The organism is Methylomonas rosea (assembly GCF_024505055.1).
Lineage (GTDB): Bacteria > Pseudomonadota > Gammaproteobacteria > Methylococcales > Methylomonadaceae > Methylomonas > Methylomonas rosea.
In genome coordinates this window covers 1-57,671 of record NZ_JANIBL010000018.1, presented here as the reverse complement: position 1 = coordinate 57,671, position 57,671 = coordinate 1, and the positions used below count along the sequence as shown (strand labels likewise).

The following is a 57,671-nucleotide window of genomic DNA, read 5'->3' as shown; positions in this document are numbered from 1 at the left end:
AGGTGTCACCCTCTGCACGTCCTTCAGCATAGGCGTCAGCTTGTATCCTAATGACGGCTTGAATTTTCACGGCTTACTCAACAAAGCCGACACGGCGATGTATTCTGCGAAAAACGAAGGCCGTAATACCTTCCGCTTTTTTTCCAACGATATGAACCTGGCTTCAATCGAGCGGATGAATATCGAGAACGGTCTGCGTATGGCCTTGAAGCGCAACGAATTTCGGCTGCACTATCAGCCGCAATATTCGATACACAACAACGTGGTGATCGGCGCGGAAGCCTTGCTGCGCTGGCAACCGGAAAACAGTCCGATGATTCCGCCGGCCAAGTTCATTCCTATCGCCGAAGATAACGGCCTGATTGTGCCGATAGGCGACTGGGTATTACGCGAAGCCTGTAAGCAAAACAAGGTTTGGCACGATGCCGGCATGAAACTGCTGGTTACCGTCAATATCTCCGCCCTACAGTTTAAACGCGGGAATTTACTGGAATCGGTGCAAACAGCACTGGCCGAATCCGGCCTGGAACCTCACTATTTAGAGTTGGAATTAACCGAATCGGTACTAATGTACGACACTAATGCGGTCATCAACACCATCGCCCAATTGCGCGCCTTGGGTGTCAGCTTTGCTATCGACGATTTCGGCACCGGTTATTCCTCGCTCAGTTATTTAAAGCGCTTTGCGGTGAATAAACTAAAAATCGATCAATCGTTTATCCGGGATTTAACCTCCGGCAAAGCCGAAGACACCGCTATCGTCAAAGCCATTCTGCAATTGGGCGATACGCTGGGCCTGCTGACCTTGGCCGAAGGTGTGGAAACCAAGGAACAAGCCGAGCAACTGCATCTACTCGGTTGCCGCAAAGCGCAAGGCTTTTATTGGAATCAACCCTTGCCCGCCGACGAATTCGCCCGGCTGTTTACGCCTGATTGCCCAAAACCGCTCGGCTAAAATAATTGCCAAACCGGCCTTGCGCCCTCCGGCAAGGCCGCCAAACGCCCCAGCTCCAGCCATTGATTGCCCGGCGCGTGAAAATCCGAGCCCATCGACGCATGCAATTGATGTTTGCTGGCGTGCAAATAACTTAAGCGAATATCGTCCACGCTGGCCCGCCCGGTCACTACTTCTATGCCCTGGCCGCCCGCCGCCTTAAATGCCACCAAAGCTTTGTTGATCCATTTGGTACTGAGTTTATAACGCAGCGGATGCGCCAACACCGCCACGCCGCCCGCCGCCCGAATCCAGCCGACGCAGTCCGCCAGACTGGCCCAAACCGTCGGCACATAAGCCGGCTTGCCCTTGCTCAAATAACGATCAAAAGCGTCTTGCTGGGTTTCGACTACGCCTTGATTAACCAGAAAATCGGCAAAATGCAGACGGGTGATTTCACCGTTACCGGCGATTTGTCTTAAAGTTGGATAGGCATCGGCTATGCCTTTCTTCGCCAATTTTTCGGCAATTTTTTGCGCGCGTTGGTCGCGAATCAGTTGTTGCTTAGCAATGCCCTCAAGCAACACCGGATGCAGCGGGTCGATATTTAAACCGACAATATGCAGGCAATGGCTTTCAAAACTGGCCGACAATTCGATACCTGGAATCAAGCGGATACCCGCTTGTGCGGCGGCTTGAGTAGCCTCATCTAAGCCGGCGGTCGTGTCGTGATCGGTCAAGGCCAGTGCGGTAACGCCGTGCTGTTGAGCGCGCAGCACCAGTTCGGTGGGCGACAAGGCCCCGTCGGACGCGGTGGAATGGCTGTGTAAATCGTATAATTCCGACACTATTGGTAATCACCGTAAAGTTTGGCGTACAAGCCGTTTTGTTGAATCAAGGAATCGTGTTTGCCTTGTTCGCAAATCTGGCCCTGTTCGAACACATACACATGATCAGCCTGTTTCACGGCACTGAGTCTATGGGCAATGATGATGGTCGTGCGGCCTTCCAGGAAGGCGCTCAAAGCCTGGTGCAGCTTATATTCGGTTTCGCTGTCCAGCGCCGACGTAGCCTCGTCCAGAATCACCACCGCCGGCTGGCTGACTATCATCCGGGCAATGGCCAGGCGTTGCCGTTGGCCGCCGGATAAACGCATACCTTGTCTTCCCACCACGGTATCCAGCCCTTGCGGCTGCTCTTCCACGGTTTGCTGCATTTGCGCAATCTCCAAGGCCCGCCACAGTTCCGGGTCGGCAATCTCCCGGCCCAAAGTCAGATTGGCGCGTATCGTATCGTTTAACAAGGCCGGATGCTGTAATACCGTCGCCACGTGTTCGCGGACCACATCCAAGCCTATCCTGTCCAGCGGCACACCGTCGAAGTAAATCATGCCGCTGCCCGGCGGATACAAGCCGATCAAGGTTTGCGCCAACGTAGATTTACCGCCGCCGCTGGCGCCGACCAGCGCGATTTTTTCGCCGGCCGGAATGTTGAGATTAATACCGTTCAGTACCGGCTCATCCTTGTAACTAAAGTGCAGATTCTTAACGCTGACCGACACGGTTTTACGCCCGACAAACGGGTTTTGCAAATGCGGATAATAGGGTTCGCGCTGCAACAGGGTCAGCTGGTTAACACGGGCCAGCGCGGCCTTGGCAGCATAAAACGACTGCTGAATACTCAGAATCTCCTGCACCGGCGCCATCATGAACCACAGATAACCGAATACCGCCAGCATCTCGCCTATGGTCAGATTGGAATACAACACCATCAGCATCGCGGTGGCGCGGAATATGTCGAAGCCAAATAAAAAAGTCAAAAAGCTCAGACGCACCGTCGCGTCGCTTTTCCAGGCATAAATGGTCGAATGATTTTTCACCGCCAGCGCACTGCCTATCAATTGCCGGCAATAATGCTCTTCGCGATTGCTGGCCCGGATTTGATGAATCGCCTCCAGCGTTTCGCTCAAGGCCTGCTGGAATACGGCATAGGCTTTGTTCTCGTTGGCTTTCAGTTCCTTGACCCTGGAGCCAACGGCCCTGGCCAGATAAATTACCAGCGGATTCAAAAAAATAATGAACAATCCCAGTTGCCAGTGCATCCACAGCAGAATCAACGCCGTGCCGAACACGGTCAGGACCGCCACCAATAACTTACTGATCGTGGTGCCGATGAAATTGTCCAGCGTGTCCAGGTCAGTCACCATATGTGAGCTGACCGTGCCGCTGCCCAGGCTTTCATACTCGGACATCGATATGTGCTGCAAATGTTTCACCAGACTTTCGCGAATCCGAAAGATCACATCCTTGGCAATATTGGAAAACTGCCGGGTCTGCATAATGTTTAGTACCAAGGCAAACAAGCGCAACACCAAGCTGACCAGCAAAATAATGGCAATGTAAACAATAGGTTGCCGCCACTCTCCAGGCAGCCAGGGGTTGAGGCTGTTCAGCACTACGCCCGGATGGTTAAGCAAAACCTCGTCTACCAATAAGGGCATCAGTAAGGGCACCGGCACGCTGGCAACAGTCGCCAATATGGCAACTAAATGGCCGTTGATCAGTTGTTTTTTATGCTGCTTAGCGATGCTGTAGATGTACTGCCAGGAATATTCGGCTTGCGCCGCGCGGTGTGATGTTTTCAAGGTAATGAAACAAATTCGATGAAGTTTAACGATTATAATGGCCCGACCCACTTTGCAAAAACTTCTTGCACAGTGTTTAGTCTCGGCTGTCGTGGAAATTGATATGCATGTTATCCCCTGTTTTTTAATGCTTGCCGCTCTGACCGGCGTTTTGTCAAACAGTGCCCGGGCGGATGAAATCTCTTTAGCCACCCAACGTCAGCAATTTTTGCGCGCCGAGCAAGCGCTAAATCAGAATCGGGATGCCGAATATCTCGCACTGGCTTCAGGTCTAAAAGACTACCCGCTGTATCCTTATCTGCAATACCAATGGCTTAAAAATCATTTGGACGCAGATGGCGACATCAAACAATTTCTGGTCGACCACGCCGCCAGCCGCTATGCAGCAGGGCTGCGGCAAAGATGGCTGGTGCAATTGGGTAAAAAGCAACAGTGGCAACTGTTATTGAATTATTATCAAGGCAGCGACGATCCCGAGTTGCAATGCTACGCCGGCTTGGCGCAGTTCCAGACCGGCCAAACCTTGGAAGCATTCAATCAAGCCCGCCCCTTGTGGCTAAGCGGCAAATCGCAACCGGATAATTGCGATGCCTTGTTCGACGCTTATAAAGTATCGCCGTATTTTAATAAGGAACTGATTAACCAGCGATTTCAGGCAGCGCTCAAACGCGACAATCAAAACCTGGCAAGTTACTTGACCCGATTTTTCAGCGGCCCGGAACTTAATCTAGCCAACACCTGGTTAAAGCTGCACCGGCAGCCAGAAAGTGTTGCATCGGAGACTGGCTGGCGTGAATACCCCGAACAGGCAGGCGAGTTGTTTGCGCATGCGATTGATCGCTGGCTGGAAACCAATGTCGAAGCGGCCATGACCACGTGGGACAACAATAAATCGCAAATCACCACGGCGCCGGCAACAGCCGCTTTTATCGAAAAACGCATAGCTGTCGAGTTGGCATTAAAGCACGATAGTCGCGCTTACGAACGTTTGTCGCGACTGGAAAATAGCGACGAATCGGCGCGGGAATGGCGAGTTAGAGCCGCATTGAACACACAAAACTGGCAAGACGTCGCAAGCGCAATTACCGGCCTTAACGACGAAGAAAAAACTCGGGAAAAATGGCAGTACTGGCAAGCTCGAAGCCTGGCGGAAATGGGCCACAGCGCAGCAGCCAATGTCTTGTTTCAACAGCTGGCAAAAAATCGCAGTTTTTACGGCTTTCTGGCGGCCGGCAGATTAAGGCAAGCCATAAAACTGGTCGATAGACCGTTAACGGTGCCTAGTCAGGATCTGGAACTTTTACAAAATCAACCCGACTTTCACGTGTTTTCTGAACTACTCGCTATCGATAGAAAGCCGGAAGCCAAACGCCAATGGTGGTACGCGATAGCAAAACTCGACAGCCGGCAGTTGCCCGCCGCCGCTAAACTGGCACAACAGGCGAATTGTCCGGCTCTGGCAATTGCCACGATAGCCAAGGCTAACCAATGGGACGATGTGAATCTGCGCTTCCCGCTGGCATATGTCCAGCCAATCCAAAGCAACGCCGCAGCGCAACAATTGGATCCCGCTTTAATTTTGGGTTTGATCCGCCAGGAAAGCGCGTTCGATGAATTGGCCGACTCGCCGGCCGGCGCCAAGGGCTTGATGCAAGTCATGCCGAACACCGGCCGGCAAATCGCCGCCGACTTGCGCGATAGCTGGGATAGCGACTACAACTTGTTCAAACCGGAACTCAACGTCAAGTACGGTGCATTTTATTTCAAAAAACTCCTGCGCCAATTCAATGGCCACGTCGCATTGGCCACTGCGGCCTATAATGCCGGCGCCAACAAAGTTAAGCGCTGGCTGCCGGAAAACCGCACGCTACCGGCCGACATCTGGATCGAAACCATCCCTTATAAGGAGACTCGGGCTTATGTCGCATCGGTGTTGATGTATAGCTTGATCTACCAGCAGCGCCTACAACGAGACAGCTTAAAGATTGACGATCTGTTGCGCGAGGTAATGCCCGGATGAAAAATTGAGCTGATTTTTTAAGCCGGTTATTAGATAATGCCGCAGTTTTTGAACCCACCAACCAGGTAAAAATTAAGATGGAGAAGCAGCACAGTTTCACGCGCGAAGAATTATTAATGTCCGGCCGCGGCGAGTTATACGGCCCGACCAACGCGCAGCTACCGCTTCCCAATATGCTGATGATGGACCGCATCGTCCATATTTCCGATGAAGGCGGCAAGTACGGCAAAGGCGAAATCATTGCCGAGTTGGATATTACGCCCGAACTATGGTTTTTCGACTGCCATTTTCAAGGCGACCCGGTCATGCCCGGCTGCCTTGGTTTGGACGCGATGTGGCAATTGGTCGGTTTCTATTTGTGCTGGTTGGGCGGTCCCGGCAAAGGTCGCGCGCTAGGTTGCGGCGAAGTTAAATTCACCGGCCAGGTGCTGCCGACAGCCAAAAAAGTCACTTACAAAATCGACTTGAAACGCGTGATTCTGCGCAAGCTGGTCATGGGCATCGCCGATGCCACGATGGAAGTCGACGGCAAACAAATCTATGAAGCGACCGATTTGCGAGTCGGTTTGTTTACGTCCACCCAAGATTTCTAAGGAAACCATCATGAAACGCGTAGTTGTAACAGGTTTAGGGATAGTTTCCAGCATCGGCAACAACCGGGACGAAGTGGTGGATTCTTTGAGAACCGGCCGTTCCGGCATCGTTCACGCGCCGGTCTATGCAGAGATGGGCTTTCGCAGCCATGTGCACGGCCCGGTCAACATCGACCTGGATGAAGCAATAGACCGCAAAGTTAAACGCTTTATGGGCGACGGCGCAGCCTACAACTATCTGGCAATGGAACAAGCTATCGCCGATTCCGGCCTGGAAGAGTCGCAAATTTCCAATGTCCGTACCGGTTTAGTGATGGGCTCCGGTGGACCTTCAACCTCTAACTTGGTGGATTCAGCCGATATTCTCCGTTCTAAAGGCGTGAAGAAAGTCGGTCCGTATATGGTGACGCGGGCTATGTCCAGCACCAACACAGCCTGTCTGGCCACGCCTTTCAAGATCAAAGGCGTCAATTACTCCATCAGTTCCGCTTGCGCGACCAGCGCCCATTGCATCGGCCACGCCATGGAATTGATTCAACTGGGCAAGCAAGACATCGTTTTCGCGGGCGGCGGCGAAGAACTACACTGGACCATGTCGGTGATGTTCGACGCCATGGGCGCGCTGTCTTCAAAATATAATGACACACCAGCCACGGCTTCCCGCCCCTACGACGAAACCCGCGACGGCTTCGTCATCTCCGGCGGTGGCGGCGTGTTGGTGATCGAGGAACTGGAACACGCCAAAGCGCGCGGCGCAAAAATCTACGCCGAATTAGTCGGCTACGGCGCGACGTCCGATGGCTACGACATGGTACAGCCCTCCGGCGAAGGCGCGGTGCGTTGCATGCAGCAAGCCCTGGCTACCGTCACCGATAAAATAGACTACATCAACGCTCACGGCACCAGCACCCCGGTAGGCGATACCCGCGAACTGGAAGCGATGCGCGAAGTATTCGGCGCTGACGGCGTACCGGCGGTCAGTTCAACCAAATCACTGACAGGTCATGCCTTGGGCGCGGCCGGCGTCAACGAAGCCATTTATTCCTTGCTGATGATGCAAGAAAACTTCTTGAGTGCATCCGCCAATATCAACCAACTTGATCCGGGTGCGGCCGGCATTCCGATTGTTAGAGAGTACCGGGATAACGTGACGCTGAACACGATCATGTCCAACAGCTTCGGCTTCGGCGGCACCAACGCCACGCTTATTTTCCAACGCTATAACGGCTAATTATGCGCGGCTGGAACACTAGTTTCAGCCGCCTTTCACCGCATCCATGTCCGATCCAGAACACAAATCCCGCACCCAGTTTAACAAGCTGCAAAAACGCCTGAGACGCTGCGTCGGCGAAGCCATCGCCGACTTCAACATGATAGAACCGGACGATAAGGTAATGGTCTGCCTGTCCGGCGGCAAAGACTCTTACACGATGCTGGACATTCTGCTGAACTTGCAGAAAACCGCGCCAATCAATTTCGAGATTATTGCGGTCAATCTGGATCAAAAGCAGCCGGGCTTTCCGGAACACGTGCTGCCGGAATATCTGCAATCGATAGGCGTGCCTTACCACATCATCGAACATGACACCTACAGCATCGTCAAACGCATCATCCCGGAAGGCCAAACCACTTGCAGCCTGTGTTCCCGGTTGCGGCGCGGCACTTTGTATGGATTTGCCAAAGAACATAAGATCACCAAGATCGCCCTCGGCCATCACCGCGACGACATTATCGAGACCTTCTTCCTGAACATGTTCTACGCCGGCAAATTAAAAGCCATGCCGCCGAAATTGCTCAGCGACGATAAACAAAACATCGTGATTCGCCCGCTAGCTTATTGCCGGGAAAAAGACATCAACCGCTTCGCGGCTTTCAAACAATTTCCGATCATTCCTTGCAATTTATGCGGTTCCCAAGAAAACCTGCAACGCAAAGCAATGAAGCAAATGTTGAATGGTTGGGATAAACAATTCCCTGGCCGTATCGAAACCATTTTCGCCAGCCTGCAAAACATAGCACCTTCGCAAATGGCTGACGCCAGTTTATTCGACTTTGCCGGCCTGCGCCGTGACCCCGACGCAAGTCTGCCGCGCGTTGTCTCAGACGAAGCAGGACTGGACATCCTCGAACGCTAACCACGGAATGCAACGATGAAAAACACAATTTTGGTGACCGGCGGTGCCGGCTATATTGGTAGCCATACCTGCGTGGAACTATTAAATAATGGTTTCGAGATCATCGTTGTGGATAACCTCAGCAACAGCAAACTTGAATCGCTGAAACGCATCGAAACCATTACCGGGCAAAAACCCGGTTTCTATCAAGCCGACATTACCGACCAGACCGCGCTGCGCGAGATTTTCAAAGCGCATAAGATCGATGCGGTGATCCATTTCGCCGGCTTAAAGGCCGTTGGCGAATCCTGCCAACAACCCCTAAGTTACTACCGCAACAATATCTACGGCACCCAGGTGTTGCTGGAGACGATGAACGAGTTTGCGGTGAAACGATTGGTATTCAGCTCGTCCGCGACTGTGTACGGTGACCCGCACAGCGTACCGATTTTGGAAAGCTTCCCGTTGCAAGCCACCAACCCTTACGGCCGCACCAAACTGTTTATCGAAGAAATCCTGCGCGATGTCGGCAATGCCGACGCATTGAACGGAGCCAGCCAGCCCTGGCAATTTGCAATACTGCGTTATTTCAACCCCATCGGCGCACACAGCAGCGGTTTGATCGGCGAAGATCCCAACGGCATACCCAATAATCTGATGCCGTTTTTATCGCAAGTCGCCATCGGCAAATTGCCGGTTCTGTCGGTGTTCGGCGATGACTATCCCACTAAGGACGGCACCGGCGTCCGCGATTACATCCATGTGGTCGATCTGGCGCAAGGCCATATTAAAGCCTTGCAATACCTGCTCGGTAAAACTGCCGATACTGCAATTTGTGATGCGATTAATTTAGGCACCGGCAACGGCTACAGCGTGTTGGAAATGGTCAAGACCTTTATCGAAGTAACAGATCAGGCAGTTCCCTACAAAATCGCACCACGTCGAGCCGGCGATGTTGCGGCCTGCTACGCCGACCCAAGTTTGTCGGAAGAGAAAATAGGCTGGAAAGCGGAGCGGGATTTAAAACAAATGATGACCGATACCTGGCGCTGGCAGAAAAACAATCCCAACGGTTACAACTAAACCGACTCGACAACCAGTACCAATCCGCCATTCTCAATACGGTTTCTGCCTTTGCGTTTGGCTTCGTACAAGGCAGCATCGGCGGTTTGCACCAATTGCAGCGCAATCTCGGCGACCGGTTTTTTTTGCGACCGACTGGGCTGGTAAGTCGCCACACCGATTGAAATAGTTACCGGAACACTTTGCTCGCCATATTCCACCTGCAAATTAGCAATGCTCAAGCGAATCCGCTCGGCAATTTCGGAGGCTGTACTTTCGTCACTTTGCGACAGCAATGCCACGAATTCCTCGCCACCATAACGCGCCAGCACATCGTTATTACGCAGCAATTTCTTGATAATACCGGCCACCACAGCCAGTACATGATCACCGGCCTGATGCCCGAAGCCATCGTTAATACGTTTAAAAAAATCGATATCCAGAAACAGGCAAGATAGCGGCTCGCGATTGCGTTGACTACGATCCAGCTCTTCCTCTATGCGCTGCTCGAGGAATCGCCGGTTGTTCACGCCAGTCAATGGGTCAACCAAGCTGGTACGACGCATGGTTTCGACGTTTAAATTGTTTTCCAGACAAATACTGATCACCGAAGCGATATGCTCGACAAAATCGGTGGCCATGCCTTGCATGAAACGCTCGTTATGATAGCTACCCAGATTCAACGACCCCAGATACCTGTCCCGACGAATCAGCGGCGCGATGACTACTGACGCGGGCTTTTGTTGATTGGATTCGGAAAAAAACTTTTCACAGACCGTGGTCTGATAGCTTCCGAGAAACGGCTGATCGGACAAACCAAAACTATGGCGCAATTGCCATTCGCTACTTGCTAAAAACAACCCTTCCCTGTCCCGATAATTATAATTATCCACTTCCAGATAGCCGGCGATTTCGTTTTTAGCGTCGATCAAACACAAGCTGATCACGTCCAAATCGAACAACGCCTTGGCTTCACCTAGAATGAACTCTATCATTTCCGCCAGCGAACTAAGCCCCAACAAGCGCATTTCAAAGCTTTGCAATCGCTTTAAGGTCAGGCTGTTATGTTGGACACGGTTGAGCATACCGTCCAAATGACTTTCCAACACCCGCAAATCTGTTGTTATATCCTGTTCCAAGCTCAGCCCCACCCGCTTAATCGAGGTGATAAGACTAGCAGTTTTCGCGGAAAAAGTGTGTACCAACAGGCACTTCCAGTACAGCTAACGCCCGTACCGACACTAAAAAACAGGCATTTGACCACTTGACCGCGGCATTTCCCGGATTTTTCCGCCACAGTCTTTCCCTTTTATCTATAAAAATCAAAGTACTTAGATCATGGTTCGTATTTTGCTTGTTCAGCATTTTACCTGGGTTTAATTACGTCAAGCGCCGGCTCGCCATGAACAGCATCACCTTCAACATCGACGCCCTGTTTTTGGCCCATCGCGACTCATTGATTCATACCATCTTCGCCATCGTCGGTTGCCCGCAGACCGCCGAAGATTTAGCGCACGAAGCCTACCTAAAACTGCTGCACGCTCTGGAAAGCCAGGAAGTAAAATATCCCAGGCCATTTATGTACCAGATCGCTAAAAACCTGGCTCTGGACCATCTGCGCAAAGAACATATCCGCCACCGCGCCGACCATACATTACAAACTGACGCGGACGACGATATAGCGCTACTGGATAGCTTGCCAGCCAACACGCCAACGCCCGAACAGCAGGCTTCCGATCAAGAAGAAGTGGCATTGATGTTGGCAGCCCTTGAGCAATTAACGGAACGGCGCCGACAAATTCTGGTGTTGCATAAATTCCATCATTGGACTTACGAGCGCATTGCATCGTATTACGGCATATCCCGCAGTGCGGTGGAAAAGAATGTACACGCCGCCCTTGCTCATTTACTGGCCAGCCAGGAAAACCACCCCTTGAACAGGGTATGATTTCGCCTTGCCATTGCCAATGCTGATAAAATCCGCCTACCCGCTTCGACCGTTACCCGTCATGTCTTCACGTCACGATCAGGAAACTCTTCCTTCACTTGGTAAGATCCAAGATCAAGCACTCGCCTGGTTTGCCCGCTTACAGGACAGTAAAACCGGCGCGGCCGATAAAGCCGAGTTTGCCGACTGGCTGGCCGCCAATCCGGCGCATCAAACCGCTTACGACAGAGTGGTGCGACTGTGGCAATCGCCGGCGCTGAACGCCGCTTTAAGCCAGCATGCCGCCATCCCGCTTAAACCGGCACCACGCAGATCAACAACGCCACGCTGGGCCGCCGCAGCCTGTGTTTTATTGCTTAGCGGCTGGTTCCTGGCTGCAACAGACTGGTTGCTGCGCTGGCAGGCAGATATCGCCACCGTCACCGGCGAACAGCGCCGGGTAACGCTGGCCGACGGCTCCACGCTGATTTTAAATACCGACAGCGCGGTAAAACTGAACTATGCCGGAGAACGGCGCGGCGTAACCCTGTTAAGCGGCGAAGCCTTTTTTGAAGTAAAACCCGATAAAAACCGCCCGTTTATCGTCACTACCGCGCAAGGGACTGTAAAAGTAGTCGGTACCCGTTTTAGCGTCAAAACCGGTGAGGCTACCAGGGTGGATGTAGAAAGTGGCATAGTGATATGCAGCGCAGAACAAGGCCAAAACCGGCAATTGAGCGTCGGCCAACATACCGAAATTCATACCCAAAGCGTCGCAGAAATCAGCGCCATCGATACCGGCAAGACCTTTGCCTGGCTAAAAGGCCGGTTAATCTTTCAAGATAAAACCCTAAGCGACGTAATAACCGAACTTGACCGCTACCATCCCGGCGCGATTGTCATCGCCGACGCCAAACTGGCACAAACCCGCATCACCGGCAATTTCAAACTGGACGATACTAATGCGTTGATTCGAACCTTAGCGGATATAGCCGGCGCCAAATCCGTAGGTATTTCACCCTACCTGACGATATTGAAAAGCTAAACCCTCCAATTAAATCTCAGGCACCACAAACCAGCTCTACCGGTAAATCCAAAACGCTAACAAACTCGCCCTAGCTTATTCAAAATGGCTTTACGGCTTTCAGTCCAATATGTTGCCCTCGGACTAGAAGTGAGCGGCCCCAAGTGTGAAAATTTTAAATGGTCGCGTTGCGCAACGTGGAGGTTGGCAAAAAATCTGTGTGCCCAAGTGTGTATTCCTTTTTCTGAAACGTCTCGGTAGCCATGCGCGTTTTATGCGCTGACTATTCAAACCAAAGACAAGGAGTATTCATGTACAGGCTACAACCCATCGCCCCCGGCGTATTGCGTAAATTGACCATCGCTATTGCTCTGGCACTATCCGCTATCGGGCCGCTCCCCGTTTTTGCCGACGAGACCGAGCACATGGATAAGCTAAATACCACACAAAACTTCAATATCCCCGCTCAAGCCTTGCCTGATGCGCTAAACGCATTCATAGCAACCAGTGACTGGCAAGTCGGGTTTCCTGCCGGCTTAGCCAAAGACACCCGCTCGAATGCAGTCGTCGGCGCGTTCACACCGCGCCAAGCCTTAGATAAATTGCTGCAAGGCACAGGCTTAAGTTACCGTTTAAACAACGGGAATAGCGTGACACTAGAAATAGCACCCGGCTCTCATGTAGCAGACTCGACGACATTGTCTGCGGTGACCGTTACCGGCAAAAGACAATACGACCCTACCGATCCCTACAACAAGGATTATTCGGCACCCAACACTACCTTCGCTACCAAAACCGACACCCCCATCATGGAAACACCGCTAAACGTTCAGGTGATTCCGAAAGCGGTATTGGACGATCGCCAAGCCATAAAACTCGATCAAGCGGTGAAATACGTCAGCGGCGTGACGACCGGCCAAGGCGCCGGCGGCTTGGGCGACCAAGTCACTATTCGCGGATTTTTCAATTTCAACTATTTCCGCAACGGTTTTCGGATCGATACCTTTGGTGGCGCGGATGGCACGCGAGCCATGGCCAATGTGCAAAGCATCGAAGTGCTAAAGGGGCCGGCTGCGATGCTGTACGGACGTGTGGAGCCAGGCGGCATGGTTAACGTTGTCACCAAAAAGCCGCTGGATACTGCCTATTACGCGCTACAACAACAATTTGGCTCCTACGACTTATATCGTACCAGCATTGATGCTACCGGGCCGTTGACCGAAAATCGAGACCTACTGTACCGAATGAACGTTTCGTATGAGAACAGCGGATCGTTTCGCGAGCTGGTGGACTACGAAAAAGTATTCGTCGCGCCTGTCTTGCAATGGAATATCAGTCCGCGAACCACGGCGTTATTGGAAATGGAATACCGCCATGAAAATAACGACTACGACTTGCATTCCAGGCCATTAATCATTGACGGCACCCGAGCCGACGGCAGCTGGATAAACCCGCGCTTGGTCGATATTCCGCGCGAACGCAATTTAATGGAGGCCAACCCGAATCCGGTCGAAAACAAATTCGTCGGCTTTAATCTGAAACACCAATTTAACGACCGTTGGGAAATCAGCGAGCAACTAGGCATCAACCTGTTGGACAGAACCCGAACCGCGCTGCTGCCTATCACATTACAAGCTGATCAACGCACACTGAACCGGCGTTTGGTCACCAGCGACTTTTACAGCAACGAAAGTTATTTTACGACCACCAATTTAACGGGCCACTTCGATACATGGGGATTGCAACATACCTTACTGATCGGCGGCGATTATTATCTGCAAGATGAAAATACCGTCGGGTACAGCAGTACGGTTGCCAGTGCTATCGACATCTACAATCCCATCCATACCGGTAATCCGCCCATCAATCCAACGACCCGAGCCGCCAATTCGTTTCATACCATTACCGACCTATACGGCATCTATCTTCAGGATCAAATCAAACTGCCTTATAACGTTCATGTCATGGGCGGTTTTCGTTATCAAAATGTCGAGCAATTCAATGTCTTGTCGCAACAGGTCGGGCAGCGGGCGGATGCGGTGACGCCTCAGGTGGGCGTGCTGTGGCAACCGGAAAAATGGCTGAGCATTTACGGCAATTATGTCGAGAATTTCGGCACGACCAATGGCTTGGGACAAGGCAATACCTTTTTACCGCCACAGACCGCACAGCAGTGGGAAGTGGGATTTAAAACCGCATTTTTCGACGACAGATTAACCAGCACTATCGCTTACTACGATTTAACCAAACAGAACATTCCCACCACCGATTTAACCAATTTAAATTTCAGCGTTGCTACCGGCGAAGCGCGCAGTCGGGGCGTTGAGGTCGATATCAAAGGGGAAATTCTGCCCGGATGGAATGCTATCGCCACCTATGCGTACACCAACACCGAAGTGTTGAAGGAAAACAATCCGAATAATATTCCCGTCGGTAGCCGATTGAGAGGCGTGCCGGATCATACCGCCACATTCTGGACGACATACGACTTTCAGCAGGAAGACTTACGCGGTTTAAAAGTCGGTGCCGGCCTGGAACTGGCGAGCGACAGGAAGGCGACTTTCGATTTCCACGATTTCAACTTCGATGGCTATGGCGTCGTGGACCTGCTGGCCAGCTATACCCGCAAAGTGGCAAAGACCAATGTCACTTTGCAGCTGAATGTCACCAATTTGCTGGATAAAGAATATGTCCACGACGGTTTTGCCGCATTATCCGGCACCCGGGCGACCTGGGGTATGCCGCGCTCGTTTTTGGGGTCGGTAAAGGTTGAGTTTTAAGCATGCGAATTGAGACGGGCAGGATGCCTTCCCGCTCTATCCTACAAACCCGCCGTGTATAGCCAAAGTGGTTTTTATGAGTAGCCATGAAACAAGCCCTCGAGAGTTTATCCTCCTTACAAAGTTTACCGCCCAACCAAGCCCGGCTCGACGTTTAACGATTCTAAAAGCCCGCCGCAAACGATGGTTGGCCGTGCATCTTTATCTGGGTTTAAGCGCCGGATTGCTTTTAGCGGTCGTCGGTCTGACCGGCGGCATACTGGTGTTTTATCAGGAATTGCAGGAAATATTGAACCCGGAGTTGTCTGTCGTTTCCTTACCTGCCGAAGAACAACGACATATACGCTCTTTAGATGACATCGTCGCCGCGGCGGAAAACGCCAAACCGCCAGATAGTCTTTTTTTTAAGGTGTACTACCCACGAAACGCCGAAGTGGCTTACAAATTTTTGTATTTTGTCAGGGACGACAGTAAAACGAACAGTGGCGACGGCTACTATATCTTCGTCGACCCCTATACCGCCCAAGTCAAGGGTTTACAGCTCTGGCATCCCAAAGATCGATATTGGGGCCGGCCTTTGGTCAGTTTCATTATGCAGTTGCATTGGTGTTTGTTGCTGGGTAAAACCGGCGGCACTATCGTCTCGATTCTCGGTGCATTATCCATTGTATCGGTATTGACCGGGTTAATCGTCTGGTGGCCGTTGACCGGTAAATTTAGGCAAGCCATGACTTTCAAGCGCCGCGCGGGAGCAATCAGGTTCAACTTCGATCTGCATAAAACCGTCGGTTTCTATGTCAGTATCGTGTTATTGCCGGTGTTGTTTTCCGGCATCTACATGACGATGCCGGATCGAATAGACGTGCTGCTCAAACCGTTCTCGGCTATCACTCGCCCGAATGCGTACAACGGCATTCCGGAAACAATTGATAGTGCCCCACCTAAAGCTGGACAACAGACGATTAGCTTAGGGCAGGTGGAATCAATAGTGCAGCAATATTACCCTGCGGGCCGACTGTGGATGCTGAATGCACCGAAGGACAGGCTGGATGTGTTTAGGGTGATGAAACGAGACGTCGCGGAATTGAGCCAATTTGTCGGCTATCGGGATTTTGCCGTCGATCAGTACAGCGGCGAAATTCTGAAAGTCTACGACTCCGGCACCGGCTCGAACGCCGATGTCTTTTACGATTGGCAATGGCCCTTGCATAGCGGCCACGCTTTCGGCTGGCCGGGACGGATTTTGGTATTGCTGGCGGGTTTGGCTTGCCCGGTGTTGTATATCACCGGCGTGATTCGTTGGCTGCAAAAACGGCACGCGAAACAAGCTATAAAATTACGCGGCTAACGCCGATTTGATAGTCCAATCTTAATACGGAAGATGGGTTTACGGAATTGAGTAATACTCACCAACCATGAGCTGCAAACTCAACAAACTATATTCCGGCCCGCGAAAAACAAAGTTTTTCTTACACCTTTCAAACCCTAGCTCTATCGAGCTATCCAATAAGTCATCCCCCTTCCCGACATAAAAACGATATTTCGTATTTCACGCGACATATCGTGCCGAAACGATTCCATGGTACTCATGCATGTTGTCTCTCGCCGACACATACCTCCATAAAACTTATTAAAAAACATAACGATACGTTAATTTTTCGCATGCCATCAATAACTGGCATAAGAATTGGCTATTAATTCGTGTAATACATTTTTTTAACTATAAACAGAAAACAGCTAATTAACTTAATTTCAAAACTCAGAAAATGGCATTTGGTATACAGAGAAATAATCTTTCAATTGACTGTCGTTAAATAGTTACTAGCTGCCTGTAGTTTTTACGCGACAAACTATTAAGCACAAATATTTTTTTTAATAATTAATGCAATTAATAATCCGCCAAATCTAATCAAATAAAGAGGTATCAAGATGGAATCAATTAAATTTAAAAAGCGCTTCGATAGCGATTTCAAGACCGTACCCTCAATCACGTCTAAATCGACAAACCATGGCGGCAGGCTTTCCAGTGCTGCATTGGCGATGACATTGTTACTGGGTGCGCAGACAGGGTCTGCATGGGCGGCTACTTTTGATAGCAATATTGTGATTCGCGGCTCGGCGGAGTTTGATAGTTCCGGCTCCCCGGCCGATCCTGTAAACGCTACCCAAGCGGGTTCGCTGACCAGCATTATCGCCGGCTCTACTTCCACGACCACGCTGTTTGGCTCCACGGTCACGGGTCCTGATCCGTTGTCAGGCACCTTAAGCCAGATCGGCGACGGCTTTGGCATCAACTTAAGTGCAAGCGGCACTGGCGGCACCGAGCCGTCGGGCATCAGCCCCCTGTTCGGCGACTATACCTTTTCGATTGAAAACAAATCGGCCGTTGATAGCTTTGTAGTGAACCTGCAATTCCAATTCAGCCATCAGGTCGAAGCCACTGACACACCGCCGTTAAACAATGATGCTGAATTCGCGCAATCCTTGATTGCTTTTTACAAAGCGGATGGCACCGAACTGGCATTTTCCAAGATTATCTCGGATCCCGTTCGCGGCAACGAAAAACGCATACCTAGCGATCCGAATACCGATATAGGTACTGGTAAAGGCGGCCTTGTATCCGACGTCGGTACCCTACTGTTGTCCTTTCTGCTGAACCCAGGCGATTTAATCAACTTTGGCGACAGCAACCCCGATCTAAGAATATTTGGTGGCGCAGATTCCGGCAGGTTTTCGATTAATGCCTCCAGCCTGATTACAGTCGATTCTGTCACCAAGCAAACCAATAACACGGTGCCGGAGCCGGAAACGCTTTGGCTGTTGGTTATCGGCATGGTCTCAGTCATCAGCAGCAGACGTCGTCACCACGCTTTCAATTAATTTCAATTCAATTTAAAGGTACTCAACATGTCAAAATCATTCAACAAACCACTCTTGAAACTGGCCATGATCGCTATCACCGGATTACCGGTATCAGCCTCGGCTTGCGGCTCCGACCCCTTTCTGGGAGAGATTTGCACGTTTACCTATAATTTCTGCCCACGCGGTTATTTAGAAGCCGCCGGACAGACCCTGAGCATTCAGCAGAATACCGCCTTGTTTTCCTTATTAGGCACGCAGTATGGCGGTGATGGGGTGCAGACCTTCGCGTTGCCCGACCTGCGCGGCCGTTCGCCGATTGGTGACGGGCAAGGTCCGGGGCTATCGCCTATCCAGGTCGGCGAAGAAACCGGTTCGGAGTTTGTCACCATCCTCCCATCCCAAATGCCCGCGCACAACCACACAGCCCAAACCAACGTGCTCATATCGGCTTCAATTAATGCGGTGAGTACTGCCGGCAACACCACCAATCCCTCCGGGAAAGTGTTGGCGACTTCGGCATCCAGAGATAATCTCTATTCGAATGCAACACCTAATGCGTCGCTAGACCCAGGTGCCATCAGCGCTTCCGCATCGGCAACGACCACGGTTGGCATTTCGGGTGGAAGCCAGCCCCTGTATATCCGCTCGCCTGTTTTGGGTGTCAAATACTGTGTCGCCACACAAGGCATTTTTCCTAGCCGAAATTAACAGCTGGAATCGTATAAGTCTGCCCTGTGAATTGGCAGATAGTCTGAAGAAGTGTTCCCAACAGGCATAGTTCCCACGACCTAACGTGGGAACTATGAATTTAGGCGAAAACACTCTGATGGACGGGCAAAACGATAGATAATTTGATGCGAACGACCCAAGCTAAACAAACGGCAACGCAAAAATCCGCTTTACCCAAGTTTAAATCCCACAAAAAAGCCGCCCGCGCCGCTAACGCCCCGACTGGTAAATACCGCCAGCCGGTCCAACAAGAAACTGCCGGATTCCTTGGCAACCTCAGCGGCTGAGTTAGCTGCATTTTCCAAGGCCATATTGTTGATGTTGATCAGGTCGTAATATTCGGCAAGGAACAGAATCGACACAATGGCCCCGCCGACGAATAAGGCCGTCCGCAGCATTTTTTTGGCAAAATAGCCGACCGCCATTCCCAGAATAAACGGAGCGCCCAGATTACCCAATAAGAAAGCTTCGGAAAAAATATCGTCGGCAGCGTGCGTTTCAATGGCGTTACTCATAAAATCCGGTCGTAAAATGTGTAAAAGTTTGACGAGGATTTTATAACGAATCCGACTTGCTTAGGGACCGGGATTATTAACAACCGCAAGAACCATTACGGGCACACCCAGCCCTGGATACAGGCATCCATGCAGGCTGGTGTTGAAGTAAACAGGCAGAATTTTTCCATCGGCGTCAAGTCGGGGCTGGCGTTCAAATCCGCCGCTATGGTATTCAATTGATCCAGACGACTTAAACTTTTTGCCCTGACTCTGCTGTAGTATTCGGTATTGGGCATATTGGCAATACAAGCCTTTAACTCGGCGGCTGTCGCGGACGACAGCAAACAAGTGCGTTCATACTGGGTAATCGACGGCAGCTTGCTGAAGATTTTGTTAATGTCAGCGGGCGCGGCAACAGCCGTCGCGCAGATTAGAGTCATTGTCACTGCGGAGACTATCGATTTAAGCGTATTCATAACAGCATTCCTCAAATTTAACAGGGTTGGAAGCAAAACCTGATTTGATTGATTTGAGACTGCGGAAGCGTTATCCGCAGGCTTCCTCTCCTGATTGAAGAGCGTTTACTGTCTGTCAAAATCTAAGCAGCCTGCGACACAAAATGCTTGTCGCTAAGTGCGGCGATGGCCTGCAAATCAATCACCCTATCCACGGAAGCGATGGTTTCCGGGCGATGGGCGATAATGATGCGAGTCAGTTTTAGCTGCTGGACCGCGCCGTTCACTAACTTTTCGCGGGCCACATCCAAGTGGCTGGTAGCTTCGTCCAGCACCAGAATTTTTGGACGTTTGTATAAAGCCCGAGCCAACAACACCCGTTGTTTTTGGCCGCCGGACAGCACCGTCCCCATGTCGCCGATCAGCGTGTTGTAGGCCATGGGCATGGTCATGACGTCCTGGTGCACTGCCGCCAACTGGGCACAGGTTTCGATCCAGGCGTGATCGGGTTCCGGATCGAAGAAGCAGATATTGTCGGCAATCGAGCCGGCGAACAATTGATCTTCCTGCATTACCGCCGCCACCATATTGCGATAATCGTGGCTGTCGATGCGATTTAAGCGCACACCGCCGATCAGGATCTCGCCGGCACTAGGCTGTAACAAACCCAGAATCAGTTTGGCCAGCGTGGTTTTGCCGTAACCGGACGGACCGATGATCGCCACCGACTCACCTTCGGCAAAATCCAGGTTCAGATTTTTCAGCACGGGCGGCTCGGACGGGGCGTAACTGAAATCCAGATTGCGGATTTGGATCGATGCCGGGAGCTGATCTTGTCTGGCACCGCTGCAATGCTCTTGCTCAGGTTCCGCCAAAGCAATATCGGCGACCCTTTCGGTATGCAAACCCAGCATTTTGAATTCGATACCTTTTTCGATGAAGCTACCCACCCGGTGGGTGAATTGATCTTTAAAGGACATGAAGGCAAACAGCATCCCCACCGAAAAGCCACCATCCAAAATAAACAAGGCGCCGAGCCAGATCACCGCTATGTTTTCCACGCCAAACAACAGACTGTTCAGCGCGCGGTAAATGATATTGAGTTTTTGCACACGGATGCCGGCGTTAAAATGATCGACCATCAAATTTTGATAGCCGTGCCGGCGTTGCAACTGGCGGTTGAATAACTTGACGCTCTGCATGCCGCGCACGGTCTCCAGGAGATTGGTTTGCTGCTTGGCGGCGCGCAGGATTTGTTCTTCGCTGGCGCTACGTAGCGGCGCGAACGACACCAAGCGTAACAGGCCGTACAGCAGCGCGGCCAGACTGACGATGGCCGCCAGTTTCCAGCTGTACACCAGCATCATGCCCAAGGTCACCAGCGCCATTACCCCGTCGATGATCGCTTCCAGAAAACTGGTGGTTAAGGTTCTTTGAATCACGTTCAACGATTCGAAGCGCGAGACGATGTCGCCTAAGTGACGCTTCTCGAAAAAATTCATCGGCAACTGCAACAAATGCCCGAACAGATTACTCATCATCTGCAAATTAACCGAAGTACTTAGCACCAGCACCACCCAGGAGCGCAGCGCGGTGATGCCGATCTGAATCAAGGCCAGCAGTAAGAACCCCAAACCCAGCACCGTCAGTAAATTGGTATCCCGAGCAACCACCGCGTTATCGACTACCAGTTGCATAAAAAAAGGCGCTACGATTGCAAACACTTCTATGGCTGCCGCCAATAAAATGATTTGCAAGGTAGCGCTTGAGGCACCATTCAACTGGCCGATCAGGCGGGATAGTTTGATTTGTTGACGTTCGGTTTTTGCAGTAAACGCTTGGGTGGGCTGCAATTCCAGGGCAATACCGGTGAAATGTTTGGAGACTTCGGTATAGGGAACATGTACGGTGCCTTTGGCCGGATCGAGTATCGTCGCCACGCCGCGCTTGACCTGGGTCAACACCACGAAATGATTAAAATCCCAATGCAAAATAGCCGGCAGGCTAAGTTTGCTCAGTTCGTTTAAATCCACCCGTACCGGGCGCGAACCCAAGTGCAATTGGTTGGCGATCTGGATCAGATGATTCAGTGTCGAGCCTTTCAGCGACAGAGAAAACTTCTGCCGCAGACTGGCTAAATCTACCCGGTGCCCATGAAAATTGGCCACCATCGCCAGGCAAGCCAGGCCGCATTCGGCCGCTTCGGTTTGCAGGATAAGCGGGGTTTTTCTGCGGCCGGAAAAATCGAGGATATGTTGCATAGCCATGGCTAAACCCGTCCTAAAATGCTGTAAAGGGGATCGAACACCCATTCGATCAAGCGGCGATGATCCAGCCAGATGTCCGCGTCCAGCAGCATGCCGGATTGCAGAGGAATATCCTGGCGATAGGCTTGCACCGCTTGTTTATCGATTTCCACGGTCACCCGATAAACCGGCTCTTGCAAAGTCACCGGCAAATCGGCTTCTTTGGGGGTAATCAAGGTTTTGGCGATTTCGACGATGCGGCCTTGATGACTGCCGAAACGTTGATACGGAAAGGCTTGATAACGCACCGACACGGTCTGTCCCTGTTCGACAAAGCCCACCGCGCTGGACGGCACCAATAGTTGGGCTTGCAACTTGGCGCCTAGCGGCAGAATGGACAGCAAGGGGTTAGCGGTCGTGGCGTTTTGCCCCTGCTCGGCCAGGATCGTGGTGACGGTGCCGTCGTGCGGCGCGGTAATCACGATGTTGCGGCGCGATTCGGATTCGGTAATATTTTGCGACAAGGTCGAAATATTGCGCTCGATGGCGGCGCGCTGGTTTTTGAATTTCATCTGGCTGCTGTCTGCTTCCAGCTGTGCGGAGCGGATGTCGCGCTGCAAAGTCATTTGCACGCGTTGCAGGGCTTGCAATTTGGCTTGGTGATCCAGCCATTCGTCTTGTTTTTGCTGCGCTTGCACTGCCGAAACAAATTTCGTGGTCAAAAGTTGCTGATAGCGCTGCGAGGTCGCGCCGGCACCGGCCAGACGCTGCTGCTGGGTGGCTATCTCGCTATTCACTTGTTGTAATTCGCGTTGCATCCCATGCAATCTATCCAACACGGAGCGGTATTGAATCTGGTCAATTTGCTCCTGTTTCACCAGCTCGGTTTCCAGGCTTTCCCGGCGCTGTTTCAATTGCTCAATCGCCGCCGCCTGGGCTTGCGGGGTTTCCCGCGAACTTATCTCTGTCGATAATACGAACAAAGTGTCGCCGGCTTTAACGGCTTGCCCTTCACGCACGTGTTTTTCGATCAGGGTGCCGGCCTGCGGCGCATAGACCTTAATCAAACCCATGCTCGGCGACAAATAACCGTTTACATGAGATTTACGGGTATATTCGCCCCAAAAGGCAAAGGCGACCAGCAGCAAAGCGCTGCTGACGGCTAAAGCGGTGAGAAAGGAAAACGACAAGGATTCCACGTGAATAACCTCCCCTAAGGGCTTGTCTTTTTTAAAGTCCAAGGCTTGTTGTCGAAATAACTCATGTTTCATAACGCCATTTCCTTCTCACCATTTTTGACATTGTGACCAAAATCCTCAGAGAACGCCGTAGTCGGCCGCTCGCCGCATGTCTTCGGTCGGCTTGAGGTTATTGGTCACCACTTGCGGACATCTAAAACACGCCGAGCGGCCTTCCTGTTGCCACCACCGGCAATCGGCACGAATCGCGCACACCGGCAATTGCTCGGTGACTGTCGGCGTGAAACGCACGACTTTTTCGGCCAGCCGGCATTTGGATTCCGCCTCCGCATAGTGCCCGCAACCTGTGCAGGCGCAAGGCGCGGAGAAACGAAACACTTCCGCCGGACTGACCGGACCTGCCAATTCGAGCAATTGCTCGGTCACCGGTTGCGGGGCACTCAGATACGCCATTTCCGGCTTATCCGCAGTGCCGGTCATCACGCCGATGACTTGGGCACCTTCCCATTCCGGCTGCGCGCTGGGACATAACACTGGGTTCTCTGAGGTCATGGCACTATCAACCCAGCTGGGTTGCTCCTTGCAGGCCGCCCAAGCCACCGGCACTTGGGTTGGTTATGACGTTATTCAATCCTCTAAACTGATCGAACCAGGGGCCACCGGCGATAATGCCTTTATTAAACACCAAGCTTAACGAGGCTCCGCCGCTGACTTGATCGAGTTGCTCCTGATTCAATTCCACGCCGGCAGCCTCCCGGGCTTGTAAAGCGCGTTCGATGCCTTGCGCGGCAAAGGCGGATAATTCATCGGCAGAAATTCGAGTAGTTTTGTTTGACATGACAGTTCTCCTAAATAATTTAAAAAGCCTTATCTCACGACGAGATTGGCCACAACGGTTTTGACATTGAACGCGCCGGGATTGATGACCGGCCAAAATTTGCGCGGAAATTGGCTTAAATCTTGATCCGGGCCAATCAAGCCGCCGGACACCCGATTTAAATCCTCTGCTTGCAAGACTTTCAGGTCTTGATCGAATTTGGATTTTTGAGACATTGTCTTTCTCCTTAATAAAGTTATGAAGCCGGCGCGCCGCCGGCCCAACGACTGCGATACCGACAAAATTGCTTGCCAGCCGCATCCCCATCTACCGGTTTGTGAACTTGAGCGGGTATTGATACTTTAGGCGTTCGCCACCCTGGGACGCTGTGACAAATTCCACTGCGAAAAGGGGTAGTTTTTCATTCGATATGGATTGAAACGCGTGAGAGCTGCATGCTGCCTGGGCAGGAAAGACTTGATTTCAGCAACGTGGGCAGCTTGTTGATGGGCTAGGAACAGGGATCGGACAGGTTAGTTGGCGTCAACGATCAAACCCAAGATATTTTCCGTCGGGCTTTGCGCCTCTGTTTGGGGCACACCGGCGGCTTCCAGGGAAATGACAATGTCGCCGTCAACGGTCTGAACCGGCGCTTGCCATAAGACATGCGTCGCGGCTGCTGCCAGTGTCGATGGCGCGGGCGACTGTTGCCCAGCGTCGTGCATATCCGTTCGTTCAAAGGTTTTCCGCTGCAGTTCGGCAACGCAATTGCCGGCGGATTCGTCGGTATGCGCTTTCCCCAAAGACGACGCGCCACTACCTGCAACTGCATTTTGCGGCTTATCGGCAACACCTCTTTCAGAGTAGCTAGCCGCCGGCCATGACTCAAGCAAGCCAACTCGCCCAATCCAGAAGCCGCACAGAAACACCGGCATCATGAACAGGACTTGACGATGAACAAGGAAGTTAAACATATCGGCCTCAAAATCGGGGGCAAGCAAATGTCACGAAATATATTGGGGTGGCAAAACCGGTTCGCGGCGAGTTGGCGTGCGGAACCCCGCGTAAACTCCATGCATAGGCACCTTACGCAGTCTATTCCCGCAAAAGTTGCAGCTCTGTGATTTAATTGACTGGAAATGTGTGAAATACTTCACCTACGGCACGCAAGCTCATCGCGAGAGGCGTTGCAAACATAACAGACCGTTACCGAAGGCGGCACTTTATTAAACCCAGCGCTTATAGCCTCATCATGCAAGCAGAAGTCATCGCCAGTCTTAACCACATCCCTTTTCTCGCCGATTTGCCCGAGGATGCCCTGCAAGCCTTGGTATCCAGGGCCAAGGTCATTAAATTCCCAAAAAAGGCGATGATCATCGCCGAGGGCGATCAAACCAGTTCGCTGTACGTCATTTTGTCCGGTAAGGTACGGGTGTTCGGCAGTAACGACAAAGACAAGGAAGTGACCTTATTGATTCAGGAAGCCGGCTCGTATTTCGGCGAACTGGCCTTGCTGAGCGACGAACCACGCTCCGCCGCAGTGGAAGCCCAGGAAAAAACCGTCTGCGCGGTCATCGCCAAAACCGATTTCATCCACTGGTTGAAGCTACACCCCGATGCGGCGATTGCCTTACTCAAAGTATTATCGGAAAAAGTCAGATTCCTGACCGAGAAAGTCAAACAAATGGCTTTGTCGAATGTTTACGAACGTACCATTAAGGTGCTGCAAGACATGGCGGAAAAAGAAGGCGATGTCTATGTCATTCATAACCGCCCGACCCAGCAAGAGCTGGCGACCATGGTAGGGTCGTCTCGGGAAATGATTAACAAGGTGATGAAAGAACTGACCAAAGGCGGTTACATCAGCGTCGACGAAAAAACCCTCAGAATCGAAACCACCCCGCCGGCCTCATGGTGAGCTGTGTATAGCGATTGTCGACAACGCATCATCGCTACTGCACATTGGGTCAATTGACAAAAACCAAAAAATCTAAGCCAAAGTTAATTATTACCTTGATCAGTTAGGGTTTCAGACTTTATCATCCAGAAAAAACATCTTCCGGAGATAAAATGCGCTGCCTTGTGATTTGCTTCATGGTTTTATTTGCGCCAATGTGTTTGGCGGAAACCGATGCGACTGCGGCAAGCTGTAGCGTAGAAAAAGCCGCCAAACTGGTTTCGCTGCAAGGCAGCTTGTTTTACGACGTCGGCACTAAGGGACAATGGCAACCGGCGCAACTCGAGCAAACCCTTTGCGAAGGCAGTCGAATCCGGGTCGAAGCCTATAGCCGCGCATCTTTATTGCTACCCAATGGCATCACTCTGCGCCTTGCCGAGGGCACTGTACTCACTTTAAACGGTATCGCCCCCAATCAAGCGACATTGGTGGATTTGCTGAAAGGCTTTGTCCATTTCATCAGCCGCACCCCCAAGCAGTTACAAATCACCACTCCGATTGCTAACGCCGGGCCGGAAGGTACCGAGTTTGCGTTACGCGCCGACGATGCCAGCGCGGAATTATGGGTTTACGAAGGCGCCGTGCGCTTTTTCAATACCTATGGCGACATTCATCTAAAAGCCGGAGAAGCCGGGCAAACCTTGTTGGGTCAGGCCCCACGCGCGCGAATCGACCTTAAACCCGCCGATGCGGTGAATTGGGCCTTGTATTACCCGCCACTATTGCCTTACTCAGAGTCCGAGCCAGTTACAACACCTGCTCTACGAGCCGCGATTCAGAATTATCGGCAAGGCCGGGTCAATTTGGCACTAAGCGCTTTGGACCGGACGCCGCCGGCTGAACAGTCTTCAGAGTTTTTGAAAGCCCGCGCGGCAATCAGACTGTCAGCCGGGCAAAGCCAGTTAGCGATGCAGGATATTCAAACCTTGCGCTCCGGCAATACGAATGACGCGGACGCTTTGGCGCTGGAAAGCATTCTGGTGCTAACCCAAAATCGCAAAGCGGACGCGCTGAATCTGGCCGAGCGTGCGGTGACGGCAAATCCGCAATCAGCGGTTGCTTACTCAGCATTATCGTACTGCCTGCAAGCCGAATTCGAACTGGAGAAAGCCCTCGCAGCCGCACAGCATGCCAGTCAGCTCTCACCTAACGATGCGATGACTTGGGCGCGGCTGTCCGAACTGCAATTGGCCCTGGGCTTGCGCACTGAAAGCGCAGAATCGGCAACCAAGGCTTTTATGTTGGACCCCAATCTGGAAAGAACCCAAACCGTGCAGGGCTTTTCACAATTATTCAGAGTGGATACCGCTCTAGCCTTGCGGCATTTCGAATCTGCCGTACAACTTGATTCTACCGCGCCACTACCGAGACTGGGTTTAGGTCTAACGAAAATCCGCAGCGGCGACCTGGAAGCCGGCCGCCGCGATCTGGAAATCGCCGCCATTCTGGACCCGAATAATTCATTGTTACGCAGCTATCTGGGTAAAGCCTATTACGAAGAAAAACGCCCGGCGTTGGCCGGAGATCAATTCGACCTGGCGAAACAACACGATCCGAAAGACCCCACGCCGTATTTTTACGATGCACTACGCAAGCAATCCTTGAATCGTCCGGTCGAAGCGCTGCGGGATATGCAACAGTCGATAGAACTGAACGAAAACCGTGGCGTATACCGTTCGAAACTGCTGCTGGACGAAGACGTTGCCGCGCGCACCGCCAACTTGGCACGTATCTATAACGACCTGGGTTTTGGCCGGGTGGCCTTAAAGGAAGCCTGGAAGTCTTTGGGCCACGATGCCACCGATCCATCCGCGCATCGTTTTCTCTCGGATGCTTACGTCGGTCAACCGCGCTACCGCGTCGCCCGCGCCAGTGAACTGTTGCAGGCCCAGTTGCTGCAACCCATTAATATCACCCCGGTACAGCCGCAACTGACCGGCGAAAATATCGGCATTCTGAACAGTACGGGGCCGGGCAGCTTATCGGTCAACGAGTACGATTCCTTGTACACCGGCAACGGCGCGCATATGGTTTTAAACGGCGCGTACGGCAGCCGCAACACCCTTACCGATAATGCCATCGTCTCGGGCGTGTACGACAAACTGTCGATGAGTTTTGGGCAATTTCATTATCAAACCGACGGTTTTCGGCAAAACGACGATTACAAACAAGACATTTACGATGCATTTGCCCAATATGCCATTACTCAGGATTTGAATGTTCAGGTGGAGTTAAAGACAGAAGATGTTCGAAGTGGGGATACGCCATTTCGCTTAAATGGCACACAAGCGCTAAACCAGCGACAAGCAATAGAACAAGACACCGTTCGAGTGGGTGGACATTACCGAATAGACAACCATCAAGACTTACTTTTTTCTTCTTTTTATACCAGCCGCAAAAATAGTATAAACGACCTTTCACAATTTAATATTCTCAGTTTTGGTAGGCCTATTCCTTTAAATCAGTTCACATACAATGAATCAGAAGTCAAAAGCTATCAAAGCGAATTCCAATATATATTTAATTCTGAAAAATTCGATATAACCAGCGGTGCCGGTTATATTAATGCTGATGATGACACCCTACTAAGTAGCCTGACACGCCGTCAGCTTTCACCTTTTAATCTCATCAGCAGCCCGCTCTTTACGTACTCAACTATTGGTGAACGTCAAACCGAGTATTTCAATATTTATAGTTACCTGAAATATAATATATTAAGCAACTTAACTACCACGCTGGGCCTTAGTTACGATTCATACGAAGACCCCGCATTAAAAAAATATCAACTAAACCCAAAACTTGGTGTTATTTGGAACCCAACCCAAAATCTGATACTCCGAGCTGCGGCGTTTCGAAGCATCAAAAGACCATTAGCAAATAATCAAACCATAGAGCCTACCCAGATCGCCGGTTTCACTCAGTTTTATGACGAAAGTAACGGTGCTTCCAGCTGGCAATATGCAACGGGGATTGATTACAATCCTATGAAAAATCTGTTTATAGGCGGCGAAGTTAGCTGGCGAGATAGCCAACAATCGGTTGCTGGTACAGTTCCCAATAGCACATCTCTATTTACTCGAAATGAAGCGGCGCATTTAGCTTATCTTTATTGGTCACCTACCGATTGGCTAACATTAAAAAGTGAATACCGCTTCGAGAAATTCAAACGTGAATTCGCGAACAACCTAGACCCCTCGAATCCGCGTAGTGTCGCGTCGCACCAGGTGCCTTTGTCCATTAACCTGTTTCATACCTCAGGTCTTTTCGCTAAGTTGTCCGGCACTTTTGTAGATCAGCACACCACATCGAGTAGGCTTTTAGCCGGCCTTCCCGCTAATGCCCCCAGATTTACAGGTGACAGCGAGAGTTTTTGGGTTTTCGATGCCCTGCTGGGCTATCGCCTTCCCAATAGATTGGGCACGCTAGCGTTGGAAGGCCGTAATCTGTTCGACAACAACTTTGTTTACCAAAGCGTATTCGACGCCAGCGGCCCCCAACTTAGCCCTTTTATCCCTGAGCGGCAATTGTTCGTCAAATTGAGCTTATTTTATTAATTTGGCGGCTATTTCCAACCAGGATTTTTGTTAAAACAGGAGAACTATAATGAAAAAAATGCAAGCGGCGACCATTTTATTGATGAGTACTTTAATTATTGCGTGCGATAAAAAAAATGAATCAAACCTTCCACCAAAACCAATAAAACAAAATTCATCGGTGCCTACTCTAGTCAAACAGACAGCGATATTGGCTGAAGGCATTAATTTTAAAACCAATCAATTTGTTGTGGTAGATTCGCTAACCGGCAAAGAAGTCAAGCCGTGCATCCAATCCGCAGCCGACAAAGCCGGAGGCCAAGCTTGCGATACTCGCATTGGTAGCGTCGACGAAGCAGTGTTAAATGCATTAAAAATTGATAAACCTATCGATGGAGTAATCGTCAAAAATAATAAAGAAATTAGGGCAAAATTCTTTGTCTCGGTAAAAGCCGTATTCGAAGGTTCATTCTGTAATACCTTCTTTCTAAATGGTCAGCAATACGAAACATGTTATACACAAGAACAAATCGACGCTGCGTTTGAATAAAATAAATTAACATTTAGCAATGACTGCCCCAAAATATTGAAGTTAGCATTTGAAATTTATTGGATACATCAAATATATTTTCTATATTAGGAAAAATACAGATTGATAGTCCAATATAGCAACATGTTCAACTCATGTAATGAATATTGGTGGGCTCGCATGTGCGTCCCACCGTACTCAGATTGATTAATCCTCCTATACCACGACTGGCAAACTCCTTATGGCCCGTCCGTTACGCATCACCGTTGTCACCGTTCTGGGGTTTTTACTAAGTACGCTGGTAGATTTAGGTTTCGATACAGAAAGCAGACTGGGTTTGGACACCTTATTCAAAATCCGTGGCACGCAAACACCACCCGAGCAAGTGGTAATTGTCGCGATGGACGAAGCATCCGAGACTCGCTTGGGCGTGGGTCAAGACTTGACTCGCTGGCGCGAGTTTCATGCAAAACTGCTTGACCAATTGAATCGCCAAGGCGCGAGTTTGATCGTGTTCGATCTGCAATTTATTGCCTCGAATCCCAGCGTAGACCCAATGCTGGCTGATGCAATGCGTGCTGCCGGCAAGGTCTTGATCAATGAATGCGTGCAAAAATTTCGCCGAGGTGTCGAGGACTTTTACGGACGGGAAGAATGTTCGGACCGCAATAAAATGCCCGCCATTTCCCGCGAAGGCGAACCAGCGACAAGCTTATCCGAGCAACTGGTAGTCATGCGCAAACTGTCACCAATACCGGCAATTGCCCAGGCGGCGCTGGATAGCGCACCGTTTTATCTGATTAACGACTCGGAAAATAACCCTATCCGCGAGTCCTGGACCTTTTACGATGCGCTTGCCGAAGCACCCAGTCTACCGGTCTTGGCATGGTTTTATTACCAACAAGCCAGCAGCGATAATCCCGATGAACAGCCCTTATCGGTTTGGTTGACTGCGCAACGGCGAACGTGTGTAAACTCACCTAAGCTGGACAACCGTGCCAAGAAATTGATCTGCGAAGGCGACAGCCGCTACCTAAATTACTACGGCCCGCCGCGCACGCTCAGAATGGAATCCTACGCCGATGTTTACGAAGGCAAGGTCGAAGACTTGCAAGGCAAAGTGGTTTTTGTCGGCCGCGCCAACCGCCAATTCTCGCCGGGTAAATCCGACTTTTTTCCAACCCCCTATTCCGACTCGCACACCGGCAAAATGGCCGGCGTAGAGATCATGGCCACGCAGTTCGCCAACTTGCTGGAAAATAGTTTTATCGAAATACCTGCGGCGGGCTGGTTAGTATCAAGCGTATTCGGCTTACTTATCGCCCTGTTGCTGGTCAGTTTTACCGGTTGGCCCGGCATTGTCCTCAGTCTGGTCTTTGCCTCGGCGTATGCCGGCTCGGCTGTCTGCTTGTTCGGCCAGCACCATTGGTGGTTGCCGGTCGCCGGGCCGTTATTCATGCAATTGCCACTGTCCTGGCTGCTGAGCTTGGCTTGGTCGCGCTACGACTTAATGTGCGAACGCGGGCGGATACTTGAATTCGTCAGTAGAGTGTTTCCGCAATGGGTCGGCATGTTGCCCGCAGCGCCTGGGCAATGGACGGAAACCGCTAACGCCGGCATCGCTAGAAGTGAAAAAGATGTTTCCGGTTTATGTCTGGCTACCGACATCGAAGGCTATACCACCATCGCCGCCCAACACTCGCCTCGGGAAATGTGGGAGTTATTGAATACCTATTACCAAGTGCTAGGCCATCCGGTAGTGTCGCACGACGGTGTGATCGCCGATGTCACCGGCGACGCGATGATGGCGGTGTGGTTCGATGCGCCGGTAAGCAACCAGCGCCGCGCCGCCTGTTTGGCCGCACTGGAAATGGCTGCGGCGGTGGCGTCGTTCAATCTATCCTCCAGCCAGGAAGCGCTTGCCACCAGCATCGGCTTGCATGAAGGCGAACTAACCCTGGGTAGCCTGGACGCCGGCACATCCAGCCATTACCGAGCCATCGGCGATACCGTCAACACCGCCTCGCGGATTCAAGGCGTGAACAAGTACTTAGGCACGCGGATTTTAGCATCGCACAGCATCGCCGCCGATTTGGACGACATCGTCTCCCGGCCGGTAGGCACCTTTCGCGTGGTCGGCCGCACTGAGCCGGTGACGCTAGTAGAAATCGTCGGACTCAAGCACGGCAGCGATACCCAGCCTAACGAAGTACATCGCATCTTTGCCGACGGCCTGGCAGCCTTCCAGCAAGGCTTATGGACGGAAGCAGCCCGACTATTTCAAGCGGCACTCGCTATCGACGCCAACGACGGCCCCAGCCATTTTTATCTGCAAAAAACGTTGGCATACTGCGAATTAGCTCCGTTGGAATGGGATGGGATTTTCGTATTGGACGGCAAATAAGCTTCGACTTTTTGCTACTAATCAAGCTCTGCACCAAAGCCAAGTATTGCTCCCAGTGCGCTCTGGATAAAGCGCGGGATTAAATCAGCATCCGGGCGACTATCTTTTGGATACTTTTCTTCCCGATTAGTAAGAATCTTCAGCTCGAGCCCAAAAGTTCGTCATTCCGATAGGAATTCGCTTCGCGCTCTAACGGGTGCCGGAACTCAGGCTTCATGCTGGTAACGGATGATGAAATATCCGGGCTAGTGATATGCGCGAAAGAGATCACATCTGAGCGCCCCATGAATCATGGCATTTGACTGCTGACTCTGACCGAACAAGTGCCATTGTCCTGTAAGCAATAAGTTGGTTTTTCCGGGGCTTATTTGGATTCACACGGTTTGAGAGTATTTTTAAAAACGGGTCCGATTGTTGTCACCTCACCACCCAAAGCGACGCCTAACTTGAAATTTTCCGATAGGGGGCACATTGGCCGTTTATTTCTCCTCCCATTATTTCGAGTTGTGCTGCCGTTACCGGCCGGCTATAAAGATAGCCTTGCAATAAATCGCATTGTTGAGTTTTAAGAAAGGCTAATTGCGCTTCGGTTTCTACGCCTTCGGCGGTCACGTCCAGCTTGAGCTCGTGCGCCAGAGCGATAATCGCTCTCACCAACGTCATACTGCCTTCGTCGTTAGGAATGTCCTGAACAAAAGAACGGTCTATTTTGACACTATGGACCGGAAAGCGCCGCAGATAGGTAAGACTGGAGTATCCGGTGCCGAAATCATCGATGCTGAGCCGAATTCCCAGTTCTTGCAGTTGTTGCAGAATCGCGAGCGTCCTTTCCGGATCTTGCATAACCGCCGACTCGGTGATTTCAAGTTCCAGTGAAGAGGGATTCAGGCCGGTTTCTTCCAGCACCGCTTTAATGGTTTCAAACAAATCATGTTCAAGAAACTGGCGGGCTGACAAGTTCACGGCTACCTGACTGAGCAGCCCATGGTTCTCCTGCCAAGCCTTGGTTTGCAAACAGGCCGTGCGCAACACCCAAATGCCGATGGGGACGATTAAACCGGTTTCTTCCGCTACCGAAATAAACCGGATGGGACTCACCAGGCCCCACTCCGGATGTTGCCAACGCACCAGCGCTTCCGCGCTGACGATACAGCCGCTGCTTGAGTCTATCTGCGGCTGGTAGTGAAGCAGCAGTTCATTATTGAGCAAGGCATGTCGCAAGCCGCGCTCTATGGTCATGCGCTCCAGCGATCTTGCGGTCATTTCTTTGGTATAAAACTGATAATTGTTCTTGCCGCGTTCCTTGGCAAGATACATCGCCGTATCGGCGTTCATCAGCAGGTTTTGGCTAGTGTCTCCGTCTTCCGGGTAAATGCTGATCCCAACGCTGGCGGTAATCACGATATCGTTACCCTCGATGCTAAACGGTTGGGTCAGTATTTCGATGGTCTTTTGGGCGATTCTGGCGACATCGTCGATCAGATTGATATTGCTCAGCAGCACGATAAACTCATCGCCGCCCAGCCGCGCCAGGCTGTCATGGGTACGCACCGAGGTTTTTAAGCGTTCGCTAACCTCTTGTAATAATAGATCGCCTAATCGGTGACCTAAGGTATCGTTGATCAGCTTGAAGCGGTCCAGATCGAGAAACATTAGCGCTAATCGGGTTTCATAGCGCTGGGCGGAAGCTAAAGTCTGAGTAAGATGATTGTGAAATTGGACGCGATTCAGCAGACCGGTTAAGGGATCGTGATTGGCGATATAAATCAATTGCTGCTCGGCGTACTTGCGGTCGGTAATATCCTGGATCTGGACAATGAAATACTGCGGTTCGTTGGCCGCGTTGCGCACCAGCGATGCGCTGAGCAGGCTCCAAACCCGCTTGCCGGCTATTTTGTGATAGCACTCAACTTCAATTTGAAACGACGGCAGTTCATCGGCCAACAATTGGCGCAGATGGCGGCCAAGCACTTGTTGGTAATCGTCGTTATGCGTGAACATCTGCAAATTGGAACTCAACAACTCTTCTTCTGAGTAGCCGAATATTTTGCACAACGAGCCGTTCACTTGTAAAAAACGCCCGTCCACCGCGACCAATGCCATCCCGATGGCGGCAAGATCGAACGCACTGTGGAAGCGTTCTTCGCTTTCCCGCAGTAAATTTTCCATTTGCCGCCGCGTGGTAATGTCCCGAAATACCAGTACCGCACCTAACAAGCTGCCGTCATCATCCAAGATAGGGGCGGCACCGTCGTCTATGGGGAGCTCCTCACCGGATTTCGAAACGAGTATGGTGCCGCTGTCCATGCCGCATACCGCGCGGTTGCTTAATACCCAGGGGATAGGGTTTTCAGCGACGGTGCGATTCGATTCGTTTAGCAGTGTCATCAGTTCGCTGACCACCGCGCCTTGGGCTTGCTCTTGCTGCCAGCCCGTCGCCAACTCGGCGACGGGATTCATAAACTGGATTTTGCCTTCGGCGTCGGTTGCAATCACTGCGTCGCTGATGCAATGCAAGGTTTTCGCAAACCATTGTTCGCTATCCTTCAGCTTGCGTTCCAACTGATGCTTATACAGCGCGACTTCGATAGAGGCGTGCAGTTCATCCGGCCGAAACGGCTTGATTAAGTAACCATAGGCGCCAGTGGCTTTCGCGCGTAACAATGTGGAAGGATCGCTGTACGCGGTCAGAAAAATCACCGGGATATGTAGGGAGTCGCTGATGGTTTGAGCGGCGTTGATACCGTCCATCTGGCCTTTGAGCACGATGTCCATCATTATCAGATCAGGCGTATACTCGGTTGCTAGGCTAATGGCTTGTCCCCCCGAAAAAGCAGTCGCGACCACTTCGTAACCGAAACTTTCCAATTGACCACGAAGATCCATCGCGATAATGGCTTCGTCCTCGACGATCATGATTTTGCTGGCAAACATAGATTGCTTCCTCCTACTAAATGGCGCTGGCAAAACGCAAGGTAAACCTAGACCCGTGTTGCCGATCCAGCGTCATGTCCCCCATGAGTTGATTGGTCAGCGAGTTAACCAACTGCAAGCCTAGGGAGGTGCTTTTTTTGAAATCCAGACCAGCAGGAAAGCCGATACCATCATCGGAGATCACCAGGATCAACGTCCCGTCATCATGGCGGAAGCTGATGCCGATTTCGCCGGCCCTATCATCCGGGAAGGCATGCTTAAGAGCGTTGGATAGCAGCTCACTAATGATCAGTCCGCAGGGAATTGCAGTATCGACATCAAGAAATACATTGTCGATGCTCATGCTTATTGCGATCTTGCCTGACCGATCTCCGTAGCCGTATAGCAGGTGGTCGGCCAAACTACGAATATACTCATTGAAATCGATACGAGCCAAATCCTTGGAATGGTAGAGTTTCTCATGTAATAAGGCCATGGCCTTGATACGGTCGGCACTCTGCTTAAGCAGTTCCACAGTCTCTGCATTTTTGACATTTCTGGCTTGGAGGTTAATCAGGCTGGATACTACCTGAAGATTGTTTTTTACCCGGTGATACACTTCCTTAAGCAACATCTCTTTCTCGTTGAGGGCTTGCCTAAGCTTGTCATTGGCGCTTTTGCGCGCCGAGATGTCAACGATTGAGCTGAGGACAATAGTACCGTTCTCATCATCGATAAGGCCCAGGCCTATTTCAATAGGGAATTCGGTGCCGTCCTTACGTAAGCCGTAGAGGTCTCGTCCGGCGCCCATCGGTCTGGACACAGGAGCGGCAAGGTAGGCTTGGCGGAAGCCGGCATGCGCACTACGAAACCGCTCCGGCACTAGGATTTCGACCGCTTGTCCAAGCAGTTCCGTCCGCGAATAACCAAAAGACATCTCAGTTTGTAAATTGACCATCTGGATGGTTCCCGACTCGTTGACCATGACTATCGCGTTAGGGGCTGACTCCACCGCTTGCCGGAAGCGATGATCCAGGCGTTTACGTTCGGTGATGTCAACGATGGAACTTACGATGACGATACCGTTGGCATCATTGATCAAGCCCAAGCCTATTTCAACGGGAAATTCGGTGCCGTCCTTGCGCAAGCCGTAGAGGTCTCGCCCCGCCCCCATCGGTCTGGACGCGGGAGCGGCAAGGTAGGCGTGGCGGAAGCCGACATGCGCACTGCGATACCGCTCGGGCACTAACATTTCGACGGGTTGCCCTATTAATTCAGGGCGTGAATAACCAAAACACCTTTCGGTTTGTAAATTGACCATCTGGATGGTTCCCGACTCATTGACCATGACTATCGCGTTAGGCGCTGCCTCCACCGCTTGTTGAAACCGGTACTCCAGCCGTTTATGTTCGGAAATATTTTCATGTATTACGACAATGCCGCCCGGTTTTGGATCGGTAAAGCGCAGCACTTTGCCGACAAACCATTGTGGTTCGGATGCGCCGGGATAACAATATTCGAGCGAAAAACAGGGTATTGTCCCCGCCAGGACTGCGCGAATACCTGCGAAAAACGCCTCTCCGCCTCTATTTTCAACCAGATCGGCATCCAGCAGCGCCAGATAGCTTTGGCCAATGTCGAGCGCCTGTGCATCACGGTTATGGTCACGTTCGAAATCCAGCCATGGCTGATTTAGCGCTAGGATGTTTCCGGCGTCATCCAGAACACAAAACTGCGCTGACAAAGCATTCAAGACCAAACCGGCAAACTGTTCTAGGCATCTTACACCGGTAACACTATCGTTCGGCGCTATTGCTTTACGTCTAAGTTCCAGGGCTATACTGACTTGACGCGCTAAGGCTCCCAGAGCGCCAATCTGCTCCTCGCTTAATTCTCGCGGCACGCTGTCGAGAATACAAATCGTGCCTAGCGCTTCGCCTGTAGATGCGCGCACCGGAGCGCCGGCGTAAAAACGAATATGCGGCGCCGCAGTGACCAGAGCATTGTTCGAGAAGCGTCTATCCTGGTCTGCATTTGCGACCACCATGACGTCCTGATACAAAATCGTTTGGGTACAAAACCCGCCTTCCCGTGAATTTTCGGTGGCGCTTATGCCTATTTTCGCCTTGAACCACTCCCGGTCGCTGTCAACCAGGGTTATCAGTGCGTAAGGCGTGCCGAAAATCATTGCTGCCAGCGAGACTATATCGTCGTAGACCTGCTCCGGCGAAGTATCGAGAATTGAGTATTCGTGCAGCTTTTGGATACGCAGGCTTTCATGTTCCGAATCTAACGTATCAAACATTCCCCCACCTCAGATCGTTATTGACCGGTATGACTGATGCCTTTGTTCCACGCCGATGTCTTCGGTCACTTGCCACTCGACAACTTTAGTTTAGCTCAAACATCTCAACTGAGTAGGCGATTGGCTATCTCTGATTATGCAACTGCTTCAGTTCAATGCCTCGCGCATCCTGAAAACCGCCATTCCGGCAGGCACCGTCTTTACAGCAGTTATGCAAAAAAGAAATTTGGATTAAAAAGTTTACCGGATTTTAGAATGGCGAACCCCAGGGATGGCAATCAGTAAGTCATACCGCAGCCTAAGGTCACGATTAGCATTGATGTGGTTTCGGATTTGTTCGCGCTTGGCCTTGAGTGATTGTTCTATCGTGGCCAGATCGGATTTGATCGATTAAGCGATAGCGGCGTCGGCAGTATCCAGACGATTGGCCCCCATTTGCTGGATTCCAGCAGTTGCTCGACTCCGCGCAGCAAGACTTGCAAGTGCCTAATATTTCGCGACGGCTGTGTCCAAACGCCGACTGCCGGGTGAATGCGTAATGCATGAGTTGGCATCCAGTGCTATGGATGCCAAGCTTCGAGCTATCCGTGCAGCCCGGATTTCAGTAGTCCATGCCGAAATGACGATTTTGAGTATGCGCGAGGCATTCAGTTAAAGCAGCTTGCTAATCAGCTAAGGGGATGTTTAGAAATTCTCGGCTTACGCAACAGCCGGAGCCCATAGACCACGCAACGAATCCAGACTTCATGGATGACTCCTAGCCTACCATCCATGGCCGCTCTCTTACGCATCCGTGCCGGTATGCTGCTTAGCTGAAGATTCTTGCCAATCATAAATTCCCTTAAATAAGGTAAACCTTAGCCTGGACTTGTAAGCAGCGAAGTAGAATCAGCCGAAGCCAGTCAATTCGCTTCTGATCCGCTCAGTGAACGGCTCTTGGGACATCGGGTATAACTTTACAATTTTGGAATGACAACTGGACTCCCATCTGCGAAGGCTGTCGTAATAGCTGAAACAATCCCTTATCCTTCCGTACTTACAAGGGCATAAATACTCACGAGTTATATAATAGAATACATATAAAACAATAGTTTATTGATTTTTCACCCACTCGCCCCACAATGCCGTTAAGTTAAGAGCTGAACATATAAAGGCCAAATTTATTCGACCTTTAGTGCCCATAGTGCGAATAAATTCGCACCGAAAAAATTTAAACTTCACCCCTTCTCCTTTATGCACTATGGGTATTTATGCCCTGCGGGTACGCGCGGAGAAGGGGCTTTTACGACAGCTTCCCGAGAGAGAGGAGCAAGAATATTTGAGGTCTGGTCGATATAATCCCGATCAATGCCGATCTATTTCCTTCGCTTGCGCCCCATTGTCGATGGCTTTATCAATTAACATCACACTGCCGCGTATCAAGGCGGCAAATAGCAATATTGAAAAGACTAATCCCATGGGTAAGATGCCTAGTAAGCCGGCGATAACGACAATCAGCATGGCGATGCCGGTATTTCCTATCTTAACGATCTTCATTTGCCCTCCAGGACCGTTTGTCGGTCGAAACGAAATCTCGCTTTCACTATATCGGCTTATTAAAAATCAACAATACGCATTACCGGTAATTGATTGTTTTGCCTCATAAAACAATATTTTAAATAAGTATATTCTTCGGCTTTTCCCAAACATTGAGAGCAGAGTGAAAACCCCACAATGCAAAAGGTGGCGCTCAGATCGTATCAGTTCGGCAAACTGCACGAATAGACGAAATCAGCGATAGCAAACCAACGTTAGCTGCTGATACTAATTAAGAACTTCAGGAAACCATTTCCCCGCTTACCAGTCTGGTTTAAGTGCGAGTTAAGACTTTAAGGTTTTAATCGCCACGCGGTCGGAGGCCGGCTTCTATTGACAAAACACCCCGTTGAGCCAATACGTCGCCCGATTCAAAGTATTTATGAACAGCATCCAGGACGAAAAATAATGACTAAAAGATTACTCGCTATCGCCATCGGTACCAGCTTGTTAACAGCCTGTACCACTAACCCTTATACCGGCCAGTCCGGCATGAGCAACTTAGGCAAGGGTGCCGGCGTCGGCGCGGCAGTCGGTGCCGGCGCCGGAACTTTATTCGGCGGTAACGACTGGAAAAACGCCGGTCTGGGCGCATTAGCCGGTGCCGCGGTGGGTGCCGGTGTCGGTTACTACATGGATAAACAACAGGAAGAAATGCAGCAATCGCTGCAAGGTACCGGGATCGAAGTACAGCGTACCGCGCAAAATCAGCTGACCTTGAACATGCCCAGCACCAGTGATGTTACCTTCGCGTTCGGCAAGGCCGATTTGACACCGGAAGCCCAGAATGCTCTGGAGCCGGTAGCAAGAGTGTTGACCAGCTACCCGGAATCGACCATTTCAGTCACCGGCCACACCGACGACGTCGGCTCCGATGCGGACAATCAACGTTTATCCGAAGCAAGGGCGACCAGCGTGGCCAACTTTTTGGGACAACGCGGCGTAAACCGCATGCGGATTTCGCAGCAAGGCATGGGCGAAAGCTCGCCAAAAGTACCTAATACCAGCGATGCCAACCGGGCAATCAACCGCCGGGTAGAATTGGCAATTAACGCCAATCAAAACGCCGGCGCCTCGCAACAACCGCAAACCCAGCCGACTCAACAACAAGGTGGATATCCGCAACAGAATTACCCCCAACAAGGTTATCCACAGCAAAACCAACCGTATCAGCAGGGCTACCCGCAACAACAAAGTTACCCTCAGCAGAATCAGCAATATCAGCAATATCAGCAAGGTTACCCGCAGCAACAGGGGTATCCGCAACAGAACCAACAATATCAGCAGTACCCGCAACAGCAGTACCAACAACCTTACTATCAACAGCAATAAAACGTTGTCTTAACAGAGATTGAGCTGCATGGCTCAATCTCTGCCTAGCTCGACTCAGGTCTCGCCGGCTCTGACATCGAACTCGATTTTCCAGCGCAGTTGATCGCGTTTGGAAACGGCTTTCAATTCCAGAGTCCCCACTTCGGTCACTGCCGCCGACAAATGCACCGGGACGATGTCGCCGGCATGCCGGCCTTCTTCCGGCAAGGTAATCTCAATTTCGTCCAGCTCTTCCAACTCGTCGTCGTGCCAATAGTCCAAGCGTACGCCCACCGTATCGTCGCGGCGGGTTTTTGAACCGAAAAAGCGAAAGCGTACCGGCTCGCCGATGATCAAACCGAACTCGTCGTTGGGTAACTCCTGTTCGCTACCCTCTTCCATGCCAAACGGCGCGATACACAAGGCTTCGATTTCCGCAGGCAAACCGGGCACCGCAGGCATGGAACTCTCGATGCCGACGTAATAAGCCGCTGCCGTACCGCCTTTGATGCGCACGCCCTTGCCTTTCCGGACAAAGCCGTAATACGCCGCGCCGCGTGCCACCGCCAAGTCCAGATCGGCGCCTTGCAATAGTCTGGCCGGCGCGGCTTGTTCGGCCTGCAACCAGTTATTGAGAATCTGCATCAAGCGCTCGGCCATCAAGCCGGCTTTTAACACCCCGCCGTTGAACAATACGGCGGTCGGATGCAGAAAGCTGGCGTGTTCCGGCAAGATATGATCTGATAACTCGCCGGTCGCTTCTTTTTGCCGCGACAAAAATGCCGCCAAATGGCGGGTGATGCCGGCATCTTGGGCATAAGGTAAACCGGCGGTGCGCAAACCGCTGCGCGGCCTGACCACCGGTCTTTCTTCAATAGGTATCCACGGTAAAAAGCCTTCGACCAAGACGCGGTTCAACTCGTCACGGGTCAGTTCGGTGCGCAGAGTGCCGCCGATCAGGGACGATCCCCGGCTCGCCACGACTATAGGCATGCTACCCAACTCGGATTGGTTGAACAGTTTCTCTTTCGCTTCCCGGCAGGCATGCGTCAAGGCTTGTAATTGCCAGGATTCCAGGCGTTTACCGCTCTCTTGTTCCAGTTTGGCTTTCACGGTATAAGCCAAGGCCAAATCCATATTATCGCCGCCCAACAGGATATGATCGCCGACCGCCACTCGGGTCAATTGCAGATTGCCATCCTGTTCGGTGACTGCAATCAGCGACAAGTCGGTGGTGCCGCCGCCGATGTCGGCTACCAAAATCACATCGCCGATTTGCACATGATTGCGCCAATCGCCTTCGCTGTTTTCGATCCAACTGTACAACGCTGCTTGCGGTTCTTCCAGCAATACCGCCTGCCCTAAACCCACCGCGCGGGCTGCTTCGACCGTCAGTTCGCGAGCGGCTGGATCGAACGAAGCCGGCACGGTGATGGTGACGTCCTGATCTTGTAAATTGTGTTCCGGGAAACGGTGATTCCAGGCGTCGCGCAGATGTTGTAAATAGGCTTTGGTCGCGGCAAACGGCGAGATCCGCCCCACATCTTCCGGCGCTTCCACCGGCAAAATCGCTTGCTTGCAATCGACGCCGGCATGGCACAGCCAGCTCTTGGCGCTGGACACCAACCTGATAGGGGTTTTGCTGCCCAGATTGCGGGCAATTTCACCGACCAAGTATTCGGGTTTACCGGTCCAGGGCAACGCGGTTGCGCCTTCGGCGATCTCGGCCGAATGGGCCAGATAAGTAAATGACGGTAGCTGCGCCTTGTCTTCTATCGTGCCGGGACCAGTCAGTTGCGGGATTGCCAACACATCCAGGGCTACTTGGTCGTCGCCAACTTCCAGATCGACATAAGACAAGACGCAATGCGTGGTGCCTAAATCGATACCGACCGAATAACGCGCGGTCATAATTCCACCTCGGCCGGTGCGACGATTTTGGCGTTATGACCCTCGGTTAGTTTGGGTAAACGCAGATCGGTGACTTGCCAGCCTTTGTGCACTAAAGTGCCGGTAAACGGCGCTTCGCCGACGATATTGCCGGTCAAACGGAATGACGCGGCATCGAAGCCTTTGTTTAAGGTCACCCGATTGCCTTCGGGATCGTTGCTGACTGGTGTCAAGGTAAAGTGCTCGCTGACTGCCTTGCTGCAACCCTGATGGACCACCCGCGCCGCCGCGCCGATTTCGGCATCGGAAAAGGCACTGACATCTTCTTTAATAAAGTCGATAAAGCGGGCTTCCTTTTGCAGCAAACTTAATAATTGCAAGGCCGCGTCTGGTGTCGCTTCTTTCAAAATCACTGGTTCCGGTGCCGGCGCCTGGACAATTTTCTCCACTTCGACGATCTTTTCGACGATTTTGACTTCGGGTTGCGGCACGATAGGGGCGACGGTCGGCACGGCCGATTTGCAGCGGCGCATGCCCAACAGCACCGAGACTAAAACCACAATCAGGATCAAAGCCAACAGCGCGGCGGTGCCCGCCAAACACACATGCCACAAATCGAAGGTGGTCGGACGCAAGGATAAATCGATAGTGTAGGTATTCATGAAAATCGAGTGATGGTTGTTAATTTAAACATTGGCTTTACGGTCTAATGTTCAGAGTTGTCGCAAAAGGGTAAAACCAGCGAGGTGTTAAGTTTTTACGACAATTCGATTGGACACAATATCAAGAAGAAGATCAGTTGCCTGGCATACCGGCTTTCTTCGCGGCTTCTGCATACATTAATTCCTGTAGCAGATTGCGCGTTACCTGGATACGCATTTTCTTCAAATGCCGGTCAGCGACAGCACCCGGCACTTCGGCGTCCGTATAAACTTTACGTATTTCGGCCAAGGTCGGCTCGCAAGATTTGATTATCACATCGGTGGCATTGCGACTTTCCATTTTCGCAAACTCGGGTTTTTGCATAGTATCCACTACACATTTTTTGTACGTGTACTGAGCTTGCTGAATTTTCTGGATAGTCTCATCTTTTAATGTGGTTTCGTTCCATTCTTCCTTGGCTTCTTCCGCACAGGCTAAACCTGTGATCATCATCAGCGCGACAATTAAACGGTATTTCATGATTTGCTCTCCAATGGGGGCGTAATAATGGCTGGCGATTTTACGCGATGCCGGCTGAAATGAACAATTAGTCGGAACCGGCAGGCGGTCAGAAAGGGTCTTGCTTAGGCTGCATGCCCGCTGTGGCGTGCTGTTGATTCACCCAAATCCCGGGCAGACTCGCGGTTCAACGCCAGAGCGTTAAGATACCAGGTAGCAAGCGAAAAGCGACGATAAGGGGCGAATGCCCGTTATTTAATGAACAGATTATGAACTGGAGTACTGCTGAACTTGGGATGGACTATCTGAAAGGGGGAGCGACGTCAATTTTGCGGACAACTAAAGCAAAATACCCATCGCCCCCTGTTTACATCGATTAACTAATCATAACGGCTGAAGTACGCTTACGCCGCGTCACAAACCTCTTTAAACTCCGGGATACCGGCGGTTATGCGAATACGTAAGAAGTTTAACTGTCTTTGCAACTCATCCTCGGCATCACCGACACTTTTAAACACCTGAACCATCTTTTGATCGTTCAACAAATCCGAGTAATTAGCATCGATGAATTCCAGCACTTCAGAATCCATTTCGGTGATGCTACTCAAAGCAGCTTCCATCCGCGCCAATACTGCTTTCAACTCTACCAGATCAACAGCCATAAAACCCCCCAACGCAAAAATTTGATTATATCAGGGCTGGCGCGGGTTTGACGCAAATAACCGTAAAATTTTACCGAGAAAAAACTAACCAAATTGGTGCATTAAAACTTAGTGATCGCAAACATGCCGAGGCGAACCGGGCTGATTTTGGCCCTGAGTAACATCAGACAATAAAGGCATGACTTCCGTTATTCCCTCGCCGCATTGTTTCATTTGTTGCATGGCTTTGTTGGCCGACACATCCTTACCAAACTCCATAGCTCTCGCCATGGCTTCATCGCGTTTTCCCGCCGCGCATAAACTCTTAACTTCGGCACTCATTTGTTTTGCCTGTGCTTGAAAAGCCTGTATCTCGGCCTTGTCTATGTTCTTCACGCAATTTTGCATGGTTTTCATTTGCTGCATCATCTGCTGCATTTGCGCTTTGTCCATATTTTTAAACGCATCATTTTGGGCGGCCGCTAGGGTTGGGAACAGCAAAAGCATCGTTATCAATAAATTTCGCATGATTTTCCAAAAAAATTATGAAGATACCGTGAAACTGTAGAAGCCTTCTTCGTGGATGGCAAGCACGCACGATAACGCCGGCAAAAATCCAGGGCTAGAGCGTTGTCGTGACAAGATCGCCGGATTTGTCGGATCTGCGACATCGTTTGGCAAGTTGATTTGAAGCAGTAATCCAAATCAATCAATGACCTTCGCTGTCATTCGGTGATTTGGTCAATTGGCCTCATTCTTGAATGCCTGATGGCATTCGCCATAAGCAGCCCAACCATGGAACACATTTTTCCACTGCCCCGCCCGACGCCCGCGCCGTCCAAACCGAGCATTCCAGTGATACAAGCCGGCCATCGCTACAGCATCGACGCACAAAAATTGGCTGATAATCGGCTTGGCTATTTGGAGCATGATCTGCAAAACGGTTTGCTCGGCGACTACCAGTTAAGCATCGAACAGGCTATGACAATAGCTGTGGATACTAAACAGACGCCAACACAAGCATTCGTGTGGAACAGCGATTTACTGAACCCACCGCTCAAAAACTGCTTACCCATTACCAACGCTCACCCGCAACAGCCCGATCAGAATCGTTTGACCTTGCTTGACGCCAGCATGGCCGCACTGGAAGTAAGCTTGCTAGACGATACGCCAACGCTAAGTATTGCGCCCCGTTTCGAACTGGAATGGGACACCGCCGGTTTTTGCAGTCAACTCGGTATCTTACAGTTGGTAGAGTCAACCAGAACGGTGCACTTTGCCGACGGCGAGACCATGACATTACTGGATACCGAGACTGAAAACGGCGGCCCGGTTTTGTATCTGTCCGGCACAGAAAGCCATTTGCCGGTCATGCCGCTTGGCCGGTTTCAACAGCAAGGCCAACAGCAAAAACTGCTGTTCAGCCAAGCCGTGACGCAAGCTATTCCATCGCAAATTAACGGTAACGCCGTCGCATCGATTAGCGTTTTGGAAAAGTATACGGTGTATTTCATGCAAAATGCTGGACCGGACCGACCGGATCTTTATATTTGGGTGCCGGTGCATTTACCTATCGTCTGGGGTTGGAGTATTCGGGTGCAGCAACGCTATGACGGCGTGTGGGATATTTTCCGTAAGAAACTGATCATGCCCAGCGCATCGACCGAAGCGCCGAAATTACCCCTATGGCAGAGCAACGCCTTACTATGCCAAACGACACAGACGGCATGATGCCCATGCTGGACGTGGCGATTATTGGCGCCGGCCTATCCGGTTTGTCCTTGGCTGAAAAACTGCTTCCACACAAACCCAACATCGGCGTGTTTGAAGCACGCGAACGCTGCGGCGGCAGAATTCTATCCGCAGCCGGTCCTACGCAAGACTTTACCGCAGACCTGGGCCCCACTTGGTTGTGGCCTGCTGATCAACAGCGCATTTCAGCATTAGCCGAGCGTCTGGGATTAACGCTATTTCCACAGTGGGACCGCGGCCAAAGCCTATATCAAGTGCAAGCCGAGGCCTTGCCCGCGACTTATATCGATACCCAGACTCATGCGGATGCCAGACGCATTGCCGGCGGTTGCCAGCAGTTAATCAATGGTCTATTGCAAGGTATACCTGAGCGCGTTTTGCAGCTTGGACACCGTTTAATGACACTTAGCGACCAAGGCCGCCATGTCGACTTAATATTCGCAACCGATAGCGCCATTATTACCCATCAAGCGCGGCAAGTTGTGCTAGCCGCACCGCCACGACTGCTGGCTAACAGCATTAGCTTCGAACCCGCGCTAGCGCCCGGCTTGCTCTCGCTAATGCAGGAAACGCCCACCTGGATGGCCGGACACGCCAAGGCGGTTCTGGTTTATGAACAAGCTTTCTGGCGCCAACAAGGCTATTCCGGCAACGCCATTTCACCCTATCCCAGTGCAGTGTTGGCTGAAGTCTATGACGCCTGCTCCGACGATGCGGGTACCTCTGCCCTGTTTGGTTTCTTTGGCCTGCCAGCCCAGATTCGCGAACAGTACCAAGAGAACTTGCCGGCACTGATCGTTCGGCAAATGGTCGGTCTATTCGGTCCTGCTGCAGCCAATCCGTTAAGTGTGGTGATTCAGGATTGGAGCCGGGAACCCTTTACCGCGACTGCTGCAGATCGCATCCCGGTGTTCGAACATCCCGTCTATGGTCACCGCGCTCTGCAATTGGATCATTGGCAGGACAAACTGTACTTCTGTGGAACAGAAACAGCCAGCCGATCCGGCGGCTATTTGGAAGGCGCATTGGAAGCCAGCGACCGGGTTTTTAGCGCATTAACACTCTAACTAAAGGACTTTGACATGAACAATCAAACGCTTAACGCGCACAGCATCGGCGAATTTAGCCGATTCATCACCGCACAGAAAGCCCATATGAAGAAGCAATACGATCAGTTATTGGCCCATGACCTATCGCATCAACAATGGGACGGTTGTTTTCAACGCAATATATTGATCGTCTTGGAAAAAACCTATCAAGACGCCCTGACTCAATTGAAGACCTTGCCGTTTGACCACGCCGGCGGCACTGTCAATCAGGGCCTGGCGGATATTACCAAATCAGTACTGGCGGTATTCGATGGATTCATCGATGAATTTCTGTTGATCGTAGTGGATAAACACCGCACTTCCTGCGCCTTATCCAATTTCCCCGATGAACATAAACCCGACCAGGTTTACCTCAGCGCCGTGCGCAGCGATATCGCCTTGCTGTGGCGGAACTTTGCGCTGGACCTTAATGCTTACTTTCTGAAATGCCGCTAAGGCGGATAGCTTTTTGACAGGATAATTTATGAAACTGTACTTAACACCTGGCTCCTGCACCACCGGCATCCATATTTTACTGGAGGAGCTGGATCTGGTTTTCGAAGCCCACCTGATCAATTTAATGGCCGGCGATCAGCATCAAGCCGAATATCTGGTACTGAACCCCAAAGCCACCATTCCCACCTTGGTCCGTAACGACGGTACCGCCTTGACCGAATTTCAAGCCATCGCTTACTGGCTGGCACGCACCTACCCCAAAGCCAAACTATTGCCGGGCGATGCGGATGGCGATGCGAAAGCTATCGAGCTGATGGACTATGCGGTCGGCACGCTACATGGTCAGGGCTTTGCTAGAATTTTTACCACGGAGAAATTTACGCCTAATCCTGCCGATCACGACGCGGTCAAGGCGCAAGGATTGGATATAGTCGATAAAGCTTTTGCAATCTTGAATGAGCAGATACCTGCCGAAGGCTATGCGTTGGGCGCATTCAGTATCGCCGATGCCGCTTTGTTTTACGTGGAGTTTTGGGCGGATAAAACCGGCGTTACGCTGCCGGAAAACTGCTTGAAACACTATCGCTTGATGCTGTCCCGTCCGGTCGTCAAACGTGTGTTGATGGAGGAAGGTTATCGGGTGGACTGACTTTTATCGCCGCACCATCTGCTCGATCAGCAAAACAGCCTTCTCAAGGCCTCCGTTATAGGGTGCGAGACAATTCGCACCCTTACCCATAAAACAAGCCGCATTAGCCCAATATCCCTTCGTTTTTACCGGGTGGCTAAATTGTCACCAACGCACTATTAACAAGACAAGCGCCGGATTTTCAAGGAAAATAGCCTCATCTTTACCGTTCGCTGTATCGCATGTACAAATATGAAGGCCTGGTGGTACACCAAAGCCACGACGACGAAGGCATCATAGAAATCGTTGATAAGGAAGGCGTCCGGGCCTTGCACTTTGGCTCGCACGCCCGGCAGAGCAGCATGCTGTTGGCCGAGCCCGACCGACTCCATTCCCTGTATGCGCGAGCCATGATGGCCGGCTTGATGTTTCACGACACGCCCCGCGAAGTGCTGATGATAGGCCTGGGCGGCGGCACCATCGCCAAATTCATGTTACATCAGTTCGCCGATTGCCGGCTCAAAGTCGTGGAGTTTCGCGGCAGCGTATTAAAAGTGGCGCGCAGTCATTTCGGACTACCTTTCGATCCGCGCCTGAAAATCAAGATCGGCTGCGGCGCGCAACATGTGCGTCAGGCCAGTCAGGTGCAAAGCGAACAGCACGACTTGATCGTGATAGACGCTTACGACCATGACGGCATGGCACCGGAAGTCAGTAGCGAAACTTTTTTCGACAACTGCCGAACCTTGCTGGCCAAGAACGGTCTGCTGGTGATCAATTTATGGGGCACTGATAAGGATATGTTCCAGCAAGTGGCTTGGAACCTAGGCCACGTGTTCGATAGACGCATGTTGTTTTTGCCGGTACGCAACCGCGGTAACGTGATCGGTTTTGCCTTTGGCGAAACCATGGCAAAGTCAGGCATCAAACAGCTAATCGACAAAGCCAAACATTTGGAACAGCTGTATCAGCTGGAATTCCCCACCTATTTGTTGGATTTAAAACGCCACAACCCCAACGTCTTCAACCGGATTATAAAATCGTGATACACAACGCTCCCAACATCTTCGGCTATAAAAAATACTGGGCGCACCGCTTCGGGCCGGCGCCGGAATTGCCGATGACGGCGGCTGAAATGCAACAACTGGGCTGGGATGCTTGCGACGTGATCTTAGTAACCGGCGATGCCTACGTCGATCACCCCAGCTTTGGCATGGCGGTGATCGGCCGGGTCTTGGAAGCCCAGGGATTCCGGGTCGGCATCATCTCGCAACCGGATTGGCATAGCGCCGAGGACTTTAGACGGCTGGGCCAACCCAAGCTGTTTTTCGGTGTGACCGGCGGCAATATGGATTCGATGGTGAATCGTTATACCTCGGATAAAAAAATCCGCTCCAACGACGCTTACACAGCTGATGGCGCGGCCGGCAAACGCCCGGACCGCGCGGTGAATGTCTACGCCCACCGCTGCCGCGAAGCCTACAAAAACGTGCCTATCGTCATCGGCGGTATCGAGGCTAGTCTGCGCCGGATTGCGCATTACGACTACTGGTCGGATAAGGTGCGTAAATCCATCTTATTGGATTCCAAGGCAGACTTACTGGTGTACGGCAACGCCGAACGGCAAGTGGTGGAAATCGCCCAGCGCCTTGCTAAAGGCGAAGCCATCGCCGACCTGAAAGGCATCCGCGGCACCGTACATTTTGTGAAACAGGTGCCGCAGGGCTGGATGGAGAAAGATTCCACCGACATTGACAAACCAGGCGCGGTGATTTCGCACATCAATCCTTATCAGGAACAACCGGCGTGTGAAGACAAACCGGCACTGGCTGAAAACGAACAGGTAATTCAATTCAAACCCATCGCCAACAAACAGCGCACCCAAACCGTAATCCGCTTGCCCGATTACGAAGCAGTAAAAGACGATCCGATTTTATACGCACACGCTTCACGGGTGATGCACGGCGAGACTAACCCCGGTAACGCCCGCGCCTTGATCCAGCGCCACGGCAACCGCGAAGTGTGGATCAATCCCCCTCCGCTACCACTAACCACCCCTGAAATGGATGGTGTGTTCGACCTGCCCTATTCCCGGCTACCGCATACGCAATACGGCAAAGCGAATATTCCGGCCTTTGAAATGATCCAGCATTCCGTGCTGATCATGCGCGGCTGCTTCGGTGGCTGTAGCTTTTGTTCGATCACGGAGCACGAAGGTCGTATCATTCAAAATCGCTCTGAAGATTCTATCATCCGGGAAATCGAAGCCATCCGCGACACCTCGCCGAACTTTACCGGCCATATTTCGGATCTGGGTGGACCGACCGCCAATATGTGGCGGCTGGCTTGCAAAGACCCAAAAATCGAAGAATCCTGCCGCAAACCGTCCTGCGTCTACCCAGGAATCTGCCACAACCTGAACACCGATCAAACACCACTGGTCAAACTCTACCGGCGCGCCCGCAAGCTACCTGGTATCAAGAAAATCTTCATCGCCTCCGGCCTTCGTTACGACATTGCCGTGGAAACCCCGGAATATGTCAAAGAACTCGTAACTCATCATGTCGGCGGTTACCTAAAAATTGCCCCGGAACATACTGAGCAAGGCCCGCTGTCGAAAATGATGAAACCGGGCATGGGTACTTACGACCGCTTCAAGCAGATGTTTGACAAGTACTCCAAGGAAGCCGGCAAGGAACAGTATCTAATCCCCTACTTCATTGCCGCCCACCCCGGCACCGAAGATAAAGACATGCTGAATCTGGCGCTATGGCTGAAACGCAACGGCTTCCGGGCCGATCAAGTGCAGGCATTTTTACCCTCACCAATGTCTATCGCCACCGCCATGTATCATTCCGGTAAGGACACACTGCACAAAGTGGCCCGCAATAGCCCTGATATAGCGATTCCAAAAAGCATTAAGCAACGGCGCTTGCACAAGGCGTTTTTGCGCTACCACGATCCGAAAAACTGGCCGTTATTGCGGGAGGCGCTGAAGGATATGGGGCGAGCGGACTTGATCGGTAATGGCAAACAGCATTTGGTGCCGAGTTTTCAGCCGAAAACGGATGGTTTAGCGATTACAAATGCGAAAAAAAATCAGTTTTTTAGAACCAAGCATACGGTGTTTCCTGGTACAGACAGGAAGCATAAACAAAGATAAAAATGCATTTTCAGCTTATAAAGGCTGCTGCCAATGTATGACCACTCGCCAAACTTGCCGCCAAAAGCCAAGAAACAGTCCAAAAAACTTGTCGTTTAGAGTCCACCTGCGCTGCGCCCTCACTTCCCAACCCAAAGTCATGATGGTGTCAATTGCTCGGCGCAGATCAATCAGGTATTCGCGGTAAATATGGCGCCTCGTTACCCATGGTAATGGGTAAGAACCGAAATCAACAGCATACCGAGTCGCGAACAAGCCTTTTAAAATACGTAATTCGTGAAAGTGCCAGCAGACCGCTCGGCCATGAGGAAAACGGGTGGCATTCCAGGGAGCCAGCATAAGTTCCTTATCGAGCAAGACATGGACTTCTTCAGAAAATCGCTCTGTCCAATCATCCAGATATTTTTGGTCCCCAAACTTACCCTCTTCCGCGCGTGCATAGCACCACTCTAAGCAGCGGGCTTCCCACCAACTCCGAACCGCTTCCCCGCTGTCTCTTTTGAAAATCATAAACTGAACGCAATACTGACCGGAGGTTGCCGAACGGTCATACTCCGGGGCGTAAGCGTGTTCCGTTATCAACACTTGCTTGCCGGACCATTCAAACTCCCGAAAAATCTGCCTAGGATTTTTACGAAACCATAAATCCGCATCCAGATAAGTCACACGCAGAACAGATGAATCAGCTGCAAAAACAAAACGAGGGGTAAATGGCGTGAGCGTCCAGCAATATTCCGCGATTGTACGTTGCTGTTTAACATGAACTAAATCATCTGTCTCAAGCTTGCTTAATTGCAGTAATCGTACATTTGGAAGGTCAAGATACCCCAACTTCTCAAATACCTCATCATCCATACACAAGATCCATAGGGTATAAGTTCCTGCATGTCTCTCCATCGATAAATGCAGAGCAAGCCCCTGCGGCAAAAAGAGGCTATCAAATAAAGTTACGTAGTGCTCGTTCATTTACCTTGAAAAGAATTTACAGCCGCTATAACAGTCGCAATGTCCTCGTCCGACATTTGCGGATGACAGGGCAAAGAAAGACAAGTGTCGGCGTGGCGTTCACTGTTAACTAAGCCAAACGGATCATGGCGAAGATTACGACATGGTTCTTGCATATGAATAGGAATGGGATAGTGGATAAATGTTTGAATCTGATTTTGCTGCAAATATGCTTGGAGAGCATCACGGCAAGGGCAAGTCACAACGAATAAATGATAGACATGCGCGGATCTGGATTCGGGGAGTGCCGGACAAGTGACATAAGGATTCTTGATCCCATCAAAATAAGCCGTCGCAATTTGCCGCCGACGCTCGGTAAAATCAGGCAACCACTTCAGTCGTTCTAACAAAATAGCCGCCTGCATTTCATCCAACCGGCTATTCAAGCCTAACTCTGGATGCTGGTAGCGTACACTTTGCCCGTAGTTACGCAATTGGCTTGCTCTTACAGCCAATTTTTCATCATGTGTCACAATGATACCGGCATCGCCTAGCGCACCAAGATTCTTGGTCGGATAAAAACTATATGCCCCAATAATCCCAAAGCTACCTGCCGTTTTATCATTTAATGACGCCAAGTGTGCTTGCGCACAATCCTCAATAAGCGCAATCCCATAATTTGCACAAAACGCCACCCACAAATCCATTTCACGAATCTGTCCGTATAGGTGGACCAAGACCACCGCCTTGGTATTGGCGGAGACACAACGGCTTGCACTATCCAAAGACAATAAAGCGGTTTGTGGATCGATATCAGCCAAGACCGGCGTTGCGCCGGTCCTTATAATTGCGAGTACCGTAGCGAATGCGGTCATAGGCGTGGTGATAACCTCATCACCACGGCCAACTCCGAGCGCACGTAAGGCAATCTCGATCGCATCCATTCCATTACCAACCCCTACACCATAACCTAAGCCGCAGGCTAACGCCCATTGCTGCTCAAAAGCAGAAACCTCCTTGCCTAAAACAAACCAACCTGACTCGATGACGCGCTTCGCAGCGCAAAGCATGGCCGCTTGTAACTCCGGCGGCTCGGCCTTAAAGTCATTCATCAAAATCATGGGTTCGCATCCCAATAGTGGCGGTGATGCTCCGCATAATAAGCCATTGTATTTGCTAATCCTTCCCGTAAACCAATTGTTGGCTGCCAACCCAATTCAGCGATAATTAGCGAGTAATCACTGTAATAGTCGCCTATATCAATCGCTTTGCGTTCAGGCGGGAATGGTAGCAGTTCATATACACCGCCATAGCCAAGCTCTATAATCATCTGCGCCAAGTCTTTTAGGCCAATGACTTCCTTACTGCCCAAATTGTATACCTTGCCGTTGGCGTGCTCGCTTGCACCAGCGAGTAATAGGGCACTAACGCAATCATCGACATAATTAAAATCCCTTAATTGAAGCCCATCTCCAAAAACCTTAATCGGATTACCCTCAATCAATAAGCGGACCCAGATACCGAGAAAAGTTTGGCGCGCATCCTTGACGCGCATTCCGGGGCCATAGGTATTGGTAAGACGCAAAGCACATGCTTGAATCCCATAAACATTGTTATAGAGAAGGTGATACCACTCACCAGCCAATTTGTTAATGCCATTGACATCCACTGGGCGAATTGGGTGTTTCTCATCGACAGGCAGGTAATCAGGCTTACCATATAGCTGCCGAGTGCTGGCAAACACAATCTTGAGGCCCGGATTAACTTTGCGGCATGCCTCCAAGATGGACAACTGGGCGGCGGCATTTATCTCCAAGTCTGTCTGTGGATCGACCATCGAATCCAGATGACTGGTTTGACCGGCTAAATTGAAAAGATAATCTTGATCTTGAAGCAAATAAGCTAATGCAAAAGAATCGCGTACATCACAAACGTTAACTGAAACCTGATTGCGAATATCTGCAATATTGAAGGGATTGCCGCCATATTGCGGAATCAGGCTGTCCACGAGAGTAACCTGAGCACCAAACCCTACTAAAGTACGTGCGAGATTGGAGCCGATGAAACCTAGACCGCCAGTAATGAGTACTTTTTTGCCTTTATATATCTTCACGAATTTTTTCCGCCAACACGATATTATCGAGAAATAGATCCGGGTTTGCAGGCAACAGTCGGCTAACGAATATACCGCTTAAATTAATTAATGCCATGACAGTAACCGTTAAAAGTAGCCTACATATTTTTGAAAGAGGTTGGATAATCTTAAAAATGAAAGCGTTCATCAGTTGAAACAAAACAGACACATCGGCACAAGTTTTTCTATGCTCGATAATTTTAAACCCATGTGTTTCCAACAAGGCGCGCAATCCGAAACTGGAATATCTCGCAAAATCGTAAGGCTGCTCGTGCTCATCCCAAACAAATGGAACCGTGAGCAATAAACGACCATTAGGCTTTAGCACACGATTAATTTGCTCTAGAAACTCGTCCGGATTAAATACGTGCTCAAATACTTGATTACAAAGAACTGCGTCAAAAGACGCATCATCAAACGGAAATCTCTTACCATCATAAAGATAATCAGCAATGCCGCGTGACCTGGAACAAGTACTATCAATATCTAAACCAGTGTACGCACTAAAGTTGAAAAGCTGTTTGTAAGGCTTTGTGCCACAGCCAACATCCAGTATCTCCCCCCCTAATTTGGATGACAATTCTTTTATGGCTTGGTATAAGCCCAAACGAGCAAAATAAAAAGGGTTTACAAAAATACCTAGCCATCCAGGCATGTACATTTGTGTCGAATAATATGATTTTAATATAATCATGATTCACGCAGTTGCAACAACATGCCTTGAAAAGAAAACTCGAAGCCTTTATTGGAATAAACCGTACCTTCTGGACATCTTATCGTACCTAGCGAGCACCAATCTTGATTAATTATATTCATAAATGCAGACGCTGAAAAAACCCACATAGGGTAGCTAGCATTATAAATAGATGGCGGCACACGCTGGATAAAAATTCTATCTTGCGTAGTGTTTGAAAAAGGCGTGCGATCAATTATTAGAATTGATGCACCTATAAACGGCAATTTTCTGATAACGTCAAACGGGAACTCTAGATACTGTAACACGCTCGATAAAATAATTACATTCGGCTTATTCTCTATTAAACATTCATCAATTGAATAATAAAATCGCAATACATCGTCCTGAATATGAGTTCTTCCCGCTTCGACATAATGGGCTTGCTCGACTACGTTCCAACGAACATTCGAGATTGTATTAAGAATAACCAGGTGTTGAAAATAGCTACTTCCCAAAGCACCGCCAAAATCTAGAACATTTAACTTCCCTCCAGCTAGAGCCGCAGCCCACATCAACCCTGACAAACCTGGCCAGTTGAAATCAACGTTATAAAAGAGCACAGAATCACGCTCGAAAAGTGCGTCGCCACGCTTAACAGTAAGTGTGGCATCCAAAGTTTTTTTGAGTATATCATCCGCATTATAACCAGTGCATAGCAAAGCGGCATCATCCCAAGCACTACCCGCATCATCAAAAACAATACCTCCACCAAAATACCGGTTAAATTTGCGAATTAAAACAGGAGGCAAGAATTTTTTAAAAAATTTATTATGACTTTTCACAGCAAAGTGCATTTATTATTAACAAAATCGAAAAATTCCACTAGTCTCTGTTGAGCAAAAACTTCCCAAGAATATTTCTGTTCTATTCTATTCGCGCCAATAGTGCCCATCTTGATTCTTTGTTCCTTTTCAACCAAAAGCAATATTTTTTTTGCTAAATCCTTAAAATCGTTCTTCTTGAATCTCATACCATTCCCTTCAAATCTATCCACATCTTCTACCGTGTCGTTCACAATAATAGGCAGCCCACACGCCATAGCATCTAACTGGCTAGTAGATTCTTGCAACGGCCACACACCTATATCTGAGCTATGATAAATATTGGGTAAATCTTTTGGTTCAACAAACGGCAGCGTAATGCATCCCTTGCAAATCTGAAGCTGACTCTGGTAATCTGCATCGCCGCCGCCTACAAATAATCCTTTAATAAATACATAACCAATCTCATGTAAATAGTCTATTGCTTGTCCCAGTATGAGTGGCGCTTTATCCGCCGTAAATCGCCCCGTATAAACACAAACAATATCGGCATAACCAAACCCTAGGTTTTCTCTAAACTGTGTTACTGCGACTTCGTTTCGGACGGAATTGAAAATTCCAGTTTCTACAGAAAGACTAGTTAACTTACACTTTTCACTAGGTACGCGAAAATAATTTGTAATATTAAAATAAACATCTGGCGCTATAGGGTAAAACCTATCAACATTATCGATCACATTTTCTAGCCAAAAATGTCTATTCTTTATCCAGAACTTAACCTTACCAATCAAATTACTCGGCGGGGAAAAAACCGAAGAATGCATTCGGCTCTCACAAAATAAAAAGTAATTGTATTTTAGTTTTAACCTTGCTAATAACGCGGTTGTTAGCAGGTTTATTTCAAAACAGTAAATAACGTCAGGATTTAACTGCTCTATCTTTTCTTCTAATCCAATTATATGTATTCCATAGCGAGAAACCTCAGAATAATTTCTATGTAACGTAAAGTATAAATTCTTGAATACACCTGTTTTTGTTTGAGAATTTCCTAGCTTACCTTTATATACCTTATTATAGTGAGGCGAGGTAGCATATACCTGCAAATTAGAAGTAACTAAATGCACTTCTTGATTTAGCTTTCCAAAAGCCATAGGCAAAAAATTTTCTGAATAGCCCATGCTTTCAGAATACCAATCTGATACTATTAAAATTTTCATAGCTAGAAAACACCTAATACCTTATCAGACCTACACTATTTAAATACTCCGCAACACCCTGAGTGCATATTAAAAAGTTCTGATGATCGTTATTCCAAAGACCAGGCACCGAAGTTAAATTGTTTTTAACTTCATCTATAGAAAAGTACCTATAATCTAAACCTTCAAGTAACTTATTAATTTTATTCGCACTATCATCACTGATTATTTCCACAACAATTGACGGCAAGCTCATTTTTAATTCAAGATACATCGAATCCAGAACTGAAAACTCATGTCCCTCAACATCGACCTTAATTAAATCAACATTTTTTATAGAATACTTATTTTGCAAATACTGGTAAGGTTTAACATCGACTACAACTTCAACGACTTCCGCATCTCGCGCAACCTCAGGGTGTAATTTATACCTATTATCGTTAATAGATGTCATATAATTTAGTCTATCTTTTAGCATAAACATTGATGCGCTTCCATCATAGTTTGACAATGCTATCTGCTCAACACTGATAGAAAAATTATTTTTTTTTAAATTTAACTCCAATAACTCATAATTAATCTGTATTGGCTCGACCGCTATAATTCTCGCCGAACTGTTATTAATTTGAGAAATTAGACTAAATACACCAGTATTCGCCCCTATATCCAATACTACATTAGCGCGCTTTG

50 protein-coding genes (1 of these 50 running past the window's edge) are annotated in these 57,671 nt (G+C 50.3%); 24 read left to right on the top strand and 26 right to left on the bottom strand.

From position 1 onward, the window contains the following. Positions 1–955: the 3' portion of an EAL domain-containing protein gene (locus NP589_RS07815; RefSeq protein ID WP_256606473.1), read on the top strand. 1,904 nt of this gene lie to the left of the window's left edge; only the last 955 of its 2,859 coding nucleotides appear in the window; its start codon lies beyond the left edge, outside the window; it ends in the stop codon at positions 953–955. On the opposite strand, the gene NP589_RS07810 is transcribed toward NP589_RS07815, so the two are convergent. Then, a complete protein-coding gene (locus NP589_RS07810; protein WP_256606472.1) occupies positions 952–1,782 on the bottom strand; it encodes a PHP domain-containing protein in 831 nt (276 codons plus the stop codon). The genes NP589_RS07815 and NP589_RS07810 overlap by 4 nt on opposite strands. Next, positions 1,782–3,578 (bottom strand): ABC transporter ATP-binding protein, encoded by a 1,797-nt coding sequence (locus tag NP589_RS07805; RefSeq protein ID WP_256606471.1) that lies wholly within the window; start codon positions 3,576–3,578, stop codon positions 1,782–1,784. Before NP589_RS07805 ends, NP589_RS07810 begins: the two co-directional genes overlap by 1 nt. A 151-nt stretch (positions 3,579–3,729) precedes the next feature. On the opposite strand from NP589_RS07805, the gene NP589_RS07800 reads away from it, so the two are divergent. The 5 genes from NP589_RS07800 to galE all read left to right on the top strand — a co-directional run bounded on the left by NP589_RS07800 (position 3,730) and on the right by galE (position 9,388). Then, positions 3,730–5,598, top strand: coding sequence for a transglycosylase SLT domain-containing protein (locus NP589_RS07800; RefSeq protein ID WP_256606470.1), 1,869 nt, complete (start codon positions 3,730–3,732; stop codon positions 5,596–5,598). Between the two features lie 77 nt (positions 5,599–5,675). After that, a complete protein-coding gene (gene fabA, locus NP589_RS07795; RefSeq protein WP_033156420.1) occupies positions 5,676–6,191 on the top strand; it encodes a 3-hydroxyacyl-[acyl-carrier-protein] dehydratase FabA in 516 nt (171 codons plus the stop codon). A gap of 10 nt (positions 6,192–6,201) precedes the next feature. Next, positions 6,202–7,422, top strand: a complete 1,221-nt coding sequence (fabB, locus tag NP589_RS07790) for a beta-ketoacyl-ACP synthase I (RefSeq protein ID WP_256606469.1) — start codon at positions 6,202–6,204, stop codon at positions 7,420–7,422. A gap of 46 nt (positions 7,423–7,468) precedes the next feature. Beyond that, a complete protein-coding gene (gene ttcA / locus NP589_RS07785; RefSeq protein WP_256606468.1) occupies positions 7,469–8,326 on the top strand; it encodes a tRNA 2-thiocytidine(32) synthetase TtcA in 858 nt (285 codons plus the stop codon). Between the two features lie 15 nt (positions 8,327–8,341). Then, positions 8,342–9,388: a UDP-glucose 4-epimerase GalE gene (gene galE / locus NP589_RS07780; RefSeq protein WP_256606467.1), complete on the top strand. Its 1,047-nt coding sequence runs from the start codon at positions 8,342–8,344 to the stop codon at positions 9,386–9,388. Here the strand turns inward: galE and NP589_RS07775 are convergent. Continuing rightward, positions 9,385–10,572, bottom strand: coding sequence for a DUF484 family protein (locus tag NP589_RS07775; RefSeq protein ID WP_371929655.1), 1,188 nt, complete (start codon positions 10,570–10,572; stop codon positions 9,385–9,387). The genes galE and NP589_RS07775 overlap by 4 nt on opposite strands. Before the next feature lie 197 nt (positions 10,573–10,769). Between NP589_RS07775 and NP589_RS07770 the strand changes: the two genes are divergently transcribed. The 6 genes from NP589_RS07770 (at position 10,770) to NP589_RS07745 (ending at position 18,668) form a co-directional block, all read left to right on the top strand. Next, positions 10,770–11,315 (top strand): RNA polymerase sigma factor, encoded by a 546-nt coding sequence (locus NP589_RS07770; protein WP_256606466.1) that lies wholly within the window; start codon positions 10,770–10,772, stop codon positions 11,313–11,315. A 61-nt stretch (positions 11,316–11,376) separates the two neighbouring features. Beyond that, positions 11,377–12,339, top strand: a complete 963-nt coding sequence (locus NP589_RS07765) for a FecR family protein (protein ID WP_256606465.1) — start codon at positions 11,377–11,379, stop codon at positions 12,337–12,339. A gap of 290 nt (positions 12,340–12,629) precedes the next feature. Further along, positions 12,630–15,098 (top strand): TonB-dependent siderophore receptor, encoded by a 2,469-nt coding sequence (locus NP589_RS07760; protein ID WP_256606464.1) that lies wholly within the window; start codon positions 12,630–12,632, stop codon positions 15,096–15,098. A 193-nt stretch (positions 15,099–15,291) separates the two neighbouring features. Then, entirely contained in the window at positions 15,292–16,446 is a 1,155-nt protein-coding gene (locus NP589_RS07755) for a PepSY-associated TM helix domain-containing protein (protein WP_256606463.1), read from the top strand. Between the two features lie 581 nt (positions 16,447–17,027). Continuing rightward, positions 17,028–17,978: a PEP-CTERM sorting domain-containing protein gene (locus NP589_RS07750; protein WP_256606462.1), complete on the top strand. Its 951-nt coding sequence runs from the start codon at positions 17,028–17,030 to the stop codon at positions 17,976–17,978. A gap of 27 nt (positions 17,979–18,005) precedes the next feature. Beyond that, the gene (locus NP589_RS07745; RefSeq protein ID WP_256606461.1) at positions 18,006–18,668 is read left to right on the top strand and encodes a phage tail protein; all 663 of its coding nucleotides are present in this window, start codon (positions 18,006–18,008) and stop codon (positions 18,666–18,668) included. A 191-nt stretch (positions 18,669–18,859) separates the two neighbouring features. On the opposite strand, the gene NP589_RS07740 is transcribed toward NP589_RS07745, so the two are convergent. From NP589_RS07740 to NP589_RS07705, 8 genes are all read right to left on the bottom strand, one after another. Next, positions 18,860–19,204, bottom strand: coding sequence for an FUN14 domain-containing protein (locus NP589_RS07740; protein ID WP_256606460.1), 345 nt, complete (start codon positions 19,202–19,204; stop codon positions 18,860–18,862). Between the two features lie 95 nt (positions 19,205–19,299). Further along, positions 19,300–19,662 (bottom strand): hypothetical protein, encoded by a 363-nt coding sequence (locus NP589_RS07735; RefSeq protein ID WP_256606459.1) that lies wholly within the window; start codon positions 19,660–19,662, stop codon positions 19,300–19,302. 122 nt (positions 19,663–19,784) lie between these two features. After that, on the bottom strand, positions 19,785–21,908 hold the full coding sequence (locus NP589_RS07730) for a peptidase domain-containing ABC transporter (protein WP_256606458.1): 2,124 nt from the start codon (positions 21,906–21,908) through the stop codon (positions 19,785–19,787). A 2-nt stretch (positions 21,909–21,910) separates the two neighbouring features. Then, entirely contained in the window at positions 21,911–23,158 is a 1,248-nt protein-coding gene (locus NP589_RS07725; protein WP_256606457.1) for an HlyD family secretion protein, read from the bottom strand. A gap of 45 nt (positions 23,159–23,203) precedes the next feature. Next, a complete protein-coding gene (locus tag NP589_RS07720) occupies positions 23,204–23,638 on the bottom strand; it encodes a nitrogen fixation protein (protein WP_256606456.1) in 435 nt (144 codons plus the stop codon). A gap of 7 nt (positions 23,639–23,645) precedes the next feature. After that, positions 23,646–23,924, bottom strand: coding sequence for a hypothetical protein (locus NP589_RS07715; protein ID WP_256606455.1), 279 nt, complete (start codon positions 23,922–23,924; stop codon positions 23,646–23,648). A 29-nt stretch (positions 23,925–23,953) separates the two neighbouring features. Further along, positions 23,954–24,139, bottom strand: a complete 186-nt coding sequence (locus NP589_RS07710; protein WP_064036472.1) for a hypothetical protein — start codon at positions 24,137–24,139, stop codon at positions 23,954–23,956. Positions 24,140–24,436: 297 nt separating this feature from the next. Beyond that, positions 24,437–24,877: a hypothetical protein gene (locus NP589_RS07705; RefSeq protein WP_256606454.1), complete on the bottom strand. Its 441-nt coding sequence runs from the start codon at positions 24,875–24,877 to the stop codon at positions 24,437–24,439. Between the two features lie 278 nt (positions 24,878–25,155). Here NP589_RS07705 and NP589_RS07700 point away from each other — a divergent pair, with 278 nt between their 5' ends. From NP589_RS07700 to NP589_RS07685, 4 genes are all read left to right on the top strand, one after another. Further along, the gene (locus tag NP589_RS07700) at positions 25,156–25,821 is read left to right on the top strand and encodes a Crp/Fnr family transcriptional regulator (RefSeq protein WP_256606453.1); all 666 of its coding nucleotides are present in this window, start codon (positions 25,156–25,158) and stop codon (positions 25,819–25,821) included. Positions 25,822–25,973: 152 nt separating this feature from the next. Further along, the gene (locus NP589_RS07695) at positions 25,974–29,414 is read left to right on the top strand and encodes a TonB-dependent receptor domain-containing protein (protein WP_256606452.1); all 3,441 of its coding nucleotides are present in this window, start codon (positions 25,974–25,976) and stop codon (positions 29,412–29,414) included. Between the two features lie 49 nt (positions 29,415–29,463). Then, a complete protein-coding gene (locus NP589_RS07690; protein WP_256606451.1) occupies positions 29,464–29,943 on the top strand; it encodes a hypothetical protein in 480 nt (159 codons plus the stop codon). Positions 29,944–30,163: 220 nt separating this feature from the next. Next, a complete protein-coding gene (locus NP589_RS07685; protein ID WP_256606450.1) occupies positions 30,164–32,326 on the top strand; it encodes a CHASE2 domain-containing protein in 2,163 nt (720 codons plus the stop codon). A 441-nt stretch (positions 32,327–32,767) separates the two neighbouring features. Here the strand turns inward: NP589_RS07685 and NP589_RS07680 are convergent, their stop codons facing one another. Together NP589_RS07680 and NP589_RS07675 are read right to left on the bottom strand one after the other, a co-directional pair. Continuing rightward, positions 32,768–35,260: a GGDEF domain-containing response regulator gene (locus tag NP589_RS07680; RefSeq protein WP_256606449.1), complete on the bottom strand. Its 2,493-nt coding sequence runs from the start codon at positions 35,258–35,260 to the stop codon at positions 32,768–32,770. A gap of 16 nt (positions 35,261–35,276) precedes the next feature. Beyond that, entirely contained in the window at positions 35,277–37,544 is a 2,268-nt protein-coding gene (locus tag NP589_RS07675) for a PAS domain S-box protein (RefSeq protein WP_256606448.1), read from the bottom strand. Between the two features lie 36 nt (positions 37,545–37,580). Here NP589_RS07675 and NP589_RS07670 point away from each other — a divergent pair, with 36 nt between their 5' ends. Continuing rightward, on the top strand, positions 37,581–37,829 hold the full coding sequence (locus tag NP589_RS07670; RefSeq protein WP_256606447.1) for a hypothetical protein: 249 nt from the start codon (positions 37,581–37,583) through the stop codon (positions 37,827–37,829). Between the two features lie 1,059 nt (positions 37,830–38,888). Here the strand turns inward: NP589_RS07670 and NP589_RS07665 are convergent. Then, entirely contained in the window at positions 38,889–39,080 is a 192-nt protein-coding gene (locus tag NP589_RS07665; protein ID WP_256606446.1) for a hypothetical protein, read from the bottom strand. A gap of 447 nt (positions 39,081–39,527) precedes the next feature. On the opposite strand from NP589_RS07665, the gene NP589_RS07660 reads away from it, so the two are divergent. Continuing rightward, the gene (locus tag NP589_RS07660) at positions 39,528–40,451 is read left to right on the top strand and encodes a YiaD family glycine zipper/OmpA-like lipoprotein (protein WP_256606445.1); all 924 of its coding nucleotides are present in this window, start codon (positions 39,528–39,530) and stop codon (positions 40,449–40,451) included. Positions 40,452–40,505: 54 nt separating this feature from the next. On the opposite strand, the gene NP589_RS07655 is transcribed toward NP589_RS07660, so the two are convergent. The 5 genes from NP589_RS07655 to NP589_RS07635 all read right to left on the bottom strand — a co-directional run bounded on the left by NP589_RS07655 (position 40,506) and on the right by NP589_RS07635 (position 44,650). Continuing rightward, entirely contained in the window at positions 40,506–42,341 is a 1,836-nt protein-coding gene (locus NP589_RS07655; protein WP_256606444.1) for an Hsp70 family protein, read from the bottom strand. Further along, positions 42,338–42,982 carry a DUF2760 domain-containing protein gene (locus tag NP589_RS07650; protein ID WP_256606443.1) on the bottom strand — a complete coding sequence of 215 codons (645 nt, stop codon included), beginning with the start codon at positions 42,980–42,982 and terminating at the stop codon, positions 42,338–42,340. Before NP589_RS07650 ends, NP589_RS07655 begins: the two co-directional genes overlap by 4 nt. Positions 42,983–43,115: 133 nt before the next feature. After that, on the bottom strand, positions 43,116–43,502 hold the full coding sequence (locus tag NP589_RS07645; RefSeq protein WP_256606442.1) for a hypothetical protein: 387 nt from the start codon (positions 43,500–43,502) through the stop codon (positions 43,116–43,118). 383 nt (positions 43,503–43,885) lie between these two features. After that, entirely contained in the window at positions 43,886–44,143 is a 258-nt protein-coding gene (locus tag NP589_RS07640) for a hypothetical protein (protein ID WP_064007506.1), read from the bottom strand. 108 nt (positions 44,144–44,251) lie between these two features. Further along, entirely contained in the window at positions 44,252–44,650 is a 399-nt protein-coding gene (locus NP589_RS07635) for a hypothetical protein (RefSeq protein WP_256606441.1), read from the bottom strand. Between the two features lie 267 nt (positions 44,651–44,917). Here NP589_RS07635 and NP589_RS07630 point away from each other — a divergent pair, with 267 nt between their 5' ends. The 6 genes from NP589_RS07630 (at position 44,918) to NP589_RS07605 (ending at position 51,209) form a co-directional block, all read left to right on the top strand. Beyond that, positions 44,918–45,853: a hypothetical protein gene (locus tag NP589_RS07630; protein ID WP_256606440.1), complete on the top strand. Its 936-nt coding sequence runs from the start codon at positions 44,918–44,920 to the stop codon at positions 45,851–45,853. Next, on the top strand, positions 45,829–46,941 hold the full coding sequence (locus NP589_RS07625; RefSeq protein WP_256606439.1) for a flavin monoamine oxidase family protein: 1,113 nt from the start codon (positions 45,829–45,831) through the stop codon (positions 46,939–46,941). The genes NP589_RS07630 and NP589_RS07625 overlap by 25 nt, the downstream gene beginning before the upstream one ends. A 15-nt stretch (positions 46,942–46,956) precedes the next feature. Then, entirely contained in the window at positions 46,957–47,418 is a 462-nt protein-coding gene (locus NP589_RS07620) for an amine oxidase (RefSeq protein WP_256606438.1), read from the top strand. Positions 47,419–47,446: 28 nt separating this feature from the next. Further along, entirely contained in the window at positions 47,447–48,067 is a 621-nt protein-coding gene (locus NP589_RS07615) for a glutathione S-transferase family protein (protein ID WP_256606437.1), read from the top strand. Positions 48,068–48,288: 221 nt separating this feature from the next. After that, positions 48,289–49,092 (top strand): spermine/spermidine synthase domain-containing protein, encoded by an 804-nt coding sequence (locus NP589_RS07610; RefSeq protein ID WP_256606436.1) that lies wholly within the window; start codon positions 48,289–48,291, stop codon positions 49,090–49,092. Continuing rightward, entirely contained in the window at positions 49,089–51,209 is a 2,121-nt protein-coding gene (locus NP589_RS07605; protein ID WP_256606435.1) for a YgiQ family radical SAM protein, read from the top strand. Before NP589_RS07610 ends, NP589_RS07605 begins: the two co-directional genes overlap by 4 nt. A 15-nt stretch (positions 51,210–51,224) precedes the next feature. Here NP589_RS07605 and NP589_RS07600 read toward each other — a convergent pair whose 3' ends face one another. The 7 genes from NP589_RS07600 to NP589_RS07570 all read right to left on the bottom strand — a co-directional run. After that, entirely contained in the window at positions 51,225–52,175 is a 951-nt protein-coding gene (locus NP589_RS07600; protein WP_256606434.1) for a hypothetical protein, read from the bottom strand. Continuing rightward, positions 52,172–53,275 (bottom strand): DegT/DnrJ/EryC1/StrS family aminotransferase, encoded by a 1,104-nt coding sequence (locus NP589_RS07595; protein ID WP_256606433.1) that lies wholly within the window; start codon positions 53,273–53,275, stop codon positions 52,172–52,174. Before NP589_RS07595 ends, NP589_RS07600 begins: the two co-directional genes overlap by 4 nt. Beyond that, positions 53,272–54,267: an NAD-dependent epimerase/dehydratase family protein gene (locus NP589_RS07590; protein WP_256606432.1), complete on the bottom strand. Its 996-nt coding sequence runs from the start codon at positions 54,265–54,267 to the stop codon at positions 53,272–53,274. The genes NP589_RS07595 and NP589_RS07590 overlap by 4 nt, the downstream gene beginning before the upstream one ends. Further along, a complete protein-coding gene (locus NP589_RS07585) occupies positions 54,254–54,982 on the bottom strand; it encodes a class I SAM-dependent methyltransferase (protein ID WP_256606431.1) in 729 nt (242 codons plus the stop codon). Before NP589_RS07585 ends, NP589_RS07590 begins: the two co-directional genes overlap by 14 nt. Next, a complete protein-coding gene (locus tag NP589_RS07580; protein WP_256606430.1) occupies positions 54,979–55,806 on the bottom strand; it encodes a methyltransferase, TIGR04325 family in 828 nt (275 codons plus the stop codon). Before NP589_RS07580 ends, NP589_RS07585 begins: the two co-directional genes overlap by 4 nt. Further along, on the bottom strand, positions 55,803–57,002 hold the full coding sequence (locus NP589_RS07575; RefSeq protein ID WP_256606429.1) for a glycosyltransferase family 4 protein: 1,200 nt from the start codon (positions 57,000–57,002) through the stop codon (positions 55,803–55,805). The genes NP589_RS07580 and NP589_RS07575 overlap by 4 nt, the downstream gene beginning before the upstream one ends. Positions 57,003–57,015: 13 nt before the next feature. Continuing rightward, a partial coding sequence (locus NP589_RS07570; RefSeq protein WP_256606428.1) for an FkbM family methyltransferase occupies positions 57,016–57,671 on the bottom strand: 656 nt, incomplete at its 5' end.

Bases quoted from the DNA above. Each gene is read 5' to 3' on its own strand.
- NP589_RS07675 (WP_256606448.1), bottom strand. From the start codon at position 37,544: ATGTTTGATACGTTAGATTCGGAACATGAAAGCCTGCGTATCCAAAAG.
- NP589_RS07695 (WP_256606452.1), top strand. From the start codon at position 25,974: ATGCGCTGCCTTGTGATTTGCTTCATGGTTTTATTTGCGCCAATGTGT.
- galE (WP_256606467.1), top strand. From the start codon at position 8,342: ATGAAAAACACAATTTTGGTGACCGGCGGTGCCGGCTATATTGGTAGC.
- NP589_RS07730 (WP_256606458.1), bottom strand. From the start codon at position 21,908: ATGGCTATGCAACATATCCTCGATTTTTCCGGCCGCAGAAAAACCCCG.
- NP589_RS07665 (WP_256606446.1), bottom strand. From the start codon at position 39,080: ATGAAGATCGTTAAGATAGGAAATACCGGCATCGCCATGCTGATTGTC.
- NP589_RS07705 (WP_256606454.1), bottom strand. From the start codon at position 24,877: ATGTTTAACTTCCTTGTTCATCGTCAAGTCCTGTTCATGATGCCGGTG.
- NP589_RS07660 (WP_256606445.1), top strand. From the start codon at position 39,528: ATGACTAAAAGATTACTCGCTATCGCCATCGGTACCAGCTTGTTAACA.
- NP589_RS07770 (WP_256606466.1), top strand. From the start codon at position 10,770: ATGAACAGCATCACCTTCAACATCGACGCCCTGTTTTTGGCCCATCGC.
- NP589_RS07680 (WP_256606449.1), bottom strand. From the start codon at position 35,260: ATGTTTGCCAGCAAAATCATGATCGTCGAGGACGAAGCCATTATCGCG.
- NP589_RS07650 (WP_256606443.1), bottom strand. From the start codon at position 42,982: ATGAATACCTACACTATCGATTTATCCTTGCGTCCGACCACCTTCGAT.
- NP589_RS07715 (WP_256606455.1), bottom strand. From the start codon at position 23,924: ATGTCAAACAAAACTACTCGAATTTCTGCCGATGAATTATCCGCCTTT.
- NP589_RS07600 (WP_256606434.1), bottom strand. From the start codon at position 52,175: ATGAACGAGCACTACGTAACTTTATTTGATAGCCTCTTTTTGCCGCAG.
- NP589_RS07575 (WP_256606429.1), bottom strand. From the start codon at position 57,002: ATGAAAATTTTAATAGTATCAGATTGGTATTCTGAAAGCATGGGCTAT.
- NP589_RS07595 (WP_256606433.1), bottom strand. From the start codon at position 53,275: ATGATTTTGATGAATGACTTTAAGGCCGAGCCGCCGGAGTTACAAGCG.
- NP589_RS07620 (WP_256606438.1), top strand. From the start codon at position 46,957: ATGAACAATCAAACGCTTAACGCGCACAGCATCGGCGAATTTAGCCGA.
- NP589_RS07685 (WP_256606450.1), top strand. From the start codon at position 30,164: ATGGCCCGTCCGTTACGCATCACCGTTGTCACCGTTCTGGGGTTTTTA.
- NP589_RS07750 (WP_256606462.1), top strand. From the start codon at position 17,028: ATGGAATCAATTAAATTTAAAAAGCGCTTCGATAGCGATTTCAAGACC.
- NP589_RS07765 (WP_256606465.1), top strand. From the start codon at position 11,377: ATGTCTTCACGTCACGATCAGGAAACTCTTCCTTCACTTGGTAAGATC.
- NP589_RS07640 (WP_064007506.1), bottom strand. From the start codon at position 44,143: ATGGCTGTTGATCTGGTAGAGTTGAAAGCAGTATTGGCGCGGATGGAA.
- NP589_RS07740 (WP_256606460.1), bottom strand. From the start codon at position 19,204: ATGAGTAACGCCATTGAAACGCACGCTGCCGACGATATTTTTTCCGAA.
- NP589_RS07710 (WP_064036472.1), bottom strand. From the start codon at position 24,139: ATGTCTCAAAAATCCAAATTCGATCAAGACCTGAAAGTCTTGCAAGCA.
- fabB (WP_256606469.1), top strand. From the start codon at position 6,202: ATGAAACGCGTAGTTGTAACAGGTTTAGGGATAGTTTCCAGCATCGGC.
- NP589_RS07670 (WP_256606447.1), top strand. From the start codon at position 37,581: ATGCCTTTGTTCCACGCCGATGTCTTCGGTCACTTGCCACTCGACAAC.
- NP589_RS07700 (WP_256606453.1), top strand. From the start codon at position 25,156: ATGCAAGCAGAAGTCATCGCCAGTCTTAACCACATCCCTTTTCTCGCC.
- NP589_RS07655 (WP_256606444.1), bottom strand. From the start codon at position 42,341: ATGACCGCGCGTTATTCGGTCGGTATCGATTTAGGCACCACGCATTGC.
- fabA (WP_033156420.1), top strand. From the start codon at position 5,676: ATGGAGAAGCAGCACAGTTTCACGCGCGAAGAATTATTAATGTCCGGC.
- ttcA (WP_256606468.1), top strand. From the start codon at position 7,469: ATGTCCGATCCAGAACACAAATCCCGCACCCAGTTTAACAAGCTGCAA.
- NP589_RS07760 (WP_256606464.1), top strand. From the start codon at position 12,630: ATGTACAGGCTACAACCCATCGCCCCCGGCGTATTGCGTAAATTGACC.
- NP589_RS07690 (WP_256606451.1), top strand. From the start codon at position 29,464: ATGAAAAAAATGCAAGCGGCGACCATTTTATTGATGAGTACTTTAATT.
- NP589_RS07745 (WP_256606461.1), top strand. From the start codon at position 18,006: ATGTCAAAATCATTCAACAAACCACTCTTGAAACTGGCCATGATCGCT.
- NP589_RS07725 (WP_256606457.1), bottom strand. From the start codon at position 23,158: ATGAAACATGAGTTATTTCGACAACAAGCCTTGGACTTTAAAAAAGAC.
- NP589_RS07720 (WP_256606456.1), bottom strand. From the start codon at position 23,638: ATGACCTCAGAGAACCCAGTGTTATGTCCCAGCGCGCAGCCGGAATGG.
- NP589_RS07735 (WP_256606459.1), bottom strand. From the start codon at position 19,662: ATGAATACGCTTAAATCGATAGTCTCCGCAGTGACAATGACTCTAATC.
- NP589_RS07635 (WP_256606441.1), bottom strand. From the start codon at position 44,650: ATGCGAAATTTATTGATAACGATGCTTTTGCTGTTCCCAACCCTAGCG.
- NP589_RS07625 (WP_256606439.1), top strand. From the start codon at position 45,829: ATGCCAAACGACACAGACGGCATGATGCCCATGCTGGACGTGGCGATT.
- NP589_RS07645 (WP_256606442.1), bottom strand. From the start codon at position 43,502: ATGAAATACCGTTTAATTGTCGCGCTGATGATGATCACAGGTTTAGCC.
- NP589_RS07610 (WP_256606436.1), top strand. From the start codon at position 48,289: ATGTACAAATATGAAGGCCTGGTGGTACACCAAAGCCACGACGACGAA.
- NP589_RS07615 (WP_256606437.1), top strand. From the start codon at position 47,447: ATGAAACTGTACTTAACACCTGGCTCCTGCACCACCGGCATCCATATT.
- NP589_RS07585 (WP_256606431.1), bottom strand. From the start codon at position 54,982: ATGATTATATTAAAATCATATTATTCGACACAAATGTACATGCCTGGA.
- NP589_RS07630 (WP_256606440.1), top strand. From the start codon at position 44,918: ATGGAACACATTTTTCCACTGCCCCGCCCGACGCCCGCGCCGTCCAAA.